Here is a 56,063-nt window from a genome sequence, read left to right on the forward strand (position 1 = left end):
CACCTCGCCGATCTTGCCGGGGTGGACTTTCGTCCAGTGGAAGCCGACGAGCCGCCCGTCGCGCTCGGCGAGGAAGAAGCCGGACGGGTCGAACCAGTCCTCGGCCTCGCGCTCACGGACGTCGTCCATCGTCCATGCGCCCTGCTCGGGGTGGTCGGCGAAGGCGCGGGCGTTGACGTCCAGCCACGCCCGCTCGTCCCGGCCGGGCTCGAAGGTGCGGAGGCTCACCCCGTCCGCGACGCGCGTCTCCGGCAGCGGATCGGACGCCGGACGCCGCATCTGGAACAGCGCGCGGACCCGCGCCATCCCCTCCGAGCCGGCCAGCGCGGCGGCGGCCGGAAGATCACCATGCGCCCACACCCGCAGCGGGCCGCCCGCCTCGTCCCGCAAGGCCCGGAGCAGGGCGCGCCCGTGCCCGCGGCGCCGGTGATCCGGGTGGACGACCAGCTCCCCCGCCGCGGGTTCGTCCTCGCTCGCGGGGTCGAAGTGCGCATAGGCCACGATCGTCCCGCCGTCGGAGACCGCCAGGCCGGGGCGTCCGCCGCGCAGCGCCAGCACGGCGTGCTCGGACAGCGGCCCCACCCCGTCGGCCCGCTCGGCGGCGTCCGCCAGGGCCAGCGCCTCGGCGACCTCGTCCTTCTCCAGCGTCCCGCGCGCCCGCAGCTCACTCACGTCCGCAACCCTATGCGCGGGGCGGGCACAATGATCGTGCAGGGCTCGTCGGCGGCTCGTCCGGGCTCGCCGGCTGCTCGCCGGCGGCTCGCCGGCGGCTCGTCGGCGGCTCGTCGGCGGCTCGTCCGAGGCTCCTCCGGCGTCCTGGTTGATTCGTCACAAAAACGTCATCGTGTCGCCGGAATCCGTATGCCGGGCGAACCTACCGTCCACAGAATGACTCGACGACGCACCATCCTGGCCTGCGCCGCGGCGGGGCTGACGGTCGTGGGACTGGCCGCGCAACCCGCCGCCGCACGCCCCGCACCGACCGCGTCCGTGCGCCTGCTCGCCCTCAACGACTTCCACGGCAACCTGGAACCGCCGTCCGGAAGCTCGGGCCGGGCGATCGACGAGAACGGCGACACCGTCCTCGCCGGCGGCGCCGCCTACATCGCGGCCCACCTGAAGCAGCTGCGGAACCGCGACACCCTCACCGTCGCCCAGGGCGACCTGATCGGCGCCTCGCCGCTGATCTCCGCCGCCTACCACGACGAGCCGTCCGTCCAGTTCATGGGGGACATCGGCGTGACGGCGTCGGCGGTCGGCAACCACGAGTTCGACGAGGGCTACCAGGAGCTGCTGCGCATCCAGAACGGCGGCTGCCACCCCGTCGACGGCTGCTCCCCCGAGGGCGAGTGGCGCGGCGCGAAGTTCGACTACCTCGCCGCCAACGTGCTGAAGGAGCGCGGCCACCGGGAACGCCCGATCCTGAAGCCGTGGACGATCCGGCGCATCAACGGCGTCCGCGTCGGGTTCATCGGGGTCGTCACCAAGACCACCCCGAGCATCGTGACCGCCGAGGGCATCAAGGGCCTGAAGTTCGACGACGAGGTCGCCGCCGCGAACCGGGCCGCGCGCGAGCTGAAGCGCCAGCACGTCCGCGCGATGGTGCTGCTCGTCCACGAGGGCGATCAGGTCCAGGCCGGCACCCGTCCCGACCAGTGCGGCATCATCCCCGGCGCCGGCTCGCGCATCGCGCAGGAGGCCGACCCGGAGATCGACATGGTCCTGTCGGGGCACACGCACCAGCAGTACATCTGCTCGGTGAAGGACCCGGACGGGCAGCCGCGCCTCTTCTCCTCCGGCTCGTCCTTCGGACGCGTGATCACCCAGGTCGACCTCAAGGTGAACCGGCGGACGGGCGACATCATCCGCTCGTCCGTGAAGGCCGACAACCACGTCGTCACCCGCGACATCGCGCCCGACCCGGCGACGGAGAAGTTCGTCCAGACCTGGAAGGACCGCGTCGCGACCATCGCCGACAAGCCCATCGGCAAGGTCACCGCGGACCTGACCCGCACGCCGTCGCCCGCGGGCGAGACCGCGCTGGGCGACGTGATCGCCGACGCGCAGCTCGCCGGGACGCAGGACCTCGGCGCCCAGGTCGCGCTGATGAACCCCGGCGGCGTCCGCACCGACCTCACGTACGCGGCGAGCGGCTCGGAGGGCGACGGTGTCGTGACGTACGGCGAGGCGTTCGCCGTCCAGCCGTTCAGCAACGTGATGGGCGTGACGTCGCTGACCGGCGCACAGCTCGACGCGCTCCTGGAGCAGCAGTGGACGTCCGCGGGCGAGAAGATCCTCCAGCCGTCGGCGAACCTGCACTTCACGATCGACCGCTCGAAGCCCGTCGGGGACCGCGTCTCCGCCATCACGATCGACGGCGCGCCGGTCGACCCGGCCGCCGCCTACAAGGTCGCGGCGAACAACTTCCTGCTCGGCGGCGGTGACGGCTTCACCGTCTTCACCGAGGGCACCGGCCAGGTCCTCGGCGCCATCGACCTGGACACCTTCGTCGCCTACTTCAACGCCCAGGGCACCGTCAGCCCGCCTCCGCTGACCCGCATCTCCGGTCAGTGACCCCGGCGGCCTGATGCCCCAGTGACCTGGCGACCCGGCGACATGAACCCGGCGATCCGGTGACCCGGGTGAACGCGGAACGGCCCGCCGCCCCGAGAGGGACGGCGGGCCGTTTCGTCAGAACAAGGCGCCGTCAGAGCGGGCGCGCGTCAGATCACGCGCCGAAGAAGTGGACGACGTAGTAGACCACCGCGGCGACCGCGGCGGCGGCGGGCATGGTGAGGACCCAGGCCACCAGGATGTTGCCGGCGACGCCCCAGCGGACCGCGGACAGGCGCTTGGTCGCGCCCGAGCCCATGATCGCCGAGGTGATCGTGTGGGTGGTGGAGATTGGAGCGTGCCAGATGAACGCGGTGGTGTAGAGGACGATGGAGGCCGTCGCTTCGGCGGCGAAGCCCTTCGGCGGATCGACCTCGATGACCTTGCGGCCGAGCGTGCGCATGATGCGCCAGCCGCCCGCGTACGTCCCGGCGGACAGCGCGCCCGCACAGACGATGACCACCCACCACGGCACCGTGCTGCCGTCCGCGTGCCCGGTCGTGACGAGCGCGAGGACGATGATGCCCATCGTCTTCTGCGCGTCCTGCAGGCCGTGGCCGAGCGCGAGGGACGCGGCCGACATGGTCTGCGCGATGCGGAACCGGCGGCCGACCCGGGACGGATTGGCGCGCCGGAAGATCCACAGGATCGCGACCATCACCAGGTAGGCGAGGCAGAACCCCACGACCGGCGACGCGACCATGGGGATCGCGACCTTGTCGACGACCGTGGACCAGTTCACCGACGACAGCGACGCCAGCCCGGCGCCGACGACGCCGCCGATGAGGGCGTGCGAGGACGACGACGGCAGCCCGAAGTACCAGGTGATCAGGTTCCAGGTGATCGCGCCGAGCACGCCGGCGGCGACCACGGTGAGCCCGTGCAGGCCGTCCGGCGGGGTGATGACCTCGCTGACGGTCTTGGCGACGCCCACGCCGAGCAGGGCGCCGATCATGTTCATGGCGGCGGCCATGCCGAGTGCGACGCGCGGGGTCAGCGCGCGGGTGGAGACCGCCGTGGCGATCGCGTTGGCCGCGTCGTGGAAGCCGTTGGTGTAGTCGAAGACCAGCGCCACGACGATGACCAGGATGAGGACGGCCATCTGCGCGTCGGTCCGGAGACCGAGCGCGCCGCCCACCATGACCAGCAGGATGCCGGCCAGCAGCAGCAGCCAGGCCCGGCCGGAGACCCGGCGCGTGGCCTGCTCCCCGAGGGAGGTGGCATCGTCCTCCGGGGACGGTTCCCGGGTGACGGTCACGCCGGGATCCTTGGCTGCGCTCATGATTCCTTGACCGCGATGGTCTCGACGGTGTTGGCGACGTGCTCGAAGGCGTCCGCCGCGTCCTCCAGCCGATCGATGACCTGCTTCATCTTCAGCACCGTCAGCGTGTCGTACTCGCCGCTGAACAACTGCGCGAGCAGCTTGCGGTACACCTGGTCGCCCTGGTTCTCGAGCCGGTTGATCTCGATCCAGTACTCGTTGAGCTCTTTCATCGAGCGCAGCCTCGGCATGGCCTCGGCGGTCAGCTCGGCGGCACGCTCCAGGACCTCGACCATCGCGACGATGCCCTTGGGGAACTCCTCGATCTTGTAGAGGACGACGAGGTCGGCCGCCTCCTCCATCTCGTCCATGACGTCGTCTATGGACGACGCCAGCTGGTAGATGTCCTCACGGTCGAAGGGCGTGATGAACGTTTCGTTCAGCCGCCGCATGATCGCGTGGGTGCATTCGTCGCCCGCATGCTCGCAGGCGCGCATCTTCTCCGCGATCGCCGCCCGGTCGGCGCCGTCGCTGATGAGTTCCACGAGGAGCCTGGCGCCGGTGACCAGGTTGTTCGCCGAGTCGGTGAACATGTCGTAGAAGCTGTCCTCACGCGGCGTGAGACGCAAGCGCACGTCGTTCTCCTGATGTGCTGGAACAGTCCGCAGAGGATCGTAGGCGCTACCCGCCGTAAAAAGAACCTTTGCCCCAGCTTCGGCTGGTGTCACCCATCCTCTCACCTACAAGATTGCCCTAGATCACCAGGTACATACCCCTTGCAGGCTCCCCTATCTGGCGCAATGCCCGCCGGTTCGGCGGCCGGCGGCGTCCCATGGCGGTCACCTGCGGCGGCGCGCCCGGCGGCACGTGAGATTCGTTACACCACTCCGCGTGGCCGCCCCCTCCGGCAGGGCCGCGGCACCCTCCGACGGGTGGTACGACGAACCGGGGACGCCCCGAATCGGCGTCCCCGGAACCTGCGAGCCCCGGAACCAGTACCGGACTAGTCCTGCGGTGTCAGCTCGCGACGACCGGCAGCGTCGGACCGTACCCCGAGCACCATGTCGATTTCCGCGACGGTCAGCGGCCGCTCCGCCGCGGCCACCGCACTGAGCATCTCGGCATAGAGTTCGATCTCGTCCAGCGCGACACGGTCGTGGACGCGCAGATCGAGATACTGGCGCACCGCGTCCACCTCCGTTCTTCCCCCACACCCGAAGTCGAGGCTACGCTTCCGGCCCCGACGGGCACATGACCCAAGAGGGCCATTCGCGGACCACCTTGCCCCCTGGTCTTCCCGGGTGATGCCCATCTGATGCCACCGTCCCGGCCGGAGAGGGACGCGGCCCGGGATCAGCCGCCGGCCCGGAAGTCTCCGAGGAGCTGCTCCAGCGGCGTTTCGGGCAGGTCGCGGGCGGTGAGCCGGGCCACGGTCGCGGCGTTGACGTCGGCGCCCGCCAGCCGGGCCGCCTGCCGCGCCACCGTCTGCTCGAACAGGGCGCGGACGGTCCGGGCGTAGGCGAACCGTGGGTCCTCGCGCATCGAGGCCAGCCGGGACAGCAGCTCGACGCGCAACTCCTCGTCCAGCATGTAGAGATCGCGTTCGGCATAGCTCTGGAAGAGCCGCACCATGTCGCGGTCGCCCATCCCGGTGAACTCCAGGACCCGGCCGAACTCGGCGCGGAACGCGGGGTTGCCCGCGAGGAACCCCTCCATCTCCGCGGCGGGGCTGGAGCAGACGACGATGAACCGTCCCTCGCTCATGCGGCGCAGCAGTTCGCCGACGACGGCGGGCGTCCGGTCGAGCCGGTACGCCTCCTGGATGAGCAGCACCCCGCCGAGCGCCTGGTCGACCATGGCGGCGACCCGGTTGCGCGTGTCGACCTGGTCGCGTCCGGCCAGGTGGACGGGACGGCACGCCACCACATGCCCGGACCGCAGCAGCCCCAGCGCCGCGTAGATGCCGCCCACGAGCCCCGCCACCGTCGTCTTGCCGGTGCCGGGCGGACCGGTGAAGACCAGATGCCGGGCGTCCTCCGCCGACACCCCGTACCGCGCCCGGTCGGCGGCGAGCGCCGCCTCGTCGGCCAGCTCCCGGACCGCCGCCTTGACGTCGTCGAGCCCGGTGAGGTGGTCGAGCTGCCGCAGGTAGCCGCCGATGTCGCCGGGCGGGCGCAGCGCCGGCTCGATGCCCTCCGCGACGCCGGCGAGGTCGTCGGGGGTGAGGACGAGCCGGTCGTGGGACGCCCCGGCGCGCTCCATGTTCCGCTGCGCCGCCTGGTCCAGGTACGCCTCGACGAGCCGGGCGTTGACCAGGTCGCCGGGCCCGCGGAGCCGCTCCAGGTCGGCCCGGACGGTCTCCAGCGCGGCCGCGCCGATCGTGACGCGCCGCTCGTCGGCCAGCAGGTGCAGCAGCGTCATCCGGTTGTCGAGGTCGCTGAAGTCGGGCAGCCGGTGGACGCGGAACGCCTGCACGAGCTTCGGATGCTCCTGCAGCAGCCGCCGGTACGCGCGCGGCTCGCACGTCGCGATCACCGGCGCCGTGTTCACCGGGTCGCGGCGGGCGCGGCGCACCGCCCCGACGACGGCGCCCGGATCGGCCGCGTCGTTGATCGCGACGTCCAGCCGCTCGAAAAGGATCACCGGGCCGGGCTGGGCGAGGATCTGCCCGATCCGCTCCGGCGGCGCGTTCCGGACGTCCTCGGCGTCGTGCGCGCGGATCGACCCGTCGCCGAGGCCCGCGTTGGCCAGCGTCAGCGCGATCATCCGGGACAGCCGGCGCTGCCCCGAGTGCGGGTCGCCGACCAGCAGCACGCCCGGCAGGCCCGACTTGATCGCGCTGGGCGCGCCGTCCACCCGGGTCGCCTCGATCTGGTCGCCGCTCGGCGTGTTCCACTCCTCGGCCTGCGCGCGGACGTCGGCGAGCAGGACGGACGCGTCGTGCTCCCCGTAGAGGAACCCGAACCCGAACCGCTCCAGGACGCGGCGGGTGCTGCGGTCGCTGGGCGGCGGGATCTCGTCGACGGGACGCTCCGGGGACGGCGTGTCGTCCAGGAAGTCGAAGTCGCCGACCATCGTCTTGGACATGACCCTCGTCCCGGGCGGGTTCCCTCCCGCGCCGCCTGCGCCACCTGCGGGTACGGGGGGCGGGCCGGTGGGGTCGTCCTCCAGGTCTCCCGGGCCGAGGATGCGCGTCCCGGGTGGTTGGTTGGGCTGTGGCTGGTTGGGCTGTGGGCCCTGGCTGGACGGGCCGGGCTGCGCAGGGTGCCCGCCGCCTTCGACGCGGGTCGAGTACGCGTCGAACGCCGTCGGCAGCGGGTCGGCCGGGCTCTGCTGAGGCACCGGCTCCGCGGGCGCGGGCTGGCTCGACGCCACGGGCTGGTTCGGCGGTGGCTGGACGGGCGGCTGAGCGGGTGACGGGACGGGCGGCTGCGGCGGGGCGGCGCCGGCCGGCTGGTAGCCGAGTTGCGTGTAGGGCGGCACGAAGTCCTCGTCCGCCTCCTCCTCGGGCGGCGAGAACCCGCCGAGCTGCTGCTCCGGCTGCGGAGCCGGCGCCTGGTTCGCCTGCACGGGTTCCGGCGGAGGCGGCGCCGGACTCTGCATCGGGGCCGGGCTCTGCATGGGAGCGGGGCTCTGCATCGGGGCCGGGCTCTGCATGGGAGCGGGGCTCTGCATCGGCGCCGGGTTCTGCATGGGAGCGGGCTGCGGCGAGGCGGCGGGGCGCTGGAAACCGAGTTCGGTGTAGGGCGGCGCCGCGCTCGCTTCGTCGTCCTCGCCGGAAGAACCGCTGATGATGGGATCCGGCGGGGCGAACGCGGCCTGCTGACCGGGGCCCGGCATCTGGTGCTGCGCCGGCGCGGCCGCCGGGCCGGGCGCGTTCTCCCATCCCGGCTGCGCGGGCGGCTGCACGAACGGCCGGTCGGGCTCGGACGGCGTCCCCTGCGGCTGCGGCGGCGTCCCCGGCGCGAGGCCGGGCTGGCTCTGCATGCCGAACGGGGCGGGCTGCGCGGGCGCCGGGTTCGGCGGCGGCGTCGGCACCGGGGACGCGGCGGTGGCGCGGGCGCGGTTGCGGCCGACGATCCCGGCGATGATCGCGGTCGGGACGGGGAAGCCGCGCGGCCGCGCGGGCATCCCGCCGAGCCGGCACCAGGCCAGGTCGACCTCGTACATCGCGGCCAGCAGCGACTCGGCGCCCGCCCCGGACCCGGCCGCCGACCGCAGCGGCTCGGGAAGGCGCATGTCCTCGGGCCAGAGCCGCCGCAGCGGATGCCCCTTCTGCTCCGCCACCGCCTGCACCGTGTAGCGGATCTCCGGGTCGAGCCAGGGCACGATCGTGCCCACCATGTCCTTGCGGACGACGTTCAGGTCGGCGGCGAGCAGTGCGGCGGCCACCAGGCGGGGCTCAAGGTAGGCCGGGTCGACCGGATCCCCCGACAACTCCGCTATCAGCTCGCTGAGCGTGTAGAAGGCGTGCCTGAAGTTGTCCCCCGGCGAGCTCTCGTTCCGCAGCGAGGGAACCAGGTTCGGTGGGCACCGGGTCAGCCACTGCTGGACGATCGCCTGGTCCCCGTAGGGCAGCGCCCCGTAGTCGACGGTCGGGTTGGCGAGCGTGGTGCCGAGGATCGCGAGCAGGGCGTCCGCCCGCACCTGGAACCGGACGTCCTCGCGGAGCGCGCTGGCGACGGCCCACATCGTCCGCAGGATGACGACCGCCGCGTCCACCCGGCTGGCCCGCAGCCGCTCGGCGTAGAGCGCGACGAGCGACTCCAGCGGGGGCGGGGTGAGCCAGCGGGGGCCGTCCACGTCCGGGAGGGGCCTGGCGCGGTACGGCTTCCACAGGTCGAGCATCTGCGCGTCGAGCCGCGCGTCGAACGCGGGCGCCGCCGAGCACCACAGCATCACGCCCCACGCGGCGGCGACGGTGGACGGCGTCTCGGACGTGAAGTCGGGCCACCGGTGCGGGTAGTCGGGCGCGGGCAGCACGGCCGCGGACTCCAGCGTCGACCGGACGCGCGACGTCAGCTCCGTCGCGAACCCGTGCCCGACGAACGGCAGCCCCGATGGCGGGTCGTAGGCGAAGTCGGGCCCGGCCGGGACGACGTGCGGCGGCAGGTTCGGCACCTGCCCGGCGCCCTGCTGCGCGGGCCGCGCCGCCATCCGGACGGCGGGCGTGCGGGGCGGCGGGCACAGGTACCACTGGCCGTCGGACGGGTGCAGCCGGTACCAGCGGGCCCACGCGCCGAACAGCCACCACGTCCCGTCCGGGAGGACGAGCATGCGGCCGCCGATGGCGTGGTGCCGCTGCTGCGGGGGCGCCGTCGGCCACCACGCGGCGGCCACCATCGCCCGCGTGTCGCGCTCCGCCCCCGTGAACGGATCCCCCGCGTACGGATCCCGCCCCCGCTGCGGGCTGGGCGGCGGAGCACTGCCATAGCCCGGTCCCCACACCACGAAGGTCATCGTAGTCAGCAGAAAACGCCCGGGGCCTGCCTGACCGGCGCAGAAGCCGCATCGCCGCAGGTCAGCAGGCCCCTAAACCGGGCTTGACGCCGCGCCAGGTGCTGCTCCGGACACTACTGCCAGGTGGCGGCGCGGTGCTTGGCGGCCTTCTCCCTGTAGATCGCCGGGGTGTGCTCCAGGACGAGCCGGTCGTTGTCGTTCAACTCCCGGACGACCTTGCCCGGCGTCCCCGCGACCAGCACGCCGGACGGGATCTTCTTGCCGGGCGGCACCAGCGCGCCGGCGGCGATCAGCGTCCCCGCGCCGATCCGGGCGCCGTTCAGCACGATCGCGCCGATGCCGATGAGCGCGCCGGTCTCGACGTGGGCGCCGTGCACCATCGCCTTGTGGCCGAGGCTGACCCGGTCCTCCAGGATCGCGGGCATCCCCGGGTCGCAGTGCAGGCAGGACAGGTCCTGGATGTTGCACTCGTCGCCGACGACGATCTCCTCGTCCTCGGCGCGCAGCACCGAGCCGTACCAGACGCTGGACGCGCGGCCCAGCGTCACCCGCCCGACGACGACGGCGCCCGGCGCGACCCACGCCTCCGGGTCGATCTTCGGCCGGTCGTCACCCAACGCTCCGAGGTAGCTCATGCGGCCGATGCTAGGACGCGTCCCGGCCCGTCCGGGACGCCGGGTCCGCCCGTGGATCCGCCGCGGGCGGACCGTCCGGCGGGGCGGTTCCCGTCCGGAAGGTCCGGTTCCGGCCCGCGACACGACCCCGTCCGAGAAGCGGACTTTGCCGGGATTAGATAGCTTGTCGAGCCCATCCAGATGAAGAAACGGCAGCAAGAACCGCGATCCGGTTGCGCGAATGGGGTGAGCCGGACAAGAGTCGTCCTGACGTTTCCATGTGGGCCCGCTCAGGCGGGTGAGGCTGTTATCGCAACCGACCCTGACGGGGTGATGACCCCCGCCAACGACCCCCAAGGCACCATGAGCAACGAAGCCGAGATCCTCCCGAACCTCCTCCAAGACGAGTCCTTCGAGATCGTGATGCGCGGCTACAACCGCCGTCAGGTCGACGACTACATCGCCCGCGCGCTGCAGAAGCACCGCGAGCTGGAGGCGCGGCTCGCCCGCGCCCAGGACGACGGCGAGCGCCTCCGCCGCGAGATGGCCGAGCTCCGGGAGGCGCGCAAGCCCACCGGCGACGACCTGAGCGACCGGCTCCGCCAGATCATCAACCTCGCCGAGGACGAGGCCCAGGACAAGATCGCCCAGGCCGAGGCCAAGGGCTCGGAGATCCGCGAGGACGCCGAGCACGAGTCCAAGCGCATCATCGACGAGGCCCGCGCGCACGCCGACAAGAACCTCGCCCAGGCGCAGGACAAGGCCGACCACATGCTCGCGTCCGCCAAGAAGGAGTCGGAGAGCGTCCTGTCGTCGGCCAAGCAGGAGGCCGAGCAGACGGTGACGAGCGCGCGGCTGGAGGCCGAGCGCACCCTCACCGCGTCCGAGCGGCGCGCCGGCGTCATCAACGAGGGCGCCACGCAGCGGCTCACCGCGCTCACCAAGAACCACACCCAGGCCCTGCAGCGGCTCACCGAGATCAGCGACACGCTGCACCGGCTGCTCACCGCCGAGAACGAGGCCGGGCCGCTGGAGAAGATGGTCGAGGACGCCGTCCGGCAGAGCGCCCCGCGCAAGCAGGCCCCGCCCGCCGCGCCCGCGCCCGCCGCCGCCAAGCAGGTGCCGCCCGCGGCCGCCAAGCCCGCGCAGGCACCGGCCCCGGCCGCCCCGAAGCCCGCCCAGGCCCCGGCGCCCAAGCCGGCCTCGGCCGCCCCGCCGGCGGCCCCGGTGATGAAGAAGCCCGAGGCCCCGGCCGCCGACGCCCCGGCCGCGCCGCCGCAGCCGAAGCCCGTCCGGCCGGTCGAGGACACCGCTCCGCCGCAGCCCCCCGTCCCGCCGCAGCAGCCCCGCGGCCCCATCGAGCTGTAGCTGTATCCGTCCAGGGGGGCGACCCCCTGGAACCCCCGTTGCGAGCCGGTCGATCCTCACGCCACCGTCGCGGTGTGGTGTGACCGTGCGGGTCTGCCGGTGTCGCTGCGGTCGCCCGGCTCGGCGGGCCGGGCGGCCTGCGGGCGCTAGAGCGCCCTCCGGCCGCCCGACCCGTGATCGGCGGCTGGGGTCCCCGCTCAAGTGGGTCGCTTAGGATCTTTCGGATGAGAAAGCGGAAACACGCGCGGGGTGGGACGGTCCGGCCGGTCAGGTTCCTCGGCGATCCGGTACTGCGCACCGAGTGCGACCCGGTCAGGACGTTCGACGCCTCCCTGGAACGCCTCATCGACGACATGTTCGTCACCATGTACGAGGAGGACGGCGCAGGGCTGGCCGCGAACCAGATCGGCGTCGGCCTGCGGCTGTTCGTGTACGACTGCGAGGACGACAAGGGGCGCCGCCACATCGGCCACGTCGCCAACCCGAGGCTCGTGGCCGCCGACGGCGAGCAGCTGATCGAGTCGGAGGGCTGCCTGTCCCTGCCCGGCCTGCGGTTCGAGACGCCGCGCCACGCGCACGCCGTCGTCGAGGGCGTCGACATGAAGGGCAAGCCCGTCCGCATCGAGGGCACCGGCTACTTCGCGCGCTGCCTCCAGCACGAGTGCGGCCACCTGGAGGGCGGCGTGTACATCGACGTCCTGTCCGGGGACGCGCGCCGCGAGGCGATGCGGGCCATCCGCGCACTCCAGCGGTGACCTGTAGCACTCCCCCGATGTAGCAGTCCACCGATGTAGCACTCAACCGATCCTCTGCGGGCATTCAGGGGACGTTCAGGTTCGGCTGGAATCCTCTGCGATGATGTGGAGGGGGACTGGGCACGTGACTGAGCGGCAGGCGAACGGCAGCGGCAAGGCGGCGACGGCGGAGGCGACCCTGCTCGTCGTCGAGGACGAGCCCAACATCCTGGAGCTCCTCGCCGGCAGCCTGCGTTTCACCGGGTTCGACGTGGTCACGGCGACCAACGGGGCGGACGCGGTGCAGTCGGCGCGGCGGCACCGCCCCGACCTGATCGTCCTGGACGTGATGCTGCCCGACATCGACGGCTTCGACGTCGCGCGGCGGCTGCGCTCCGGCGGCGACCACACCCCGGTGCTGTTCCTCACCGCGCGGGACGCCGTCCAGGACCGCATCAAGGGCCTGACGATCGGCGGCGACGACTACGTCACCAAGCCGTTCAGCCTGGAGGAGGTCATCGCCCGCATCCGGGCGGTGCTGCGCCGGTTCCGCGGCGGCGCGGCCGAGCCCCCGCCCCGGCTGGTGTTCGCGGACGTGGAGCTCGACGAGGACAGCCACGAGGTGTGGCGCGGCGGGCGCGCGATCCAGCTGTCGCCGACCGAGTTCAAGCTGCTGCGCTACTTCATGGCCAACGCGGGACGCGTCGTGTCCAAGGCGCAGATCCTCGACCACGTGTGGAACTACGACTTCCGCGGCGACGCGGGCATCGTCGAGTCGTACGTGTCGGCCCTGCGCCGCAAGGTGGACAACACCGAGCCGCGCCTCATCCACACCCTGCGCGGTGTGGGGTACGTCCTGCGCGAGCCGTCGAGATCGGGCTGATGGCCACCCGCGTCCCGGCGTCCGCCCCGGCCGTCCCCGGGGCGCCGGAGTGGGGCGGCGGCCCCGCCGGTCCGCGGTCCCGGTCGCCGCGCCGCACGCTCGCCCGGCTGTGGGGGCGGACGTCGCTGCGCGTCAAGCTGATCGCCGGGATGCTCGTGCTGGTCACGCTCGGGATGACGGTGATGAGCGCGGCGGGCGCGTCGGTGCTGCGGCAGTACCTGGTCGGGCGGGCCGACGACCAGCTGCGCAGCTCGGTGGGGCGGGCGGTCGAGCAGGCCGTCCCGCAGCTGCGGCGCGGCGAGACGAACATCGACGTCCGGATCCCGAGCGAGATGTACGGGCAGGTCCGCACCGACAACGGCCATGTGCTGGGGCAGAACCCGGCGTGGAGCGAGACGGGCCACCCGCGGCTCCCCGCCGATCTCGGCCCGCACATCGACCGCCCGTTCACCGTGCGCGGGACGGGCGGTTCGCAGTGGCGGATCCTGGCCGAGCCGCTCCCCGGCGGGGTGATCGTCCTCGCGTTCAGCCTGGACGAGGTGGACCGCACCGTCCAGCGGCTCGTGGTGATCGACGCGATCGTGGGCCTGCTGGTGCTCGCCGTGCTGGTCGTGCTCGGGGTGTGGGTGGTGCGGGCGAGCCTGCGCCCGCTCGCCGCCGTGGAGGAGACCGCGGGCGCGATCGCGGCCGGCGACCTGTCCCGGCGCGTCCCGCAGGCCGACCCGCGCACCGAGATGGGACGGCTCGGCGGGTCGCTGAACACGATGCTGGGGCAGATCGAGGCGGCGTTCGGGGCGCGCGCGCAGTCGGAGGCGGCGGCGCGGCGCTCGGAGGAGACGGCGCTGCGGTCGGAGGAGCGGATGCGGCGGTTCATCGCCGACGCCAGCCACGAGCTGCGCACCCCGCTGACCGCGATCCGCGGGTTCGCCGAGTTCTACCGGCAGGGCGCCGCCCGCAGCCCCGCGGAGCTGGACCGGCTGATCAGCCGGATCGAGGAGACCGCGTCCCGGATGGGGCTGCTCGTCGAGGACCTGCTGCTGCTCGCCCGGCTCGACCGGCAGCGCCCGATCGAGCGGCGCCCGGTGGACCTGCTCGCGGTCGCCGCCGACTCCGTCCAGGAGGCGCGAGTCCTCGCACCCGAGCGCCGGATAGATCTGTCGGTCGAGGGCGGCCTGGCGTACCAGGCGCACGGGGACGAGCCGCGGCTGCGGCAGGTGATAGGGAACCTGCTGACCAACGCGATCGCGCACACCCCCGAGGGCACACCGGTCGAGGTGCGGCTGACGTCCGGCACGCTGCGCGGCGCCCCCGCGGCCGTCATCGCGGTCGTCGACCAGGGCCCCGGCCTCTCCCCCGAGCAGGCCGAACGCGTCTTCGAACGGTTCTACCGCGCGGACGAGGCCCGCTCCCGCGACTACGGCGGCGCCGGCCTCGGCCTCGCCATCGTCGCCGCCCTCGTCGCGGCCCACGAAGGCACCGTGGAAGCCGACTCCGCACCGGGCGAAGGCGCCACATTCCGCGTCGTCCTCCCCCTGAACGACGACTAGTCCGCTTGGCGCAGGCTCAGCGCGGTCGCGTCGCTTCAAGCCGGCTCCGGGTGCTTAGGGGAGACGTGGGTCACGTTCAGGGAATGTTCAGGTCTGTGCGCTTAAGTGGTGTTACAGGGCGCGCCCCGGTCTCGACGGGGAACGGGAGTCCGCGCCCTGGCCAGCGTCATTCCGGGCCGGCTGCGCGCCGGGTGGGCCCGGGCGCCGCGGCCGAGGGGACGAATCGCCACACGTCCCCACGGCCGCGGTTTTTCATGTCTTGTCGGTTTTCAGCACACTTTCAGGTTGGGTCCAGGCGGCCTGCAGGCGGGGAGCGCACTCTCGTTGTCGAGTGAACGACAGGGGGATCCGATGAACACCGACCGGCAGCAGCCGCCGCCTTGGGAGCCGCAGAGACCCGACTTCACCCCGCACGGGGGCGCGCACGGCGAATGGTCATGGCAGAACGTCCCGGCACCGGAGCAGCCGGCCGCCCGGCCGAGCCTCTTCGGCACGGCGCGGCGGAAGGCCGCGGCGGTGGGGGCCGCCGCGGCACTGGCCCTCGGGGCGGGCGGTGCGGGCGCGGCGCTGACCCTGGCGCTGACGCACGAGCAGACCGTCTACGCGAGCCCGACGGCGGTCTCGGGGGCCTCGTCCACCAGCACGACCGCGCAGGTGGCGGCCGCCGTCCAGCCGAGCGTGGTGTCGATCCAGGCGCAGACGGCCTCGGGCACGGCGACCGGCTCCGGGGTGATCCTGCGCTCGGACGGGGTCATCCTCACCAACGCGCACGTCGTGTCGGGGGCGCGGCAGGTCGCGGTGAAGTTCAGCGACGGCAGGACCGCGGCGGCGCAGGTGCTCGGGGCCGAGACCGGTGACGACATCGCGGTGATCAAGGCGCAGGACGTGTCGGGCCTCAAGCCCGCGACGCTCGGCGACAGCAGCCGGCTCGCGGTCGGCGACCAGGTCCTCGCCGTGGGCAGCCCGCTCGGGCTGGACGGCTCGGTGACCTCCGGCATCGTCAGCGCGCTGGGACGGCAGATCCAGGAGGGCGACTCCGAGCAGCAGCTCCCGCCGGGTCTGCGCGGGCAGCTGTCCCAGCAGCAGCAGACCGTGATCAAGAACGCGATCCAGACGGACGCCGCGATCAACCCCGGGAACTCCGGCGGCGCCCTGGTGAACGCGTCCGGGCAGGTGATCGGGATCAACACCGCGATCGCCACGTCCGGCAGCAGCGACGGGAACATCGGGGTCGGCTTCGCCATCCCGATCGACTCCGCGAAGAAGACCGCCGACACGATCATCGCCGGCGCCACGGTCTGACCCGGTCGCCGTCCGGCCAGGCTCTGGGGGGAGCGGGCGGACGGGCGGCGGACCGGTCAGAAGGTCCTCCCGGCCGGGCCGGGCATGGGAGGGCCGGCAAGGGAGAACGGCCGCGTGACCTGCCTGTGGATCACGCGGCCGTTCAGCCCTTTCATGAGCCCGGGCCGCTTCCTGAGCCGTCTGGTCAGGAGCCGTCCGATCACGAGCCGTCTGGTCAGGAGCTTCGGACCCTGATCGCGGGCTTGCGCTTGACCTTCGACAGCATCTTGCGCGTGGAGTGCAGGTACACCTCCCGCGGCAGGGTGCGCACCCGCACCGGCAGCCGCGGATACACCGCGGCCAGCGCCGCCACGAGCAGCCGGAACCGCATCTCCCGCGCCTTGCTCCATTTCCACCCGTACTGCACGCGGATCGGCTCGGGCATCATCCCCGCAGTGAGCAGCCGGATCATCATCAGGCCCGGCGCGTTCAGCGGCCCGCCCGGCAGTTTCGGGTGCAGCACCTGCTCGGCGACCGCCCGGGACGCGTCGCTGATCTTCAAGCTGTTGAGCATGCCCGCGTAGTACACGCGGAAGTCGCGGTAGGTCGCCGGCATGCGCTCTTCCGGGCAGCCCAGGATCGTCGCGTAGATCTTGGTCTGCCGGTAGAACTCGTCAAGCTCGCGCTCGCTGAACGTCCGGCGGAACAGCAGCTGGTAGAACTGCGTCGCCACCGCGAACAGCGTGGACGCGACCCACACCTGCAACTCGGGGTCGTTCGCCTCGTAGCCGGGCCCCGTGATGGACTCGTGCCCCTTCGTGACGAGGGCGCTGAGGGTCTCGGCCTCCTCCCGCGTCCCGAACTGGACGACGTAGAGCCACCCCATCGTGTTGCGCAGCCGCCGCGCGGGATCGTCCGCCGTATAACTGTGGTCGTAGACGCCCTGCGCCACCTTGGGATGCGCGGTCTGGAGCAGCGACGCCGCCCCGCCCGCCGCGATGAGCGCGCCCTCCTGGGAGATCACGCGGATCAGGTCGCCGTCCTTGAAGATTCCGTCCTGGACGATTCCGTCCCTGAAGATTCCGTCAGCCATGCCGGACAGTGTAAGTAAGTACTTGCAGTTGTCGCTACCGGAGGGTAATCCAGGCGACAAGATCACGGCCCGGCTGCGACAATGGGGACATGCCCGAGCAGATCCACGTCCGCGGCTCGGTCTCCATCCCGGAGTCCGAGCTCGGCTGGCGCTTCTCCCGCTCCTCGGGGCCGGGCGGGCAGCACGTCAACACCAGCGCCACCGCCGCCGAACTCTCCTTCGACGTCGCGAACTCCCCGTCCCTCCCCGAGCACCTGCGCGCCCGCGCCCTCGAACGCCTGGCCGGACGGCTCGTCCGCGGCGTCCTGACGATCCGCGCGGAGGAGTACCGCTCCCAGCAGCGCAACCGCGACGCCGCCCGCACCCGCCTCGCGACCCTCCTGGCCGACGCGACGGCACCGCCCCCGAAGAAGCGCATCCCGAAGAAGATCCCGCGCGGCATCAACGAGCGGCGCCTGGAGAACAAGAAGCGGCGCTCGGCGGTCAAGCGCCAGCGCTCCGCCCGCTGGGACTGACCCCGCTGATCGCGTCGAGCCCACCGCCACCCGAAGGCGGCAGCGGGCCCGGCTCTACCGTCACCGGTCGCGGCGACCGCGTTCGCCGGTGTCCTCTTCCAGCTCGATGTGCTCCTTGCGGACCTGGCCGCCGACGGTCCTCTGCTCCGTGCGGGTCTCCTTGGTGGCCCGCACCCGTTCCACCGGGATGGTCTCCTTGGAGACCACCGGCTCCTCCTCGTGCAGGGTCATGTCGTACTCGGCCTCGCTGATCTCGGGCCCGCGCATCGCCGCGTCCCGGTTCTCATCGGTGATCGGCTCGCGCTCGACCCGGACCTCCTCGTGGCTCACCGGAACGGTCATCTCCTGTTCCTCGGTGACCACGTACTTGCGCAACCTGGCGTGGCCGCTCTCGCGGGTCTCCTTGCCGACGTGCAACTGCTCCTCGGAGCGGGTCATCGCATTGTCGCCAGTCGTCTGCGCCTCAGTCGTGGGCGTCCCAGTCGTGGGCGCCCCACTCGCGGGCGCCTGCCTGCGGCCCCGCTCGATGCTGTAGTAGTCGTACAGCCGCCGCTCCTCGCTCGCCGAGATGTGCCCGTCGGCGTCGACCTCGACGTCGGGCGCGTGCTTGATGAAGTCCTTCTCGTAGAGCGACTCGATATGGTCGGCCACCACCTCGACGCCGCTGACGGGTACGAAGGTCTCCTTGGTGCCCATCAGCCCGGTCTGGACGCCCAGCCACTCGGGCCGTCCCGTGGCATCGTCCTGGAAGACGTCCTTCACATCGCCGACCTTGCGGCCGTCCACGTCCTGTAGCGGGTGGTTCAGCACCTGGGGAATCTGCCGTTCGCTGATCATTGCTTCCTCCCTCCGCTACGTGATCCCTAACCCCGAACCTCGAAGGCACCCACCCCCCAGGGCAAATCTCCCTAAAAGTCCCCTTTGTCCGCCTCTATGTTCCGAGCCGGCCGGCGCGGTGCCGGAGGCGATCGGCCAGATCGTCCGCGCGGCGCCAAGCCCGCCGGGGCCATGCTTTACGTATACGCGTGGGTGTTATGCGGCGTCTGGTACCTGCCGAGGGAGGCATGCCGGGCGGACGGCCGGACGCCGGTGCGTTGCCTGCGGTGTCGCATTGCGACTTCCCCATCAGCCTTAGCCCATGGATTTCGTTAGGGCCTGTTCGGCGGCCTTCATCTGTTCGGGCAACTGGTCGATGCCGGGGTGGGTGATGGCGGGGAAACTGCCCGGGACGAAGGCGTCCATGAGGGTGTCGATGATGCCCCGTGGGTTCTCGTCGTCCGGGATGCAGTGCAGTACCGCTATGAGGAGGAGGCCGACCGGGCGCTTGAACCCGCATCCGCGGCGCCGCCCGTGCTCCGCGGCCGTCCCACGTCCTGTTGGCGGGCGCCAGATGAAGACTTCCGACTCGACCGTCATGGCACCGCGGCCGGCCGCCGTTGCCGGTGTGGTGGACGGCTCGCTGATCACCGCCGCGAGGCTGGGGGCGGGGCTTTGCCTCTACGTGACACTCGGTGGCGGAACACCACGCGATGACCACCCCATCGAGTTCGTGCCGACCGCCGAGGCGGCCACGGCACTGCGGCGCACCCTGCTGGACGAGGGCGGTGCCGCCTTCGAGGCGCCCTGCCGTGTCGGCCTGAGGCTGCGGGATGCGTGACGGGGCCCGCGGCGTCCCTCCTGCGGGGGACGCCGCGAGCGTGCGGTCAGACCTGCTGCCAGAGGGCGGGGACGTTCGGCGGGGTCCAGCCGGGCTGGGCGGTGTGGGCCTGCAGGCAGCGGTAGGACGCGCCGTCGTAGGTCACCACGTCGCCGACGTCGTACGCCGTGCCGACCGCCCAGGTGCCGCCCGGGTCACCGGGGCCCGGGTCGCCGGGGCCGGGGTCGCCCGGGTCGTCCACGCGTCCGCCGACGTTGACGCCGGCCCACGCGTTCGCGGTCGCGGCGTACTCGGCGCTGCTCGCCCCGTACAGGCCGGACGCGGCGGCGAGGGTGGCGCGGCGGGCGTCGGCGTAGTCGGTGGTCGGGCGCATCTCCTCGGTGAGCGCCTTGTACCAGATCGCGGCGGCCTTCTCCCGGCCGATGCCGGTGACGGGCTGCCCGTCGGCGGTCGGCGAGTTGTACTGGACGCCGTTGACCACCTTCGAGCCGCTGCCCTCGGACAGCAGGTAGAAGAAGTGGTTCGCGATGCCCGACGAGTAGTGGACGTCGACGCCGCCGGCGTTCGGCGACCAGTTGTCCAGCGAGCCGCCGTCCTTGCTGGGGCGGTCCATGTACCGCAGCGGCGCGCCGTTGCCGCGGATGTTCAGCTTCTCGCCGATGAGATAGTCGCCGACGTCGCTGGAGTTGTTCGCCCAGAACTCCATGGCGGTGGCCATGATGTCGGACGTCGCCTCGTTCAGCCCGCCGGACTCGCCCTGGTAGATGAGCCCCGCCGTGTTCGACGTGACGCCGTGCGTCATCTCGTGCCCGGCGACGTCCAGTTCGGTCAGCGGCCGGCTGTTGCCCTGCCCGTCCCCGTACGTCATGCAGAAGCACGAGTCGTCCCAGAAGGCGTTGACGTAGCCGCTGCTGTAGTGGACGCGGGAGTACGCGCCGACGCCGTCGCCGCGGATGCCCGTCCGGCCGAAGACGGTCTTGTAGAAGTCCCAGGTCTCGCCGGCGCCGTAGGCGGCGTCGACGGCGGCGGTCTGGGCGCTGCTCGGCGAGCCGGTGCCCCACACGTCGTCGCTGTCGCTGAACAGCGTGCCCCGGCCGGACGTGGCGCCGTTCAGGTTGGTGGTGTCGTGGTTGCCGCGCGCAGTGTCGCGCAGGTAGTAGGTGCCGCCGGAGTTGGTGGTGCCCAGTTGGACGGTGCCGGAGTACTGGCTGTTGCCGGTGCCGGTCTGGACGCCCTGCCACTCGATGACCTTCTTGCCGGTGAGGGCGTCGGTGACGACGTGCAGCCGGTTCGGGGTGCCGTCCCGCTGCGTCCCGCCGACGACGGTCTCCCAGGCGAGGACGGGCTCGCCGTCCGCCATCCAGACGACCTTGCGGGGCGCGACGCTGCCCGCCGCCTTCGGCGTGGCCGGACGCGTGGACACCAGCGTCTTCGGTGCGGTGTTCACCTTCAGGGTCTTGGTGACCCCCTGGCTGACGCGGGTGATGGAGCCGGACGGCGCCCGGTGGACGATCAGGTCGCCGCCGAGGACGGGCAGCCCGTCGTAGGTGCGCGCGTAGTGGGTGTGGGTGGTGCCGTCCTTGTCCTTGACGACGGTCTTCGTCTTCAGCTCGACCTTGGCGCCGAGCTTGAGCTGCGACGCGGTCTCGTCCTGCTGAGCCTTGGCCCGGCCGACGAGCGCCTTGTACTCCTTCGCGCTCACCTTGGCGGGCAGCTGGCCGGGATCGCCCTGGTTCGGCGGGGACGCGGCGGTGGCCGGCCCCGCCTGCAGCGCGACCGCCGCCATCGCGGCGGCGGTGACGAGAGCGCTGCTCAGGGCGACGCGCCGGTGGGCGCGCCGGTGGACGTGCCGGTGGGCGTGTCCGGGGGTCGTGGATCTCACGGGGGTACTCCTTTGGGGGCTCGCCCCGGCGGGCATAGTGGTGCCGGCCGGGGCTCGGGAGTGGTCGGAGGCGGGTGTGCCTGCGGAACGATCGCATGCATCTGCGGGCAAGTCACCGCAAAGTCGACCATCGGCCGGAACCGTAGGGAGATCCGTCCGGACGCAAGGGGAACCCCTACCGGGCGCAGGGGTGGACTATCGCGGCAGCGTCGCTCCCGACTCGTCCGGCAGGGCCGCCGGCCCGTCCAGCAGAGCCCCGAGTTGCGTGCGCGAGCGGATGCCGAGCTTGCGGTAGATGCGGGTGAGGGACGCCTCGACGGTCTTCACGCTCAGGAACAGCCGGTTCGCGACCTGCTGGTTCGTGATGCCCTGCCCGACGAGCAGCGCGATCCGCCGCTCCCCTTCGCTCAGGGACGTCCGGTCGAGCGCGGCTCCCTCCCGCGGCCCCATATCCAGGCTCGCGAGCCGGTGCCGCGCGTGCTCCGCCCAGGGCCGCGCCTCGCACCGCAGGAAGATCTCCAGTGCTTCCGAGGCGGCCGCGCGGGCGGGCCCGGCGCGGCGTCGGCGGCGCTCGATCCGGGCCTGTTCGAGGAGGCAGTGCCCGGCTTCGAGGGGCTGCCCGAGGCGTTCGAACAGCGTCGCCGTCCGGCTCAGCAGCGCGACGGCCGCGTCCGGTTCGCCGCGGGCGGCGAGCAGGCAGGCCTCGGCGCGGTCGAGCCGTCCGGTGACGCCGATGCCGCGCGCCCGGTCGCCGACCACGATGCGGGTCGTCCGGATCACCTCCGCCGCCCGCGCGGTGTCGCCGAGCGCGACGAGCCCCTGCGCGAGGTCGCCGTGCCGGCGCAGCACCAACGGCGACAGCAGCCCGCGCCCCTCGCCGAGCGTGTCGATCCGCCACAGCGCCTCGACGCCCGCGCGGACGTCGCCGAGCCGCATGCGGGCGACGCCGAGCACGTGCAGCAGGCGGCTCTGGAAGATGACGTCGTCCTCCTGCTCGGACGCGCGCAGCCCCCGCTCGGCGAGCGCGACCGCGCGCCGGAGGCTGCCGCCGGCCAGTTCCGCCAGCGCGCCGTGGTACCAGGCCGGTCCCGGGCTGAGCGCGGCCTCCTCGGTGACGCGCATGGCCCGGTCGGCGAAGTCGAGCGCCTCCCGGCAGCGTCCCGTGTGGACGGCGATCTCCGACAGGTTCCGCAGGACGTGCACGACCTCCTCGCCCGACCCGCGTTCGACCAGTGCCAGCATCCGGAGCAGGTCTTCGCGGGCCTCGGCGAGGCGGTCCTCGAACACCGCGCAGTAGGCGGCCAGGTAGCGCGGCGTCATGTGCAGCTGCCCGTCCAGCGGCGGTTCGGGCAGGCGCCGCGCCCGGCGCAGGTCGGTGGCGTAGTCGCCGCGCCCTTCGATCAGCGAGATGTTCGCCCGGACGGTCAGCGCCTTCGCTTCGAGCGCCGTGTCGCCCGTCGCCCGCGCGTGCGCGAGCGCGCCGTTGGCCTCCTGCTCGGCGCGTCCGGGCGCGCCGTTGACCAGCGCGCCGAGCGCCATCCGCAGCCGGAGCGGGCCGAGCAGCGCGGGGTCGCCGTCGGCGTCCACCAGCGCGGCGGCGAACACCTCCCCCATCTCGGCGAGGCCCTGCCCGGACAGGTCCAGCAGTGCGAGCCGGACCCGGACCCGCTGCGCCGGCGTCGCGTCCGCGGCGAGGACGGCCTCGGCGGCCCGGTGCACCAGGTCGGGCAGGCCGCCGTTCGCGCCCGTCTCGGCGGCCGCGACCAGCCATTCCAGCCGTTCGGCCGGGGACCGGTCGGCGGCCAGCCGGTACAGCTCGGCGGCCATCCGGTGCGAGCCCTGCCGGACGGCCTGCTCCGCCGCCGTGACCAGCGAATGCGCCGGCTCGGCGCTCGGGCCGGGGTCGGCGAGGGCGCGGTGCCGGGCCCGTCCGGCAGCGTCCGGGACAACGGCGGCGAGCGCGCGGTGAACCCGCGCCAGGTGCCGCGCGTCGGCGGACTCGGCGAGGACGGTCCCGACGGCGGGCGGCGTGAACCGGATGCCGCCGCCCTCGCTGATCAGCAGCCCGAGACCGGCGGCGGCCCGGACGTCCCGCACGGCGCCGGTGCGTCCCGCACGGCACAGCAGGTCGGTCGTCGGTCGGATCGCGAGCGCCGCCATGAGCAGCGTCTCGCGCGCCTCGGCCGGCAGCCGGGCCAGCCGCTCCGCGATCACCGACTGGACGCGCTGCGGCAGCGGAGCCGGCCGCCAGTGCCGCGGGATGCGGTCGGTGAACGCGCCGCCCAGCGCCAGCGCGAGGTAGGGGTTGCCGCCCGAGTCGGAGTGCAGCGTGTTCACCACCCGCACCGGGAGGCCGTAGCTGTCGAACATCTCGGCCAGCTCGTCCGGGGTCAGCGGGGGCACGGGCAGGTGCAGCGCGTCGGGCGCGGGCGCCCAGGGGGCGCCGCCTCCGGCCGCGAACCCGTCCGCCCACCGCCCCGCGACGATGGCCCGGACGCCCTTCCCCGCGAGCCGCCCGACCGCGTACCGGACGGCGTCGGCGGACTCCCCGTCCAGCCATTGCGCGTCGTCGACGAGGACCAGCACCGGACGCTCCTCGGCGCACCGGGCGAGCAGGCCCCGCAAGGACAACCGGCATCCGACATGGTCCGCGTGCGGTTCGGGCAGCCCGCTCAGCCGCTCGCGCGGCAGCTCACCGACCAGCGGCGCGGGCAGTTGGTCGAGCAGCTCGGCGAGGCCCGAGCACGGCACCCACCGCTCGGTCTCCGTACCCGCGGCCCGCAGCACCAGCTCGCCGCGCGCGTCCGCCGCGGCCCCGGCGGCTTCGAGGAGCGCCGTCTTCCCGATGCCGCTCGGCCCGGTCAGCACGACGCTTCCGTTCGCCGCGAGACTGGCCTCGATGGTCGCGAGCAGTGCGGACCGCCCTGCCGGCGCGGGCGGTCTTCCCTTCCGGACCACCGTCGGCGCGGCACGGACGTCCATGGATCGCTCCTTCCAGGAGAAACCGGACGCCACCTCCGACCATAACCACGCCGACCCCCCACCCACAACGACCCCGCTCCACCGCCGACTCGGACGCCGGTAATCCTGCTGAAGAAGGGCCGGTCCTCCGCCGGCAAGGCCGTCGGTCCTCCCTGGTCAGGGACGTCAGTCCTCCTTGGGAGGATCGTCGAACAGCCCCTTGTCGCGCTTGTTGTAGTCGGGAACCATTTTCTGGATGGTCTCCGTGAAGTTGGCTCCGCCGGCCCCCTGGAGCAGACCCGCGAGACCGAAGCCGCCGGAGACGGGACTTTTCCCGTGCCGCGACTGCCGCCATACCCATGAATTCGGCACCCGCCCGGTCGGGTCGGTCGCGGGCGCATTGGTCTTCATCCCGGCGCTCATCACCATCTGCTCCAGCTTGGCGAGGGTGCCCCAGACCATGTTGTCGGCCGCGTCGCGAAAGGATCCGCCCAGATCGGCGAAGACGGCATCGTTGTGGAACGCCTTCTGCCAGCCCACGTCCAGTGCCATGACCGCCGCGACGACTCCCGCGCAGGCGGCGGCCACCTTGACCACCACGGTCGAGACCTGCTCCAGGAAGGTCTCGCATTCCACCGCGACCTCCGATGCCTGGGCGTACGCCGCCGGCGCGGTGAAGACACCGGCCAGCGCCGCCAGAACGTAGGCCAAGCACGCCAGCAGGATCACCGCTATCACGACCATCAATGCGACCACGATGAGCAGCAGGCCGCCGATCATGGTCATCGTGGTGCCGACCGCGAACGCGAGCTGCTTCGATCCGGTCAGCTGGCCGCGGTACTCGTCGATCCGCTCGTCGTAGGCGTCCCTGTCGCGGCCCTGCCATTCCTCCTTGGGCAGCTCGGTGCCGTCGGCGGCCTCCTGGGCGCCGCCGAGCTCCCCGTACATGTCCAGCCATTTCAGCCCGGCCTTGAACACGGCCTCGGGATCCCCTTGGTTCGCGTACATGAGCGCCGCGCAGGGCCATGCCGCCGGGATCACCATCGCCACGATGTTGGCACTGGTCAACGCGCCCACCGCAGCCTGGGAGCTGGCGCTGGTCATCGATCGGCTCCGATCGTCGGGTTCACGGGCGCCGAAGGGCGCTCTTGGTCTCCGCTGATTCCCAATTGGTGGCCGAGACGGCGAGGAGGTCCCGGAAGGCGTTGAGCGCCTTCTTCTTCGTCTCCAGGTCCTCCTCGGCGAACTCCACGGCCTCGGCGCACGCCATCGCGTACACGTAGGAGCTGGCGGTGAAGCCGCTCTGAACGGCGTCGCGCGACAACTGGAGATCGTTCCACGCGGCCTGCAAATGCTTGTTCACATTCGCATGCAGCCGCTGACCATGTTCGGCCATCCGGGCCGGCGTAGCACGCCGGTCATCATCACCGGGGCTCATCGCGCCTCCCGCTCTGACTACTGCGGTTGTGCATCGTAGAGGCGCCGGAAAATATATGCAAGCACGGTGATCAGCGACATCTCACCCGGCCTCCATGGCAGACTGGGACACCATGTCCGATCCGTTCTCCGCGCCCGTGGTCGTCGTGACAAATGAAGGTTTCGACGATGAGACCGGTCTGCTCTCCTATGTCCTCACCGACGGTGAGCGGAAGGAGATCGGCCGAGCGGTCGAGATAAAACGCAAGAATCCGCTGCTCATGCGCATCGCGCCGCCGATCGAGCCCAAGCCGTTTCATTTCGAGTTGCTACTCAGCACCGGGGCCGGCATGCCATTGCTCAGGATCGAGAAGCGGCAGCGCTTTCCCCAGCGCGTATGGGCCTCGGTCAGCGAACCCGCCGGACCGGTGATCGGCGTCCTGACCGCACCCGCGTTTCCGTGGCGGTCCTGGGACTACAAGATCAAAGACGCCGGGGGGACGGAGACGGCGCGTATCGAGCGTGTCCACCGGCGCCATTTCCCCTATACCTGCGTCCAGGACGGCACGGAGATCGCCCAGGTGGACGCGACCAGGGGCTGGCAGACGAAGGTCCGCGGCACCAGAGACTTCTTCAACAGGTTCGGAAACGAGTACACCGTCCAGATCTCCGGCGAGGCGCGGGGGCCGCTGCGCACCCTGCTGGCCGTGTTCCCGATCATCGGCGACCTGAGCCGCAACGAGATGGCCAACCAGGTCATACGTCCCTGACCAGAAAGGACCGACCATGGCCGGCATGTTCGACGTGGAGGCGATGCTCGGCATCGACATCGCCGGTGCCGCCCAGTCCGCGCAGCGCATGGCCGAGAAATCGGTGGAGCTGCAGGAGCGCCTCGCGGGGCTGACCGGGGAGGCGGAGACCCCGGACGGCCGGGTGCGCGTGGTGTTCTCCCCCGAGGAGGGCCTTCCCGAGGTGCACATCGACCCGCGCGCGATGCGGATGGGTTCGGAGGAGCTGGCGGCGACGATCAGCAGGCTCAGTCGTGAGGCCGTCCAGGATCTGCAGCGGCGCAAGCAGGAGATCGCGGGCGAGGTGTACGGGGATGATGCGGCCGCCGATGTCCCCAAGCCCGAGGCGCTCAAGGAGACGCTGCGAGGCATGGACGACATCGTCCAGGCGCTGTCGCGGGACGCGAACGCCATGCTCGACCAGATCCGCCGGCAAATGCCACGCGAGAGCTGAGAGCCGTTCGCGAGCACGTACGCCCGCCGCGCCGGGGTGGCGGGGCGGGCGTCCGTGAAGGGTGGGTGGGTCCGTGAAGGGTGGGTCAGTCGAACTGCTCGATGAAGGGGACCTTCTTGCCTGACTGGGTGTTGGTGCCTGCGCTCACTAGGGCGGACGTGCCTGGGCGGGCGTCGGCGTCGGTCGCCTGGGCGGTGCCGGTGCGGGAGGGGCCGTTCAGGGTCGTCCAGGACGTGCCGTCGTAGTGCAGGTACTGGGTGTTCGCGCCGGTTGTTGCGGGGAGCACGACTACGCCGCCGTTGCCGTCCGACGACATGGCGATGCCGGTCGCGGTCAGCGGGAGGTTGGTCGTCGTCCAGGACGTGCCGTCGTAGTGCAGGAGCGCGTTGGTCGTCTGGGCGTTCTGACGGGCGCGTAGGACGTAGACGTTCGTCGGGGAGTCGGCGACGATGCGGTGCAGGGTGCCCTGGTAGCCGGGGGTGCCGAGGCCACCGGGGACGTTGATCCGCGTCCAGGACGTGCCGTCGAAGTGCATCACCAGGCCGGTGACGGACGTGCCGGTCTCGGCCGTGGTGCCGGCGAGCCACACGTCGTCCACCGCGCGGACGTCCAAGGCGGTGATGGACGAGGACGGCGGCAGCGGCACCACCGGGTCGACCCAGGCGCTGCCCGTCCAGCGCAGGATGGCGCTCGGGCCACCGCCGGAGGGGTTGATCCCGGCGATGGAGTAGGCGGTGCCGTCGGGGGCGGCGGACACGGCGGTCGGGAAGCCCACCAGCGGGTAGGCGACCTGGCTCCACGCGGTGCCGTTCCAGTACAGGCCGAGGGTGCCGCCGAGGTTGTAGCCGATGATCCACGCCTTGGACGGGCCTGCGACGGCGACGTCGATCGGGGTGAAGCCGACCGGGCTCGTGTCCGCGACCCACGCGGAGCCCGTCCAGCGGACGATCTTCGCCTGCGGGCCGAAGAAGGAGCCGGCGGCGCCGACGGCCCAGCCCGCGTCCCCGGCACCGAAGTCGACCCGCTCCAGGCTGCCGTCGTAGGCCAGGGCCGTGCTGGGGGCGTTCGTCCAGCCGGCGGCGTGCGCGGGGGCGGCCAGCGCGACCGTACCGGCGCCGCAGGCCAGGGCGGTGGCGACCACCAGTGCCGCATTGCGTCTCATGGGCTCCCACTTCCAAGATCACAGCAAGGGTGCGCCACAGAGTACGGGATCACTTACTGGCGCGGTGCGGGGAGCCCTGCCCGATCGGCATGGCGCCGGGCGGAGACGCCAAGACGCCCGGAACCTCGCGGTTCCGGGCGTCCGGTGAACGGGGAGGGCTACTCGCCCTTCCAGTTCGGCTTGCGCTTCTCGGCGAACGCCGCCGGGCCCTCCTGGGCGTCCTTGGAGGTGAAGACCGGCAGGGTGATCTCCTGCTGCTTCTTCCACGCCTCCTCGGTCGTCCAGTCCGCGGACTCGACGATGACCTTCTTGGTCGCCGCGAGCGCCAGCGGCGCGTTCTCGGCGACCTTGAGGGCCAGCTCCTTGGCCGCGGCGAGCGCGCCGCCGGACTCGGCGAGCCGGTTGACGAACCCGAGCTCGGCCATCCGCTCCGCCGGGTACTTGTCGCCGGTGAGGGCGATCTCCATGGCGATGTGGTACGGGATGCGCTGCGGCAGCCGCAGCAGCCCGCCGCCCGCCGCGACCAGGCCGCGCTTCGGCTCGGGCAGCCCGAACTGGGCGTCCCGCGCCGCGACGATCATGTCGCAGGACAGCGCGACCTCGCAGCCGCCGGCCAGGGCGTAGCCCTCGATGGCGGCGATCATCGGCTTGGCCGGCGGGCGCTCGGTGAGGCCAGCGAACCCGCGCCCCTCGACGACCGGGTTGTCGCCGGTGAGGAAGCCCTTGAGGTCCATGCCCGCGCAGAACGTGCCGCCGGCGCCGGTGAGGATGCCGATGGACAGGTCCTTGCGGGTCTCCAGCTCCTCGACGGCCGCCGCGATGCCCCGCGCCACCTCGCCGTTGACCGCGTTGCGGGCCTCCGGGCGGTTGATGGTGATGACGAGGACGGCGCCGTCTTCCTCGGTCAGTACGGCGGGGTTGCCGGGGGGCGTGGGGGGTCGTCCCCCCTCGGGCGATACAGCGTCGGTCATTCAGTGCCTCACTTCGGCTGGAAGCGGATACCGCCGTCGAAGCGGATGGTCTCGCCGTTCATGTAGTCGTTCTCGATCAGGGCCTTCACGAGGTGCGCGAACTCCGCCGCCGTGCCCATCCGCTTCGGGAACGGGACGGGGGCGGCGAGCTTGGCCTTGAACGCCTCGGCCTGCTCGCCCGAGCCGTAGATCGGGGTGTCGATGATGCCCGGGCAGATGGTGTTGACCCGGACGCCGATCGCGGCGAGGTCGCGCGCCGCCGGCAGCGTCATGCCGACGATGCCGCCCTTGGACGCCGAGTAGGCGATCTGGCCGGTCTGGCCCTCCAGCGCGGCGACGGACGCGGTGTTGACCACCACGCCGCGCAGGCCGTCGGCGTCGGCGGGCTCGGTCTTGGAGATCGCGGCCGCGCCGATCCGCATCAGGTTGAAGGTGCCGATCAGGTTGACCCGGATGACGGTCTCGAAGGAGGCCAGGTCGTGCGGGGTGCCGTCGCGGTTCACGGTCCGCGACGCCCAGCCGATCCCGGCGCTGTTGACGATGACGCGCAGCGGGGCGCCGGTGTCGACGGCGGCCTGCACCGCGGCCTGCACCTGCTCCTCGTTGGACACGTCGGTCTTGACGAAGACGCCGCCGACCTCGTCGGCGAGGGCCTTGCCCTTGTCCTCGTTCAGGTCGGCGACGACCACCTTGGCGCCTTCGGCGGCCAGCGCGCGGACGGTGGCCTCACCGAGGCCGCTCGCGCCACCGGATACGACGGCGGAAACTCCGTTCAGGTCCATAAGCGACACCTTACGTGAGGGACCGAATGTGGTTCGGGGTGATGCTATCCAGACGGCACCGCGCGCTCCGCTCACACCCCGGCGGATCGCCGAGCGCGTTATTACTCACGGGTTACAATAGGCCCCGCGTTTGCTCCGCGCAGCTCCGGGCACCCGCGTCATGTGGACGATGGGGCCGTCCCCGGTCACGTGGACGGCGGGGCCGTCCCCGGGAGGAGCCGAGCATGAGCGAACGTCCGGCACAGAGCCAGTCCTACCCCGGGCGGACCGGGGACATGACACCCGAGCCACGCGACGAGATGCGCGACTACCTCGGCAGCGACCTATTGCACGGCCGCCGGGCGCTGATCACCGGCGGCGACTCCGGCATCGGCCGCGCCACCGCCGTCGCGTTCGCCAAGGAGGGCGCCGACGTCGCGATCACCTACCTCGAGGAGGACGACGACGCCCGGCACACCGCGGGACTGGTCGAGGCCGCCGGGCGGCGCTGCCTCACCTACGGCGGCGACATGGCCGAGGAGCGGCACTGCCGGGAGGTCGTCGAGCACGCCGTCCGCGAACTGGGCTCGCTGGACGTGCTCGTCCTGCACCACGGCACGCAGAAGCCGGTGAAGGACGTCCGGGAGATCGACGGCGAGCAGCTCCGCCGGACGTTCGCGGTGAACGTGTTCGCGGTGTTCTGGACCATCCAGGAAGCCCTTGACCACATGGGGCCAGGGTCGTCCATCATCATCACGGGGTCCATCAACGGGCTGCGCGGCAACAAGTCGCTCATCGACTACTCCGCCAGCAAGGGCGCGGTGATGTCGCTGACCGCGAGCCTCGCCCAGAGCCTCATGGACCGCGAGATCCGCGTCAACTGCGTCGCGCCGGGGCCGGTCTGGACGCCGCTGATTCCGGCGACGTTCGACGAGGACCGTGTCGAGTCCTTTGGGAAGAACGCGCCGATGGGACGTCCCGCTGATCCGGATGAGATCGCGCCGTCCTATGTGTTCTTCGCCTCCAACCGGCAGTCGTCGTACTACACCGGGCAGACACTGGTTCCCGCCGGCGGGGAGATACATCCAGGCTGATGGACTTGCAGCGGAGCGACACTGGAGAGTCCGGCTACGGACGCCGGAAGGCAGGCAAGGGGTTCGTCTATCTGGGGCTGGACGGCCGTCCCCTGCAAGACCCCACCGAGAAGCAGCGCATCAAGTCACTCGTCATCCCGCCTGCGTGGAAGGACGTCTGGATCTGCCCGGACCCGGACGGCCACATCCAGGCGATGGGCACCGACGCGGCAGGGCGGCGCCAGTACCTCTACCACGAGGCATGGCGGGAACAGCGCGACCAAGAGAAACATGAGCACGTCCTAGAGCTGGCCGAACGGCTGCCCAAGGTGCGCCACACGATCGCCGAGCATCTGATGGAACACGGGTATACGCGGGAACGGGTCTTGGCGGCTGCGGTGCGCCTCATCGACCTCGGCTTCTTCCGTATCGGCGGCGAGTCGTACGCGGCGGAGAACGGCACGTTCGGGCTCGCGACCGTCCTGCGCGAGCACGTCACGTGCCGGCGCGACGAGGTGACGTTCGAGTACCCGGCCAAGGGCTCGAAGGACCTGTACCGGGCCGTCGCCGAGGAGAACGTGTGCAAGGTCGTCAGCGGCCTCAAGCGGCGCCGCGACGGCGGCCCCGAACTGCTCGCCTACCGGACGCGGGACGGATGGCACGACGTCACGACGTCCGACATCAACGACTTCGTCCGGGAGGTCACCGGCGGCGACTTCACCGCCAAGGACTTCCGCACCTGGCACGCCACCGTGCTCGCCGCGGTCGGGCTCGCGGTGTCGGTCCGGGCGGGCGGCAGCGACACGGCCCGCAAGCGCGCCATCGTCCGCGTCGTCAAGGAGGTCGCCGCCTACCTCGGCAACACGCCGGCGGTGGCGCGGGCGTCCTACATCGATCCGCGCATCATCCGGCTCTACGAGGACGGCGAGACGATCGCGCCGGCGCTCGGCCGGCTCGGCGTGGAGGCGTCCGAGGGCGAACTGGCCACGCAGGGGCCGGTCGAGCAGGCCGTCTTGGATCTGCTGCGCTCGGCGCCCGGCTGAGGCGGGCGGTACTGAGCGGGCGGTACCGAGTGGGCGGTGGGACGATCGGGAGATCACTCCCCTCCGCGCGATCTCGCGACCGTCCACCGGCCTTCTTCGTAGAGGCGAACGTTCACCAGGCCGACACCCGTTCCCTGACGGGACCGCGATCTTCGGCGGGCTCGGGCACTTCCAGGCAGTACATGGCGTACGCGTGCTGGATCACCGGCAACGCCACGTTCCGCACCCGGATACCGCCCGACGTGAGGCCCTTCTCCGTCCCCTTGTGCGCGTGGCCGTGCACGGCGAGGTCGACGCGGCCCGCCGAGTCGATCGCCTCACCCAGCAGGTAGCTGCCAAGGAACGGATAGATTTCCGGCGGCTCGCCTTCGAGGGTGTCGGCGCAGGGCGCGTAGTGGGTGAGGGCGACCGTGACGTCGGTGTCCAGGTCGGTGAGGGACGTGTTCAGCCGGTCGGCGAAATCCTTGGTGTGCCGGATGAACGCCTTCATCTCCGGCTCGCCGAAGTCGCTGGCGCAGCGGCCCTCGAACCCGCCGCCGAACCCCTTGCCGCCCGCGATGCCGAGGCTCGTCCCGGCGCAGTCGATCACGGTCGCGTCGCCTTCGAGGACGGTCACGCCGGCGTCCCGCAGCACGCCGCCGATCTCGCTCTCGGCGTCGGAGTGGTAGTCGTGGTTGCCGAGCACGGCGACCACCGGGACGCCGAGTCCGCGCAGCTCACCGGCCGCGACCTCGCCCTCCTCGACCGTCCCGTGCCGGGTCAGGTCGCCGGCGACCAGGAACACGTCCGCATGGTCGGCGAGCGCGGCCAGCCGCGCCCGGTACGCGCCGGCCACCTCCGGCCCGACGTGCAGGTCGCCCGCCGCCGCGACGCGGATCATGAGATCTGCTCCTCTCCGTCCGGTTCGGGCACCGCGATGACGTGCAGCTCGTTGCAGATCCGGCGGCCCTCGGCGGCGTCGCGGGCGGCCTCCTCGACGGCCCGGCTCCGCTCCTCGCTCACCACCTCGCCGCGCAGATGGACGACGTCGCCGCGGACGTCCACCCGGATGCCGAGCTCGTACGCCTCCATCGCGAGCCGCTCCTGGATGTGCGCGGCCACGTAGCCCGATATGTCGGTCATGGCCTGCCCCCCTTCGGTCATGGGATCCCGTCCAGCGCGCCGGCCTCGATCACGTCCAGCCGGGCCAGCAGCGTGAGGAACGCGTACGCGTACGGGGACCGCGCGGTCTCGGCGGCCACCCGGCGCCAGTCGACCTGCTCCCGCAGCGCCCGCCCGACATGCAGGAACCCGCTGAAGTCGCAGGCGGTCTCGGTGAACGCCAGCAGCCGCATGACCACCAGGTCGGTGGCGGGCAGCACCGGCATGAGCACCGCCCCGACCGCCATCTCCTCGGCCCGGCCGAGCAGTTCCCCGTCCACCGGACGGCCCGACGGCGTGTGGATCAGGTCGATCACGTGCTCGCCGTCGTATGCCTTCTCCAGCCAGTTCTCCGGGCTCTCCAGATGCGTCATGCCCGCGCTGAGGAGCGCGTCCAGGGCCGCCTGGACGTCCCGCTCCCGCACCACGAAGTCGACGTCGTGCGTCGACACGGCGGCGCCGTGCGCGTACGCCGCGAAGCCGCCCGCGAGCGCGTACCCGATCCCGGCGTCGCGGAGCGCGGCCGCCGCCCGCTTCAGGGCGTTCAGCAGGCCCTCGGCGACGCCGCCCGAGTCCGGCCCCGGGCCGGCGGTGCCGGACCCGCGCGTAGCGGCCATCGGCGGCTCCGTCTGCACGTCCCCCCACGCGTTCCTCGGTCGGCCGGGTTCCTCGGTCGGCCGGGTTCCTGGTCGGCCGGGTTCCCTCGATCGATTTGGCTCCCTCGGACGACCGCGTTCTCTCTCAGTCGTTTGCGGTCGCCGTGGCGGTACCCGTGGAACCGCAGGTCATGCCGTCGTCAGGGGACGCGGTAGGCGGCGGGCGGGGTCGGGGTCGTGCCGAGACAGGTCGCGACGGGATCCTCGATCGAGCACCAGCCGGGCCTGCGCACCGGCACATACCCGGAAGGGACGCCCCGGTTCGCGATGATCGACCGGTAGGTGGGGACGGCGTCGGTCGGACGGCGCGTGAGGGTCGGGTCGGTCAGCGCGTCCACCGTGTAGAGGCCGAACCGGGGACGGTAACTGCCCCACTCGTAGTTGTCGGTAAGGCTCCAGTAGTTGTAGCCCATCATCTTCACGCCGTCGGCCATCGCACGCTGGATCCAGTAGATGTGGTCGCGGAGGTGGTCCGAGCGCGTGTAGCCGTCCGGGCGTGGTTTTCCGTTGTCGGTGGACATGCCGTTCTCGACGATGTACACGGGCAGGTGGGGCAGCCGCTTCTGGTAGCTCTTCAGGACGTAGTACAGACCCTCCGGCTCGGGGTCGATCTTCCAGAACTCGCCGGTGAGCGCGTACACCGAGGTGAGGTTCTGCAGGTTCGCGCCGTAGTAGTAGTCGATCCCGATGAAGTCGAGCTTGTCGGTGACGTCGTTGAACAGGGCGGCGTCGAAGATGCCGTTGAGGGCCGTCCCGTAGGCGACGTTGCTCGACACGAGGGCGCCCGGGTCGAGCCTGTGAATCATGTCGTAGGCGGCGCGATGCGTCTTGATGAGGGCGTCGCGCATCTTCAGCATCTGCCCGAGGTCCATCGGACGGTGGGTGAGTTCCTTGTAGATGTAGGCGCTGGCCTCGTTGAAGGTGATCCAGATGACGCCCTGGTTCTTGTAGCGGTCGACGACGAAGCGTGCGTTGCGGAGCCAGTCGTCCTGTGTACGGGGGTTGTCCCAGGCGCCCTGGTCGGCGACCCAGCCGGGGTACACCCAGTGGTCGAGGGTGAGCATCGGCCGCATCCCGTTGGCCTTGATGCGGCGGATGAGGTCGTCGTAGTAGGCGAGCGCCTCCGGGTCCCGGTGGCCGCGCCGCGGTTCGATGCGGGCCCACTCGACGGACGTCCGGAAGACGTCCACGCCTAGGTTCTCGGCGAGCTTCAGATCGGCCGGGTAGCGGTGCCGGAAGTCGACGGAGTCGCGGTAAGGGTCGGACACATCGCCCGCACCGCTCGCGGCGTACCGCGTCCAGTTGCTGTCGGGGAAGGACCCTTCGCTCTGGAACCCGGACGTGGCGCGACGCCCCAGAGGAACCCTTCTGGGAACTTCGCGGTGGACGAGGCGACCGCGGCCCGACTGGGCGCCGCGGCGACCGCCGGCGGCGCACCCAACGTCAGCGCGACCACCACGGCGAGACAGGCGGAGCCGATGAAGCGGACAGGGCCGACGGCACGGGAGGCCCTGCGAACAGACCAAGCCCGGCGAGCCGAACGCACGGGATCGGCAGATCGGGCAAGGCCAACAGAACCGGCGCGGTTGGCAGATCGGGCGGGGCTGCCGAACACAGGGCTCCTTCCCTGAACGGGACCTGCATCTCCTTCGGACTACAGGCGGCCGGAACCGACCCGTCAACCCCCTCATCTGGCCGAATCGGGCAATCTCGTCCGTCCGCAACCGGGCCGCGCCGACGCGGCCGCCGCAGCGGCAATCCGGGCGGCCGACGCATTTACCGATACGTGATATACGCCACAAATGACCGGGTCGACAGGGGCGAGGTTTTCCACAGAACGCGATTCCAGTTCCCACTCGCCGCCGCGCGCGCCACCATGAAATCGATCTTCCCGCGGGAATTCGTGACCTAGTTCACAGTTCTCGCGACACGCCCGGAATCAGCGCAGGCCACGGCGGGAGCGGAGGCGCGCCCGCCACCGTCCGCCTACCTCGAAATGCCCGGAGGGATTTGCCATGTTCGCCCGATCCTGCATACGTTCCTGCCCGGTTCATGCGGCACAACCGCCGCCCAGATAACAGAACACGCACCCGACGCGCGGCAGCGGCGCGCACGGCCCACCCTCGATCGGAGCCGGCGCGGACCCCCAGGTCGTCCATCGCGGACCCCGCGCGAAAGCCGACGTCGGACGCCGAATCCGTGCAGTCGAGAGGCACGGAACCGGAAGCGGCCACCACTTTTCCCGCGTCCCCTGAATGACGCACACGGAATGGCCGCGCCCTCCCGTTCCCCTGTGGAAGACCACCGGGGTGACGGCTGCCCGGTAGGCATCAACCGCGAGGTCTGGAGTCATTCTGAATACCCCTCGAAACCCCCTGAAGGCCGGATTCACCACCGGCGGTCTCGTCCTCACCACGACCGCGGCGCTCGGCGCGTCCGTCCTCGCGGCCGGACCGGCCGCGGCGGCGGCGCAACCGCAGCGGGCCGTCGTGGTGATGCCCGCCGCGAAGGTCTCCGCCAAGCAGTCCCGTGCCGCGAAGCAGAAGAAGCGCGCGGCCTACGCGGTGAAGTACGCGTCGAAGCAGATCGGCGACCCGTACCGCTACGGCGGCACCGGCCCCGGCTCGTGGGACTGCTCCGGCCTCGCCGGAGGCGCCTGGCGCAAGGCCGGGGTCAAGCTCCCCCGGACCAGCCAGCAGATCTACCGCGCCGTCAAGAAGAAGGTCTCGTGGAAGGGCGCCGTCAAGGGCGACCTCCTGTTCTTCTACAGCGGCCGCACCCACATGGGCATCTACGCCGGCCACGGCTACATGATCCACGCACCGAGCTCCGGCAAGCTCGTCAAGAAGGTCAAGCTCACGAAGTACTACAAGCGCAACTTCAACGGCGCCGTCCGCCCCGGCCTCTGATCCGGCCGAACACGAACTCGTGGCCCGGCATCCCCCATGCCGGGCCACGCCCCGCCCCACCCCCGCACGGCCACCGACCCCACAACCACCCACGACCGGCCGAGCTGCGGTTGAATCAGAAGCTCGATATCTCACCCCGATAGGAAGTGCCCTGCCTCAGTCTGGAGCTCGCTCGAACGCCCACGCCTCCCTGCAAGCCCTCGCTCTGGGGGACGCCCTGGGCTCCCAGTTCTTCGTCCCGGCCAACCGCACCGCCTTCGAAACACAGACCCTCCCGCCTGGCCCATGGCAGTGGACGGACGACACCGAGATGGCCGCATCCATCTACCTCGTCCTCACCCGCCATGGAGCCGTCGACCAGGACGCCCTAGCACACAGCTTCGCCGAACGGCATGACTTCGACCGCGGCTATGGCCCGTCCACGGGGCGCCTGCTGCGACTCGTCCGCGAGGGTGGCGACTGGCGCGTTCTCGCGCGCGAACCGTTCGACGGCGCCGGCTCCTGGGGAAACGGCGCCGCCATGCGCGTCGCACCCCTCGGCGCGTGGTTCGCCGGCGCCCCCGCCGAAGCCGCGCGCCAAGCCGCACTGTCGGCCGAGGTCACGCACCCGCACCCCGAGGCGGTGGCGGGCGCGATCGCCGTGGCCGTCGCAGCGTCCATCGCGCCCACCGAGCCGACTCCGGGCAGGTTCATCGATGAGATCCTGCGGCACGTCCCGGACGGAACGGTTCGCCAGGGAATCGTCGAAGCCCGGCACCTGCTGACCATCGGCGACCCGTCGACCGCGGCCGCCGTCCTCGGCAACGGCCGGCAGGTCGCCGCGCACGACACCGTCCCGTTCACCATCTGGGCCGCCGCCCGCCACCTCGGCGATTTCGAGCGAGCATTCTGGACGACGGCCGCCGCCGGGGGCGATATCGACACGACGTGCGCGATCGTCGGCGGCATCATCGGAAAGGCACCCGCGGACTGGCTCACCCCCTGCGAGCCACTACCATCCTGGGCGCCCTGAGGCCCTGGCGCCATGAGGCCCTGGCGCCATGAGGCCCTGGCGCCATGAGGCCCTGGATGGCATGAGGCCTTGGGCGCTATGAGAGGGTGCGGCCGAGGAAGTCTTCCGTGAGGCGCCACGCCCTGTCGGCGGGCTCCGGCTGGTAGAACATCGGCGCCTTCCGGTTGTGGAACGCGTGGCCGCCATCCTCCTGGACGTGGATTTCCATGTTCTCCCGTCCGTCCACGGCCTGCTCCACTCGGGCGACGTCCTCCCTGGGGATGTAGGGGTCGGCGCCACCGAAATGGAACTGGACCGGGGCGTGAATGGCGTCGAGCTGGCCCAACGCCCCCGGCACACCGGAGCCGTAGAACGACACCAGCGAGTCGACCTCCGCGTTGGCGGCGAGCAGATACGCCAGCGTCCCACCGAAGCAGAACCCGAGGACGCCGACCTTGCCGACCTCTGGGAAGCCCTTGAGGACGTCCAGCGCGGCCTTGGCGTCCTCTACGCCCTTCTCCCAGTCGAACTGGGAGACCATGGACATGCCCTTGGGAAGAGCCTCTTCGTTGTGCTTCGTTGTCCAGTTCGGTTGGATGCGCCAGAACATGTCAGGCGCCGCCACCACATACCCGAGCGCCACCAGGTCCTCGGCGACGGCCTCCATGTAGTCGCCCACGCCGAAGATCTCCTGGACGAGCAGGATCCCCGGCCCCCGCGTCCCCCACACGTGCAGGTCGAACTCACCGTCCGGAACAGCGACCCTCTCGATACGCGTCATATCACCCGATGATGGCGTAAACGGCACTGGCGTGGGCCACGGTCGCGGAATCCACCGTCATGTCGATCTCCGCGAATGCCAGTGACCGCCCCAGCTTGGACAACTCCACGTGGACGAGCACGTCCTTCCCCACCACAGGCCGCTGGAACGACGTGTTCAGCTGCACCGTCGTCATCGGCACGAACCCGCCCTTCGCCCCGGCGACCGCCAGGACGACCGCCGTGTCCGCCGCCGCCATCAGCGCCTGCCCCGACAGCGCGCCGCCCTCCCGTGCCAGCCGGTCGTTCCACGGCAGCCGCAGCACCGCCGTCCCGTCCCCCACCTCCTCCGGGACGAGGCCGAGGTCCAGCACCCACGGCGCGAAATTGTCACGCAGGATCTCATCGGGCTTCACCGTCATCCCGACATGATGCACGCTGATGGCATGCATGAGGAGATCTTCCTGCCCTCGACCTACGCCACCGGGGTCCCCTACGACGCGTTCGCCGGGCTCCGCGCCGAGTCCCCGGTCGCCCGCGTCCCCGAACCGGCCGTCGGCCCCTGGCCCGCCGGTCCCGGATACTGGGCGGTCTTCCGGCACGCCGACGTCAAGCACGTCCTGCGCTCACCGGACCTCTTCTCCTCCAACCTCGGCGCCACCCAGATCCGCGACCCCGACACGCCCGAGGACCTCGCGTTCGTCCGCGCGATGATGCTCAACCAGGACCCGCCCGACCACTCTCGCCTCCGCCGCATCGTCGCCGCCGCGTTCACCCCCCGCGCCGTCCGCGCCCTGGAGGAGACGATCGAGCACCGGGCCCGCACCCTCGTCACCTCGGCCCTGGGCACCGAAACCGACTTCGTCGAGCTCGCCGCCGACCTCCCCGTCTGGACGCTCGCCCACATCATGGGCGTCCCCGACTCCGACCGCCGCCTCCTCTACGACTGGGCGTCCCGCGTCATCGGCTACCAGGACGACGAGTACGCCGGCATCTCCACCGCCGACGCCGCCTCCATGACCCCCATGGCGCGCAAGGCGATGAACTACCGTCCGACCACCACCACCCACCCGGACGGCCGCCCCATCAACCCGCGCTCCTACACCGCGCTCGCCGACATGTTCGCCTACGCCCACGCCCTGGCCGACGAGAAGCGCTCCAGCCCCTCGGACGACATCATGTCCCGCATGCTCGAGGGCGGCCTCACCACCCACGAGTTCGAGAACATGTTCTTCCTCTTCGCCGTCGCGGGGAACGAGACCCTCCGCAACGGCATCCCCGGCGGCCTCCTCACCCTCCTGGAACACCCCGCGGACCTCGCCCGCCTCGCCGCCGACCCGTCCCTGCTCCCGTCCGCCGTCGAGGAGATGCTCCGCTACTGGCCCCCGGTCATGGACTTCCGCCGCACCGCCACCCGCCCCGTCACCCTCTCCGGCCAGAAGATCGACGCCGGCGACAAGGTCGTCGTCTACCACGCCTCCGCGAACCGGGACGAAACCGTCTTCCCGTCCCCGAACCGCTTCGACATCACCCGCACCCCCAACGACCACGTCAGCTTCGGCTTCGGCCCCCACTTCTGCCTAGGCGCCCACCTGGCCCGCACCCAGATGCGCGCCATCTTCCGCGAACTCCTCCCCCACCGCATCACCCTGACCGGCACCCCCGTCCGCCTGGCCTCCAACTTCCAGAACGGCCTGAAGCACCTCCCCGTCCACCTGGCCCCCACCCCATAACCCCGTCGCAAACCCCCCGCCGATCTCGGTACCCTTGCGGGACGGGTCGCTAGCTCAATTGGCAGAGCTCCGGACTTTTAATCCGTAGGTTGTGGGTTCGAGTCCCACGCGACCCACCACCCCTGACCAGGGCAAACACTAGATCGTCCCGATTTGCCCGCCGCCCGGTTCGCCCCGTTCCGTCCCTCTGCCTGCTCGATGTTTGCTCGCGGGCACGGATCGGGCCTGGTCACCCTCGATTCACATCGATGTTGCCCGGCAGCAGACACAGTGGTAGGTGCGAGCCCACCGCCTGCGGGTTGTTGACCGGACTAGCCGACAGTCGCGCAGTCCTTCCGGCAGTACTTCAGCAGTCCGTGTCGAAGGGACTGCAGAGGGTTGTCGGTGGGATCTGTACGCGCCGTCGAAACGATCAGTCTGCCTGGGTGGGGAAGGGTCCGCGAGGCTGGCGGGGTGGTCCGGTGGCAGGTTGAGGGCGATGCCGGTGAGGTCATCGAGCCGATCCGGCACTACCTGCGAGGTCTGGCCGCTCAGGGCAAGTCAGACAAGACGCTGCGCAGCTACGCTCACGACCTGTTGCGCTGGTGGCGGTTCCTGAGCGTCGTCGACATCGCCGGTCATCAGCCCGGATCTGTTCACCCGGATCGAGCAGGTCACCACTGACCGCGGCATGCAGACCCGGCACCGGGCCGAGGTCACGAACGCACTCACGAAGATCGCCGTCCACACCGGCAAGGACCCGGAGGAGTTCGTCCCCGAGGACCTGGTGGCGTTTCGCGCCTGGTATGTCAGCCGCCAAGGCCGGACCAAGTGCGGCAGCCACGGCGCATGGGAAGCGCTGGTGGCCGTCGGGATCCTGCCCGCCGGCAGCTCCCTGCGCCAGGCCCTGCGACGCGGTCAACGACCCACCGCCGAACTGGTCGACCGCTATCAGATCAAGTGCAGGCCCGTTCGGGACCTGCTGGTCCGCTATCTGGATGAACGACGGCCTGGGCCGGACTACCGCACCTTCCGGACGATGGTCGGCATGCTGGCGAGGAAATTCTGGGCGGACCTGGAAGCCCACCATCCCGGGATCGACTCCATCGATCTGCCTCCCGACGTCGCCCTGGCTTGGAAGGAACGCCTGCGCACCGTCGTCAGGCACCGTCCGCGACCGGAAGAACTACGTGGAAGAGCTCATGCGCGTCCGGTCGTTCTATCTGGACCTGGAGGAATGGGCCTTGGAAGATCCGTCCGGGGCGCCCTGGGCCGTTCCCAGCCCGGTCCGCGGCGGTGACACCGAGGGCTCGCTCAAGGCGCGCAAGGCCACCACCGCCGAGATGCATCAACGCACCCGCGAGCGACTGCCGCACCTGCCGGTGCTCGTTCACGCCGCCGAACGGCATTGCATCGACATGGAGCACATGCTCCAGGCCGCCACCGACACCTCGGTGAACGAGACCTTCGAGCACGCCGGCCTGTCCTTCCGCCGCATCGTGCGCAAGTCCTATGCCCGAGGCGGCACCCAGAAGGGCAGTTCCCACATCACCGTTGAAGGACTGGCCACCGGCGTGATCATCGATGTCACCCGGGTAGAAGACGAAGCGTTCTGGGCCTGGGCGATCATCGAGACTCTGCGCCACACCGGGGTCCGGATCGAAGAACTGCTGGAGATCACCCACCTGGCCTTGGTCTCCTACCGGCTGCCCGACACCAAGGAAGTCGTTCCGCTCCTGCAGATCGTTCCGTCCAAGAGCAACGAGGAACGGCTGCTGCTGGTCACACCCGAACTCGCCAGCGTGCTGGCCAGCATCATCACCCGGCTCCGTGGTTCGCAGGGACACGTGCCTGTCACCGCTCGCTACGACCCCCACGAAGCCACCAACCGGAACCCCCGCTGCCCCACCTGTTCCAACGCCATCAGGGATGGCGCAACGAGGTGATCAGCCCACGCGTCGTTCAGAAGTTCCTCAACGACACCTTGGAACGACCGGGCTGACCGATCACGCAGGTCGGCCATTGTGCTCTCCCCCCACGACTTCCGCCGCATGTTCGTCACCGAAGCCGTCACCGGTGGCCTGCCCGTTCACATCGCCGCTCGTCTGCTCGGCCATCACAACCTCGCCACCACCCAGGCCTACCTGGCGGTCTTCCAAGACGATCTGATCCGCGCCTACCGCGCCTTCGTCGACCAGCGGCGGGCGATGCGGCCGACCGCCGAATACCGCCAGCCCACCGACGAGGAGTAGGCCCAGTTCCAGCAGCACTTCCAGCTCCGCAAGCTGGAGTTGGGGACCTGCGGACATCCCTACGGCAGCCCTTGCAACCATGAGCACGCCTGCATCGGCTGCCCCATGCTGCGCGTCGATCCCAGCCAACGGCGGCGCCTCGCCGAGATCCTTGCCAACCTCGACGCCCGGATCGACGAAGCCACCGCCCACGGCTGGCTCGGCGGGGTCGAAGGCCTGCAGATCAGTCTCCAAGCCGCCAAGGACAAGATGGCCGGACTCGACCGCATCGCCCGTCACAAGGTTCAATTCGGCATGCCCACGATTCCCGGCGATCGCTCCTGACGCAGCGGGCCGCCCACCCGCCGGACTGGCGTGACAGGGGCGGGCGGTGCTCACTGCGGACCGCCGCCCGCCCCTCTGGTCTGCCGTTTTCACGCCAGGCCGACCGCGAGGCATCTACGTGATGTCTGAAGTCACCAGATTCCTCGCGGAAGGAACATACCCTTGGACGCTACGGGAGCTCACGTCCCCGAGCAGTATGAAACGGGCGCAACCGCCGACAACGAACCGGAGACCCCGGACTCGGCTGGAAGAGAACCCGACAGGGCCGCCTTGACCGAGCCGGACACCCCGCTCGCCCTTCGCAAGGCGAACCCCGCCCCGGCCCCCGCCGGCGCCCCGCGGCCGCAGCACGGGGACCCCGGAGGCGATGATCGCGGCGGCAAGGATCTGCAGCAGTCCTTCGTCGCCACGCTGCTGGCCATCGTCACCGCCTACACCACGACCGGCTCTGTCCTCTTCACCGCGGCCGCCGCCGTGATGGCGCTGCTGGTCACCGTGTTCATCGGTCGCAAGTGAGACCGGCCCCCGGGCAGGCACGCCCGGGGCCCTCTAAAAAATCTTGGATCGACCTTTCACGTCCCGGCCCGCTGGCGCCCTCTAGTGACCAGAGGGCTGGGCGAGAGGCGTTGGTGCTGCTTGAACCATTTTCCGGAACGAGGAGATGACCGTGACCGACACCAGCGGACCAGGCGTCAAAGGCGACGTCGTGTCACTGAAGGCGACGGAGGTCGCCGCCTTCAAGAAGTTGTATCAAGATCGCTATCACCCGATTGTCAACCGACTTATGTTCGCGCTGAGAGCTTCCGTCCATGACAGCGAGGATGCAGTCCAGTTCGCCTTCGTCCAGGCCTACAGACGTTGGTCGCAGATTGAGAACCCCGAACCTTGGGTGGTCACGGTTGCGACGAGGGCCTACCTCGCCAAGTGCAAGCGAGACCGCCGCCGCATGGAGATTGAGAAGCGTGCGCTGGTCGCCGGCATGCTGAATCCTCACGGCAAAACCGGCCGCGAGCTCGACGACGTCGATGGCTATGCATGGGTGCAGGCGGTGATCAGCGACCTGCCACCTCGGCAACGGCAGGTGATGGCGGGCATTGCCGACGGCTTGAGCAACGAGGAGATCGCCGGACTGCTTGGGATCACCCAGGACAACTTCCGCTCGAACCTCCGGTTCGCCCGGCGTCGGCTGGAGAAGAGGTTGGACTTGAAGAAGATGATCCCCGCCCCGGCGTCGGAAACCGGGAAAGGAGGCACCTCATGAACGACCCGGACGACTACACCAACCCTGACCAGCAGCTAGACATCGAGGCCATCGCCCGTGACGCGGCTGAGAACCTGGACCGGATCCAGGACACCACCAGCCACATCACCCCCGACTACGTCCTGGATCGACTCCAGCAGATCCTCGACAACGAGGAGATCAACTCTGCGCTCACAGACGAGGGGGATGACGGTGCCGATGACGGGCTGCTGATGATGATGTCCGCCGCGAAGATGCTCTGCGAGGAGAACTCGCTCCCGGCAACCAAGGCCGACAAGGACGAGCCCTGCCTCCTGGCCTCTGCTTCGACAGCCGACTCCTCGCAGGCCGAGGCCCTCGTGGTCGCGGCCCGAAGCAAGGCGCAAGCGATCATCTCCGAAGCCGAGAGCAAGGCCGCGCAGATCGTGGCCGACGCGGAAGAGCGAGCCGCCGAGACCGCGGACCGCTTCACCGAAGTGTCCAGTGCTCTCACAGAGCGAACCCTCCAGTTCGCCGCCGAGATGGACCGACTCCAGCATCTCCTCGAGAGCACAAGAGCCAGGCTAGAGGACCTCGATGCCAAGCGAGCGGACCTCGAAGCCCAGCACATCGCGCTCGAGAGCTGGCAAGAAGCGCCCGAAGCCCGGGAAGCCAAGCTACATGCCCTCAGCCTCTTCGCGTTCCAGGAGGCCACCTGGGACGCGAACGAACGCCCACACGACGAGGGCTCTCCAGATCAACCCGACCAAGAAGATGCGGAATCGTGCGTCATCTTGCGCCGGAAACTACTCAAGAAGTTGATGCCCGAGGAAGTCCTGGAAGAGTTGGATCGCATGAAGCTGGCCCCGCCTTCAGGCTCCTTCGCCACATACACCAGGCTCCCCTCGCTCAGCCCGGTCGTCTTCGACATTCAACCGATCCCGGCGCCGGAGCTGCTGTCTTCCATTCGACAGCATCTCGATGTTGCTCGCCGCGCGCTACGCGACTCCCACAACTGCTCCATGGAGCAGGATCAACAGCCATCAACCACCAACACCACGAACAGACCTTGATCGATTAAGGCACGGCTGGGCCCCCGTCACTACCCGTGACGGGGGCCCAGCTGCTCGGTCGACATCATGTGACTCGCCTTAGTCCGGAGAAGGGATTGCTGACACCTATGTGAGGTGGCGCCCTGTGAGTCTCCGCTTGTGGCCGACGCACCAGGAATGGGAGGGCCGCTGCGCCCACTGATCATCTCGCCCGTGGACGACGCCGCCCTCACACGGGTCCTTGGCAAATCGGAGCCGCGGCGAGGTTGGCCATCTTGATCCTCCGCTGGTGATGCGGGCATCATCCGGGCGAACATGGTGTCCTCTCGCCGCGAGCCCGCACCAACGAGCCACCCCTAGACGAGGGACCAGCGTGCGCAGAGGGGGGCCATGACCCGTCGAGATGACGAAGATCATTCCCCTCATCGGTTCTTGCGCTGGTTGAGCCAGGGTGATTTCCGGGGCGGCCACGGGCCGCCCCGGGACCAGCGTCCTTCTAGGAGGGAAGCAGGGCGTTCAATCTGGCGAACAGCTGTGCAGCGCGGTTGATGGTGGCGTCGTCGATCGGCTGCTCGGCGAGGACCTCGTGCTGCTTCCGGAGAAGAACGGCGGCAGGCTTGAAATGATCCAGCTTGCCGCCTGCGATGTTGTGCTTGCGGAAGTGATCTTCGACCTGCCGGACGATCCGGGGGTCGTTGGCGTTGAGGTCACCGGTGGTGATCGGGCTCGTCAGGTGCTGTTCGTAGGCGCGGTTCACCAGTTCGACGTAGAAATCGCGCTCGAAGAGGTCTTCGATGTCGGCGTCCGCGGTGCCGGTGAACTCGCTGATCTGGACGAGCCCGTTGGCGGCGAGCCGGTCGTTGTCGCGCAGGTGCTTGACAGCCCCGACGTCCTTGGTGCTGGAGTCGACCAAGACCGCGACGTGGAGCTTGTTAGCACCCAGGAGGGCGACGAAGGTGGACAGCTTGCCCGACCCGCCGATCGGCGTCTTGACCCAGCGGGGGTCGAGTCCCTCAAGCCCCTTGGCCTGGGCCAGGTCGGACAGGACGTCGAGGTAGATGAGGTCGCTGGGGCCCTCGAGGAGCAGTGTGTGCTCGCCGACGAACAGCGTCTGGCTCATCTCGATGCCCATGGACGTCAGCAGCGGGAAGACGGTATCGCTGTCAGCCTTGAAGATCTCCGAGGAGATCTTCGTGCCGACCTTCTCGCGGTCGATGACAGTGCGGACGCGGTGCAGACGGTCCGGCGAAACCATGAAGGGCGAGTGCGTGGTGTAGAGGACCTGGTGCTTGGGCGCCAGCCGCTTGTCGATCAGACGCAGCAGGTCGTGCTGGGCGCGGCCGTGCAGGGACAGGCCCGGCTCGTCCAGCAGCAGGATGAGGTTGCTGGTGGCCGCCTCCTCCAGGTCGGTGAAGTAGGCCAGGAAGGAGAAGAACCAGACGAAGCCGCGGGAGCGTTCGTCGAACGGGACCGAGGCGCGGTGGCGCCGGTTGAAGACCCGGATCTGCAGGATCGGCCCCTCGTTGTAGGGCGGGGCGGCCCCGGTCTCGGCCGGCAGGACCTGGAGTTCGACCTCGAGCTCGTCGTTCTGCGACCAGTACTCGAAGACTTCGTCGGAGATCACGTTCCCGGAGTTCTCCAGCTCCCTGATCAGTCGTTCGTGCTGGTCAGTCTCGTGGAAGTCCTCCAGCGTGACGTCGGCCATGGCCAGAAGGCTGAGCAAAGCGCGCTCGCCCCGGTCGATGTCCTCGGCGTCGCGCCGGCGGATCAGATCCGGGATGGAGATCTTGCCGGGCATCGAGTCGTAGTCGTCGAAGTACACGAACTTCGGCATGTTGGGGACCGCGTACTGATCGATCAGGTAGAGGTTGACGTCCTCGCCCCGCCAGTCGCGGATCCGTTCCACCAGCTCCTGTGCGGTGGACGGCGGCTCCGCCAGGTTGTCGAGCGCTTGCAGGAGTTCCGCGATCGTGGTCGCGGCGTTGACGTCCTGGGCCGCCGTGCGCGGAAGGTCCACTCCGGCGCGCAGGTGCTTGACGATCACCTCCTCGTCATAGTCGTGGACGATGCTCCGGCGGCTGTTGCGGTACCCGATCGTCACCGTGAACTCCGGGCTGCGCAGGGCACCGGCACCGAGATCCTCCTCGATCTCGAGGATCTCCTCGGGCTCGTAGCGGAAGGTGGCCACCACCACGGGGATCCGGCGTCCGTCGGGGTACTCCTTGCGCTTGCGGGTGAGCCGGGCCGGAAAGTCGATCACTTCGTCGAACGTCGCGGCGGCTTCGACGGGGTTGAGCCGGTAGAGCCCCTGAAGGGCGGTCGTCTTCCCGGACTCGTTCTTGCCGACCAAGCAGGTGACGTCGGGTTCGACGTCCAGCCGGCCCGAGTCCTCGATTGACCGGTAGTGGGTGATGTGCGCTGCGACGAGCTGCATCCGAACCTCCATGAAGGGTGGTCCGGCGCACGAGGGTGAGGACACATAGGTGTAACAGGTCGGTAGCCGGGTGTGGCTCACCTGCTGACCTCGGGATATGGTCTAGGTGCGAATCAAGACGGAACCCCGGTGCTCGCGGAACCCGCGTGCGCCGGGGTTTTCGCGTTCGAACTAGCGTACTCCGCGGCGGCACTTTCGATTCACATAGCTGGACCCGGAAATTCGCCACAATCCCGCTATGGATAGCTCACAAACCCGACGTCAACCGAACGCCATTCTCGAATCATATTCGGGAATCCATCATGGCGAAGATGATCAAAGGGGTCCTACTGAGAGCCTGCGGAGCAGGGAGTGAGTCAGGTTGGCGGCACGACCGGCAACCACCAAACGTTCCTTAGGTCGACCCCATGCTGCAGCCTCATCCAGTTCGGATGCGCCCGGCCGGATTGGCCTCACAACGGCATCCGGCAGCCATTGTGCGCCCGTACCAAATGGCTCGGCAGCCAGGATCCGAGGCCAGGACGTCATGGCTGGGGCGGCAGCCATCGTTGAGGAGCGGCCAGACGGCGGCACCGAGCCCGCGCGGCAGACAACGCCGAGTGAGGACTCGGGCCTGTGGGACGTCGGCGCGTCTCGCTTATGGGCATGCGGCGCTAAGTCCGCAGGCCTCGGTTGCTGCAGGAGCGGTTGCGCTCGAGACGGAGAGGAATTGGCGGAGGTACGGGGAAGGTCCGCCGTGGGCCAGGTAGTCACTGAGTTGCCGACTGCAGGCGGTCAGGGCTTGGAGGACGAAGTCGAGGGCGGCCTGAGGCTGGAGCGAGTTGGTGGTTTCGCCGCGCCAAATCCACAGGCGGGTTTCGGTGCCGTCCGGGTGGGAGGGGCACAGTTCGCTTCCCTCGGCCCGGATGGTCGGCGAGGCGGTGATCTGGTGTTCCAGTGCCTGGTCCCAGGTAGAGATGGTTCGCGGCGTGATCTTCAGGGCGATGCCGAGCTGGTCGGCGAATGGGCGGACGGTGTCGATGGCCCGGTCGAGCACGGTGAGCGTCTCATCGCAGGAGCCGCATGAGGCCTCTTCTCCCATTGCCACAGTCCAATAGTCGATGACCAGGGGTGTTCTGGGGGCGGAGCCGGCGGCGTCGGATGCCGTGGCTGCGTGCGCGGTGGCGGTCACGAGGTTCCTTCCTTCTGGTCGTTGGCCGACGGGGCGCAGGAGGCGCTTGTGGTGAAGTCGTCGCGGGCGCGTTCGAGCGCGTCGGCGATGCCGCGCAGTGTCTCGGCGAGTGGGTCGAATTGGATCTCGTAGAGGACGCTCCGCCCGGTCTTGGTCGCCCGTAGGACGCCTGCAGCCCGTAGAAGGGCGAGGTGTCGGGAGACGACGGACAGGTCGACGTCGAGGCATTCGGCGAGTTCCGAGACTGAGCAGGCGCGGCAACGCTCGGCGAGCAGATCCACCAGGCGGACACGCGTGGGGTCGCCCAGAGCGCGGAAGAGCTGGTGGCCCAGCACCGCACCAAGATCGCCCGTTGACTCAGGTTTGTTCACTTGCACAAGTATGCAAATATTAGCCTTGTGTGGCAAGCAGGAGCGTTTGTGGCTTCGTCAGGCGATACCCGGTAGCGACGGGGTAAGGAGAGCGCGTCCCAGGGCGGCGAGATCGTCGTCGAGGTGGGGGCGTCGGCGCAGGTGTTGGATGCGGGCCAGGTCGTTGACGATGGCGAGGACGGCCTGGGTGATCACGCGGGCTTCGGGTTCGATGAGGTCGGGTGTCTCGGTGGTGAGCAGTTGGACCCATTCGCCGACGTAGTCGTGTTGCAGGCGGCGGATTGTGCGTCGTTGGTCGTGGGGTAGGTGGACGACCTCGGTGATCAGTGCGCCGGTGAGGTGGCTGGAGGTCAGGGTCAGGTCGATGTAGGACCGGAGAAGTCGGGTGAGTGCCTGGCCGGGGGTGGACGCGGTGGCGAAGATGCGGCCGGCGTCCATGTGCAGGGCGTCGGCGGCGCGGGTGAGGGCCGCGACGAGGAGTTCGGACTTGGCGGTCACGTGGTTGTAGATGCCGGCGCCGCTGATGCCGGCGGCGGCGCCGATGTCCTCCATGCTGACGGCCTGGTAGCCGTGTTCGCCGAATAGGCGGGCGGCGGCGTCGAGGACGGATTCTCTGCGGGACGCGCGGGAGAGCCCGGTGCTGGTCGCGGCGTTGGGGCGGTCGGGCTTCTCCGGGGAGTCGGGGAGCGCGGTGCGGATCACGGCACCTCCGAGTTGCTGCAGGAGGGCGTGGAAGCGTGCGCGGGGAAGGTGGGCGCTGTGGTGGGAGGGGCTGGCGAAGACGGCGAACAGTGCCCAGGTCAGCAGGTCGGCGTCGGCTGTGGTGAGGCCGGGTCTGGCTGCTTGGATGACCGGGGCGGTGTTCTCGGCGACGCCGCGGAAGCGGTGGCGTAGCCGGTCGCGGTCGGCGTCGGGAAGGTTCCGGGATTCGCGTTGCCAGAGGACTCCGAGGTCGCGGCGGTCCAGCGTGAGGGAGGCCATGACGTCCAGGAGGGTGTCGATGTCTCCTGGTGCGGTGTCGCGGACGGCGGTCTCGAACGCCGAAAGGCCGTCGTCGACGGTGCGGGCGAGCAGTTCCTGCTTGTTGCGGAAGTGGCGGTAGAGGGCCCCGGCCGTGATGCCGACCGCGCCGGCGATCTGGTCCATCGTGACGGTGTGGTAGCCGTGCTGGTGGAACAGGTCGGCGGCGGCGGTCACGATCTGCGCCTTGCGGTCGCGTGGGCGCCTGCCGCGTGCCGGATGCGTGCTCGTCCGGGTCATCGCGGTCTTGTCCTCGGTCGGCATCACGTGGGGAATGTTAGGTCCGTTCAGGAGTAGCCGCCGCCGCAGACGATGACCTGGCCGCTGATGTAGTCCGACTCTGGCAGGCACAGCAGGTAGACCGCTCCGGCGGCTTCCTCGGGGGTGCCGGCCCGGCCGAGCGGAATCATCTGCTCCATGGCGGTGAGCAGGCCGGGGTTGACGCCGACCTTGATCTGGCGTCCTTGCACGTCGATAGTGGAGTCGCTGTCGGCGGCGGCTTCGGTGAGGCGGGTGCGGATGAGGCCGTAGGCGACGGCGTTGACGTTGACCGCGTAGCGGCCCCATTCCTTGGCGAGGGTCTTGGTGAGGCCGACGATGCCGGCCTTGGCGGCGCCGTAGTTGGCCTGCCCGGCGTTGCCGCCGAGCCCGGCGATCGAGGAGATGTTGACGATCTTGCGGTGGACGCGCAGGCCGTCGGCTTGTTCGGCCTTGGCGCGGGCGCTGATGACCGGCTGGGCGGCGCGCAGGATGCGGAACGGTGCCTTGAGGTGGACGTCCAGGATCGCGTCCCACTGTTCGTCGGTCATCTTCTGGATGACGCTGTCCCAGGTGTAGCCGGCGTTGTTGATCACGATGTCGACACCGCCGTAGTTGTCGACGGCTGTCGCGACGAACCGGTCGGCGAAGTCTTCGTCGGTGACGCTGCCGACGCAGGCGACGGCCTCGCCGCCGGCGGCTTTAATCGCCGTCAGGGTCTCCTCGGCCGGTTCGGGGTCGAGGTCGTTGATGACGACGCGGGCGCCGTGGCTTGCGAGTTTGAGGGCGATGGCGCGGCCGATGCCGCGGCCGGAGCCGGAGACCAGGGCGATCTTGCCGTCGAGTGTTCCCACGGGAGTCCTTTCCGGTGCTGTCATGCCAGTGCGATGAGGGCTTGGCCGCGCAGCGTGATGGTGCCGTCGTTCAGTGCCACTTGGAGGTCGAGGCGGGCGCGGCGTTCTCCGTCGCCGTCCTCGATCGCGGTGACCTGGCCTGTGCAGATCGGCTCGGCGTGCAGCGGGGTGATGGAGGTGAAGCGGACGCTGTAGGAGCGGATGCGGTCCTGAGTGACCCAGCCGGTCAGGAGCCGGCCGAGGTAGGCCATGGAGAGCATGCCCTGCGCGAAGACGTCGTCGAGCCCGGCGTTGCGGGCGGCGTCGATGTCGATGTGGATGGGGTTGTGGTCGCCTGATGCGCCCGCGTACAGGGCCAGCGTCGTTCGGCTGATCTTCGGTAGCCGCAGGGGCGGCAGTTCGTCGCCCTCGTGCAGGTCGGTGAGGAGGGTCATGCTTCCGCCTTCTCCTGCTGAACAACGATGACGTTGCTCAGGTCGGCGATCGGCCGGCCGGCTCTGGTGACATGGGTCTGGCGGACGAGGAACCGCAGCGCGCCGCCCTTGCGCTCGTAGTCGTCGGTGATGCGGGATTCGAAGGTCAGGCTGTCGCCGGCGTGGCAGAGCGCGTGGTAGGTGAAGCTCTGCTCGCCGTGCAGGACCCGGTCGAGGTTGATTCCGGCCTCGGTCAGGAAGGCGAAGGGGTCCGGCCGGTCCATCTCCAGGCAGAACAGGAAGGTCGGGGGAACGGGCAGGTCGCGGTGGCCGGCACCGCGGGCGGCGTCGAGGTCGGTGTAGACGGGGTCGGTTTCCCCGATGGCCTTGGCGAACAACCGCAGCCGCCCGCGCTCTACATCGACGGTCGACGGCGGCGTGGACAAGCCGATCGCTGGTGATCCGGCCATCTCAGCTGGTCCTCTCGTAGAGGGTGACCACGGCGGCGCCGCCGAGCCCGATGTTGTGCTGGAGAGCCAGCCGGGCGTCCTCGACCTGCCGGGCGTCGGCCTGGCAGCGCAGCTGCCAGACCAGCTCGGCGCACTGCGCGAGGCCCGTGGCGCCGAGCGGGTGTCCCTTGGACAGCAGCCCGCCGGACGGGTTGGTGACGACCTTCCCGCCGTAGGTGTTGTCGCCGTCCAGGACGAACTTCTCCGCAGTCCCCTCGGGGGTGAGCCCGAGCGCCTCGTAGCTGATCAGCTCGTTGGTGGTGAAGCAGTCGTGCAGCTCCACCACGTCGATGTCGTCGGGCCCTACGCCGGCGTCGGCGTAGACGCGCTCGGCCGCGGCCCGGCTCATGTCGTAGCCGACGACCTTCATCATGTCTCCAGCGTCGAAGGTGGACGCGGTGTCGGTGGTGAGCGCCTGGGCGCGGATGGCGACGGAGGCATCCAGGCCGTGCCGCCGCGCGAAGTCGGTGCTGCAGACCACCGCGGCCGCCGCGCCGCAGGTGGGCGGGCAGCACTGCAGGCGGGTCAGCGGACCGTAGATGCGCGGGGAGGCCAGCACCTCCTCCTCGGTCAGCGCCGTCCGGAACACCGCGTAGGGGTTCGCGGCGGCGTGGCGCCGCGCCTTGACCGAGATCTTGGCGAACGTCTCGGGGGCGGTGCCGTGCGCGTCGGCGTAGGCCTGGCCGGCGCCGCCGAACAACTGCGCGGCGACCGGTGCGTGCGCGTCCGCTCCCTGGATCTGCGCCATCGCCGTCTCGGAGCGTTCGAGGGGGTCGGGGCGGTCGTCCCAGACGCTGGCGAGGGCGCCCGGGCGCATCTGCTCGAAGCCGACGGCCAGCACGCAGTCCACCTCGCCGCTCTGGACGGCCTGGCGGGCCAGCCACAGCGCAGAGGAGCCGGTGGAGCAGTTGTTGTTGACGTTGACGATGGGGATGCCGGTCTGCCCGAGGCTGTACAGGGCCGCCTGGCCGCAGGTGGAGTCGCCGTAGACGTATCCGGCGTAGGCCTGCTGCACCTGGCGGTAGTCGAGGCCCGCGTCCACCAGCGCGACGCGGGCGGCTTGCTCGGCGAGCACCGTGTAGGGGGTGCCCGCACTGGGCTTGGAGAACGGGGTCATCCCGACCCCGGCGATCTGAACGAAACGGTCCACGCAGAACCTCCGCACTGGTGTCGTGCTGCTTGCTCTTGCCAACGGAGGTTAATCCATATTTACTTACGCCACCAAGTGCCCACTACAGACGCATGCTGTGATCTCAGGATCCACCATCGAATCTTCACTCTGGAGGGGTGATGGCGCTGCCTTCCCGGCTCGACCGCCTAGCGCTCCCGCTCGTGGCCGCTCCGATGACCGACGTGTCGGGGCCCGACCTGGTGACCGCGGCGTGCCGCAACGGGGTGGTGGGCTCGTTCCCCACCCACAACGCGCGGACGCCGTCCGAGCTCGACGGCTGGCTGGAGCAGATCACCGCCGGCCTGGCCGACCTGGAGGACGAGGCCGCACCGTTCGCCGCGAACCTGGTCGTGCACCGCTCGAACCAGCGGCTCGCGGGGGACGTCGCCTCCCTGATCCGCCATGAGGTGCCCCTGGTCATCACCAGCGTCGGGTCGCCCGCTCCCGTCCTGGCCCCGCTGCAGGACGCGGGCTGCCTGGTCTTCGCCGACGTCGCGAGCATGCGGCACGTCCAACGCGCGATCGACGCCGGCGTGGACGGCCTGGTGCTGCTGACAGCGGGCGCCGGCGGCCAGACGGGCTGGGCCAACCCGCTGTCGTTCGTCCGGGCCGTCCGCGGCCAGTTCGACGGGCCCATCGTCCTTGCCGGAGGCGTGTCGGACGGCGTCGCCCTGTGGGCCGCCCAGGCCCTGGGCGCCGATCTGGCCTATATGGGCACCAAGTTCATCGCGACCACCGAGAGCCTCGCCGACGACGCCTTCCGCCAGGCACTGGTCGAATCGTCCCTGGACGACGTCACCCTCACCACCGCCCTGAGCGGTCTACCAGCCAACTTCCTGGACGGATGGTTGAAGAAGGCAACGGCGGACGCCCCGCCGCAAGGCACCGACGGGTTCGCGCAACAACGGCTCCTCAACCAGCGCAACGTATGGAGCGCCGGCCACAGCGTCTCGGGAATCACCGGGATCCTCAGCGTCGCCGAACTGGTCGATCAGACCCGCCGCGAGTACGACCAGGCCCGGCAGGCCACGGCCGAAGCGCTCCAGCGCACCAGCGAGCACCGGAACTCCGCATCACCACGGCAATCCACGGCCACCCCAGGATCAGGAAGGTAGACGCCATGTGGGGAACTCTGCCCAAGGTCTTCGACCGGACGTGCACCTACTACGCCGACCGCACCGCCCTCGTGGACGCCGACCGGCGCCTCAGCTACGCCCAGATGCGCCAGTGGGCCAACCGGGTCGGTAACGGGCTCACCGGCCTCGGAGTCGGCAACGGGCATCGGGTGGGGCTCCTGATGCCGAACTGCCTGGAATTCATCCCGACGATGTGCGGGATCTGGAAGGCGGGCGCGGCGGTCACCCAGATGCCCACGCGGGCCTCCGCCGAGGACTTCCACTACTTCCTCGACGAGGTCGGGGCCTCGACGCTGATCTACCACGAATCCTTCGACGGCCAGATCACGCAGATCCGCGACCGGCTCCCCGAACTCCAGCACGTCATCCGTCTCGGCGGCGCCACCCCCGCGGCGGACGTCCTGGAATACGAGACCGCCTTCGCGACGCAGCCCTCGACCGCCCCGGACGTGGACATCAGCGTCGACGACCTGGCCTTCGTCGGGTTCACCTCGGGAACCACGGGCGTTCCCAAGGGCGTCCTGCAGACCCACGCCACCTGGTCGCACTACGCCATCACCGCCGGCCTGGAGATCGGCGACATCCGCCCCGGCGAGGTCTTCGCGCACGCCGCGCCGCTCACGCACTTCACCCAGACCTTCGTGATGCCCGTCTTCATGCGCGGCGGCACCAACGTCCTGCTGCCCGGCTTCGACCTCGACCTGCTGCTGGACACCATCGAACGGGAGGGCGTGACGGCCACCGCCGTCGTCCCCACGATCGTGTACATGCTGCTGGACCACCCCCGCCGCGAGAAGGCCGACCTGTCCACGCTCCGCACGATCATCTACGCGGGCTCCCCCATGGCCCCCGACGGGCTCCGCCGCGCCCTGGAGACCTTCGGGCCGGTCTTCGCCCAGACCTACGCCGGAACCGAGCCCGGCTACATGACCTGCCTGCGCAAGGAAGACCACCGCCTGGACTCCCCCGAGTGGATCGCCCGGCTGGCCTCGGCCGGACGCGCGATGTACCACGTCGATCTGACCGTCCGCGACGCCGACGGCAACCTCCTGCCGCCGGGCGAGACAGGTGAGATCTGCGCGTCCCAGCCCGGGCAGATGGTCGGCTACGTCGACGCCGACCGGGACGCCGAGGCGATGCAGGACGGCTGGGTACTGTCCGGCGACATCGGCTACATCGACGACGCCGGCTACGTCTTCATCGTCGACCGCAAGAAGGACATGATCGTCACCGGCGGCTTCAACGTCTTCCCCCGCCAGATCGAGGACATTCTGATCACCCACCCCGCCGTCGCCCAGTGCGCCGTCATCGGCGTCCCGGACCCGCGTTGGGGCGAGGCGGTCAAGGCGCTCGTGGTCGTCCGGCCGGGCAGCCCGGTCGAACCCGACGAGCTCATCGCCCTGGTCAAGGAGCACAAGGGAAGCGTCTGGGCGCCCAAGAGCGTCGACTTCATCGACTCCCTGCCCACCAACCCCGCAGGCAAGATCGACAAGAAGTCGCTGCGGGCACCGTACTGGTCCGGCCGCAGCCGCCAGGTCAACTGACCACACACCCTCCCCGCGACGCCCTCACCCGTTTCCGACCGCAGCAGAGCGGTCCTCTGCTGCACCCCCGGCGGAAGGACACCCACCCCACATGAGACGCGTAAGCCTGCCCAAAACCAGACCGACACTCCTGATCATCGGCACCCTCATGGCCGTACTGATGACGGTCACCGCCGCCCAGGCCCTCACCGGCAGAACACCGGCCAGAGCCGGCACCACCACACCGACGGCGGCGGCCGTCCCCTGCCAGCAGCTCACCGGCCTGGACCTCACCGCCCTGCCCGACGCCCCCACAAGGATCATCTCCGCGACGCACGTCGCCGCCACCGCCGACAAGCCCGCCTACTGCCAGGTCAAGGGCTACGTCTCACCCCAGATCCAGTTCGAGCTCCGACTCCCCGAGCAGGGCTGGACCGGACGCTACGTGCAGCTCGGCTGCGGCGGCTTCTGCGGATTCGCCGCCCCCGACAACCCCAACCACTTTCTCCCCGGCGGATGCGCGCCCCCCGACGACGGACGCGTCGTCCTCGGCGCCAGCAACGGCGGCCACATCGGCGTCGACTCGCGAGACGCCCTCTGGGCCCACTCTGACCCGCAGCTGCGAATCGACATGGCCTACCGGTCCGAGCAC

Annotated in this window: 56 protein-coding genes and 1 tRNA gene (2 of these 57 cut by a window edge); 27 read left to right on the top strand and 30 right to left on the bottom strand. The window is 70.3% G+C overall.

Features of this window, described 5'->3' with window-relative positions:
* Nucleotides 1-663, bottom strand: partial view of a mycothiol synthase gene (gene mshD, locus ABFX46_RS22835; protein WP_428831296.1) — the 5' portion only. The gene continues 195 nt to the left of window position 1, outside the view; 663 of the gene's 858 nt are visible here — the first part of the coding sequence; it begins with the start codon at nt 661-663; its stop codon lies off the left edge, out of view.
* 225 nt (nt 664-888) lie between these two features.
* Between mshD and ABFX46_RS22840 the strand changes: the two genes are divergently transcribed.
* The gene (locus tag ABFX46_RS22840; RefSeq protein WP_346044979.1) at nt 889-2,574 is read left to right on the top strand and encodes a bifunctional metallophosphatase/5'-nucleotidase; all 1,686 of its coding nucleotides are present in this window, start codon (nt 889-891) and stop codon (nt 2,572-2,574) included.
* Nucleotides 2,575-2,728: 154 nt separating this feature from the next.
* On the opposite strand, the gene ABFX46_RS22845 is transcribed toward ABFX46_RS22840, so the two are convergent.
* The 5 genes from ABFX46_RS22845 to ABFX46_RS22865 all read right to left on the bottom strand — a co-directional run bounded on the left by ABFX46_RS22845 (nt 2,729) and on the right by ABFX46_RS22865 (nt 9,969).
* A complete protein-coding gene (locus tag ABFX46_RS22845; protein ID WP_428831292.1) occupies nt 2,729-3,895 on the bottom strand; it encodes an inorganic phosphate transporter in 1,167 nt (388 codons plus the stop codon).
* Nucleotides 3,892-4,509, bottom strand: coding sequence for a DUF47 domain-containing protein (locus ABFX46_RS22850; RefSeq protein WP_163052577.1), 618 nt, complete (start codon nt 4,507-4,509; stop codon nt 3,892-3,894). Before ABFX46_RS22850 ends, ABFX46_RS22845 begins: the two co-directional genes overlap by 4 nt.
* Before the next feature lie 368 nt (nt 4,510-4,877).
* On the bottom strand, nt 4,878-5,069 hold the full coding sequence (locus ABFX46_RS22855; RefSeq protein ID WP_163052579.1) for a hypothetical protein: 192 nt from the start codon (nt 5,067-5,069) through the stop codon (nt 4,878-4,880).
* A 158-nt stretch (nt 5,070-5,227) separates the two neighbouring features.
* Nucleotides 5,228-9,334 carry an EccA family type VII secretion system protein gene (locus tag ABFX46_RS22860; RefSeq protein ID WP_346044981.1) on the bottom strand — a complete coding sequence of 1,369 codons (4,107 nt, stop codon included), beginning with the start codon at nt 9,332-9,334 and terminating at the stop codon, nt 5,228-5,230.
* Nucleotides 9,335-9,447: 113 nt separating this feature from the next.
* Entirely contained in the window at nt 9,448-9,969 is a 522-nt protein-coding gene (locus ABFX46_RS22865) for a gamma carbonic anhydrase family protein (protein WP_346044983.1), read from the bottom strand.
* A gap of 342 nt (nt 9,970-10,311) precedes the next feature.
* On the opposite strand from ABFX46_RS22865, the gene ABFX46_RS22870 reads away from it, so the two are divergent.
* From ABFX46_RS22870 to ABFX46_RS22890, 5 genes are all read left to right on the top strand, one after another.
* Nucleotides 10,312-11,316, top strand: a complete 1,005-nt coding sequence (locus tag ABFX46_RS22870) for a DivIVA domain-containing protein (protein ID WP_346044985.1) — start codon at nt 10,312-10,314, stop codon at nt 11,314-11,316.
* Nucleotides 11,317-11,540: 224 nt separating this feature from the next.
* The gene (gene def / locus ABFX46_RS22875; RefSeq protein ID WP_346044987.1) at nt 11,541-12,071 is read left to right on the top strand and encodes a peptide deformylase; all 531 of its coding nucleotides are present in this window, start codon (nt 11,541-11,543) and stop codon (nt 12,069-12,071) included.
* A 124-nt stretch (nt 12,072-12,195) separates the two neighbouring features.
* Nucleotides 12,196-12,933 (top strand): response regulator transcription factor, encoded by a 738-nt coding sequence (locus ABFX46_RS22880; RefSeq protein WP_346044989.1) that lies wholly within the window; start codon nt 12,196-12,198, stop codon nt 12,931-12,933.
* Nucleotides 12,933-14,480 carry a sensor histidine kinase gene (locus tag ABFX46_RS22885; RefSeq protein WP_346044990.1) on the top strand — a complete coding sequence of 516 codons (1,548 nt, stop codon included), beginning with the start codon at nt 12,933-12,935 and terminating at the stop codon, nt 14,478-14,480. Before ABFX46_RS22880 ends, ABFX46_RS22885 begins: the two co-directional genes overlap by 1 nt.
* A gap of 351 nt (nt 14,481-14,831) precedes the next feature.
* The gene (locus tag ABFX46_RS22890; protein WP_346044992.1) at nt 14,832-15,782 is read left to right on the top strand and encodes a S1C family serine protease; all 951 of its coding nucleotides are present in this window, start codon (nt 14,832-14,834) and stop codon (nt 15,780-15,782) included.
* 214 nt (nt 15,783-15,996) lie between these two features.
* On the opposite strand, the gene ABFX46_RS22895 is transcribed toward ABFX46_RS22890, so the two are convergent.
* Nucleotides 15,997-16,854 (bottom strand): oxygenase MpaB family protein, encoded by an 858-nt coding sequence (locus ABFX46_RS22895; RefSeq protein ID WP_346044993.1) that lies wholly within the window; start codon nt 16,852-16,854, stop codon nt 15,997-15,999.
* 89 nt (nt 16,855-16,943) lie between these two features.
* Here ABFX46_RS22895 and arfB point away from each other — a divergent pair, with 89 nt between their 5' ends.
* On the top strand, nt 16,944-17,369 hold the full coding sequence (gene arfB, locus ABFX46_RS22900) for an alternative ribosome rescue aminoacyl-tRNA hydrolase ArfB (RefSeq protein WP_163058049.1): 426 nt from the start codon (nt 16,944-16,946) through the stop codon (nt 17,367-17,369).
* Nucleotides 17,370-17,429: 60 nt separating this feature from the next.
* Here arfB and ABFX46_RS22905 read toward each other — a convergent pair whose 3' ends face one another.
* Nucleotides 17,430-18,206: a DUF2382 domain-containing protein gene (locus ABFX46_RS22905; RefSeq protein ID WP_346044995.1), complete on the bottom strand. Its 777-nt coding sequence runs from the start codon at nt 18,204-18,206 to the stop codon at nt 17,430-17,432.
* 294 nt (nt 18,207-18,500) lie between these two features.
* Nucleotides 18,501-18,836 (bottom strand): SAM-dependent methyltransferase, encoded by a 336-nt coding sequence (locus tag ABFX46_RS22910; RefSeq protein ID WP_346044997.1) that lies wholly within the window; start codon nt 18,834-18,836, stop codon nt 18,501-18,503.
* On the opposite strand from ABFX46_RS22910, the gene ABFX46_RS22915 reads away from it, so the two are divergent.
* Nucleotides 18,817-19,026 (top strand): hypothetical protein, encoded by a 210-nt coding sequence (locus tag ABFX46_RS22915; RefSeq protein WP_346044999.1) that lies wholly within the window; start codon nt 18,817-18,819, stop codon nt 19,024-19,026. The two genes, ABFX46_RS22910 and ABFX46_RS22915, sit on opposite strands and share 20 nt — an antisense overlap.
* Nucleotides 19,027-19,072: 46 nt before the next feature.
* Here the strand turns inward: ABFX46_RS22915 and ABFX46_RS22920 are convergent, their stop codons facing one another.
* The 4 genes from ABFX46_RS22920 to ABFX46_RS22935 form a co-directional block, all read right to left on the bottom strand.
* Complete coding sequence (locus ABFX46_RS22920) at nt 19,073-20,908, bottom strand: M4 family metallopeptidase (RefSeq protein WP_346045001.1); 1,836 nt, start codon at nt 20,906-20,908, stop codon at nt 19,073-19,075.
* Nucleotides 20,909-21,103: 195 nt separating this feature from the next.
* Nucleotides 21,104-23,890 (bottom strand): AAA family ATPase, encoded by a 2,787-nt coding sequence (locus ABFX46_RS22925; protein ID WP_346045003.1) that lies wholly within the window; start codon nt 23,888-23,890, stop codon nt 21,104-21,106.
* Nucleotides 23,891-24,055: 165 nt separating this feature from the next.
* Nucleotides 24,056-24,973: a hypothetical protein gene (locus ABFX46_RS22930; RefSeq protein ID WP_346045005.1), complete on the bottom strand. Its 918-nt coding sequence runs from the start codon at nt 24,971-24,973 to the stop codon at nt 24,056-24,058.
* A gap of 22 nt (nt 24,974-24,995) precedes the next feature.
* Nucleotides 24,996-25,307, bottom strand: coding sequence for a hypothetical protein (locus ABFX46_RS22935; RefSeq protein WP_346045007.1), 312 nt, complete (start codon nt 25,305-25,307; stop codon nt 24,996-24,998).
* A gap of 112 nt (nt 25,308-25,419) precedes the next feature.
* Here ABFX46_RS22935 and ABFX46_RS22940 point away from each other — a divergent pair, with 112 nt between their 5' ends.
* On the top strand, nt 25,420-26,055 hold the full coding sequence (locus ABFX46_RS22940) for a hypothetical protein (RefSeq protein WP_346045009.1): 636 nt from the start codon (nt 25,420-25,422) through the stop codon (nt 26,053-26,055).
* A 16-nt stretch (nt 26,056-26,071) separates the two neighbouring features.
* Entirely contained in the window at nt 26,072-26,527 is a 456-nt protein-coding gene (locus tag ABFX46_RS22945; protein WP_346045011.1) for a YbaB/EbfC family nucleoid-associated protein, read from the top strand.
* Between the two features lie 85 nt (nt 26,528-26,612).
* Here ABFX46_RS22945 and ABFX46_RS22950 read toward each other — a convergent pair whose 3' ends face one another.
* From ABFX46_RS22950 to ABFX46_RS22960, 3 genes are all read right to left on the bottom strand, one after another.
* On the bottom strand, nt 26,613-27,689 hold the full coding sequence (locus ABFX46_RS22950; protein WP_346045012.1) for a hypothetical protein: 1,077 nt from the start codon (nt 27,687-27,689) through the stop codon (nt 26,613-26,615).
* A 158-nt stretch (nt 27,690-27,847) separates the two neighbouring features.
* Nucleotides 27,848-28,660: a crotonase/enoyl-CoA hydratase family protein gene (locus tag ABFX46_RS22955; protein ID WP_346045014.1), complete on the bottom strand. Its 813-nt coding sequence runs from the start codon at nt 28,658-28,660 to the stop codon at nt 27,848-27,850.
* An 8-nt stretch (nt 28,661-28,668) separates the two neighbouring features.
* Nucleotides 28,669-29,442: an SDR family oxidoreductase gene (locus tag ABFX46_RS22960; RefSeq protein ID WP_346045016.1), complete on the bottom strand. Its 774-nt coding sequence runs from the start codon at nt 29,440-29,442 to the stop codon at nt 28,669-28,671.
* 224 nt (nt 29,443-29,666) lie between these two features.
* Here ABFX46_RS22960 and ABFX46_RS22965 point away from each other — a divergent pair, with 224 nt between their 5' ends.
* Together ABFX46_RS22965 and ABFX46_RS22970 are read left to right on the top strand one after the other, a co-directional pair.
* Nucleotides 29,667-30,515, top strand: a complete 849-nt coding sequence (locus ABFX46_RS22965) for an SDR family oxidoreductase (RefSeq protein WP_346045018.1) — start codon at nt 29,667-29,669, stop codon at nt 30,513-30,515.
* A complete protein-coding gene (locus ABFX46_RS22970) occupies nt 30,515-31,537 on the top strand; it encodes a DNA topoisomerase IB (protein WP_346045019.1) in 1,023 nt (340 codons plus the stop codon). The genes ABFX46_RS22965 and ABFX46_RS22970 overlap by 1 nt, the downstream gene beginning before the upstream one ends.
* A gap of 112 nt (nt 31,538-31,649) precedes the next feature.
* On the opposite strand, the gene ABFX46_RS22975 is transcribed toward ABFX46_RS22970, so the two are convergent.
* The 4 genes from ABFX46_RS22975 to ABFX46_RS22990 form a co-directional block, all read right to left on the bottom strand.
* On the bottom strand, nt 31,650-32,417 hold the full coding sequence (locus tag ABFX46_RS22975; protein WP_346045021.1) for a metallophosphoesterase family protein: 768 nt from the start codon (nt 32,415-32,417) through the stop codon (nt 31,650-31,652).
* Entirely contained in the window at nt 32,414-32,659 is a 246-nt protein-coding gene (locus ABFX46_RS22980; protein WP_163053350.1) for a BON domain-containing protein, read from the bottom strand. The genes ABFX46_RS22975 and ABFX46_RS22980 overlap by 4 nt, the downstream gene beginning before the upstream one ends.
* 17 nt (nt 32,660-32,676) lie before the next feature.
* Nucleotides 32,677-33,294, bottom strand: a complete 618-nt coding sequence (locus ABFX46_RS22985) for a nucleotidyltransferase (RefSeq protein ID WP_346045023.1) — start codon at nt 33,292-33,294, stop codon at nt 32,677-32,679.
* A gap of 179 nt (nt 33,295-33,473) precedes the next feature.
* A complete protein-coding gene (locus tag ABFX46_RS22990) occupies nt 33,474-35,024 on the bottom strand; it encodes a family 1 glycosylhydrolase (RefSeq protein ID WP_346045024.1) in 1,551 nt (516 codons plus the stop codon).
* An 804-nt stretch (nt 35,025-35,828) separates the two neighbouring features.
* Here ABFX46_RS22990 and ABFX46_RS22995 point away from each other — a divergent pair.
* Nucleotides 35,829-36,242, top strand: a complete 414-nt coding sequence (locus ABFX46_RS22995) for a C40 family peptidase (protein ID WP_346045026.1) — start codon at nt 35,829-35,831, stop codon at nt 36,240-36,242.
* Nucleotides 36,243-36,393: 151 nt separating this feature from the next.
* Nucleotides 36,394-37,254, top strand: coding sequence for an ADP-ribosylglycohydrolase family protein (locus ABFX46_RS23000; protein WP_428831297.1), 861 nt, complete (start codon nt 36,394-36,396; stop codon nt 37,252-37,254).
* Nucleotides 37,255-37,330: 76 nt separating this feature from the next.
* On the opposite strand, the gene ABFX46_RS23005 is transcribed toward ABFX46_RS23000, so the two are convergent.
* Together ABFX46_RS23005 and ABFX46_RS23010 are read right to left on the bottom strand one after the other, a co-directional pair.
* Nucleotides 37,331-38,014: a dienelactone hydrolase family protein gene (locus ABFX46_RS23005; protein ID WP_346045028.1), complete on the bottom strand. Its 684-nt coding sequence runs from the start codon at nt 38,012-38,014 to the stop codon at nt 37,331-37,333.
* A 1-nt stretch (nt 38,015) separates the two neighbouring features.
* Nucleotides 38,016-38,414 (bottom strand): PaaI family thioesterase, encoded by a 399-nt coding sequence (locus ABFX46_RS23010; RefSeq protein WP_346045030.1) that lies wholly within the window; start codon nt 38,412-38,414, stop codon nt 38,016-38,018.
* Between the two features lie 24 nt (nt 38,415-38,438).
* Between ABFX46_RS23010 and ABFX46_RS23015 the strand changes: the two genes are divergently transcribed.
* The 10 genes from ABFX46_RS23015 to ABFX46_RS23060 all read left to right on the top strand — a co-directional run bounded on the left by ABFX46_RS23015 (nt 38,439) and on the right by ABFX46_RS23060 (nt 44,572).
* Nucleotides 38,439-39,725, top strand: coding sequence for a cytochrome P450 (locus ABFX46_RS23015; protein WP_346045032.1), 1,287 nt, complete (start codon nt 38,439-38,441; stop codon nt 39,723-39,725).
* Between the two features lie 43 nt (nt 39,726-39,768).
* A tRNA-Lys gene (locus ABFX46_RS23020) sits at nt 39,769-39,844 on the top strand.
* 334 nt (nt 39,845-40,178) lie between these two features.
* A complete protein-coding gene (locus ABFX46_RS23025) occupies nt 40,179-40,388 on the top strand; it encodes a hypothetical protein (RefSeq protein ID WP_346045034.1) in 210 nt (69 codons plus the stop codon).
* A 7-nt stretch (nt 40,389-40,395) separates the two neighbouring features.
* On the top strand, nt 40,396-41,004 hold the full coding sequence (locus tag ABFX46_RS23030; RefSeq protein ID WP_346045036.1) for a hypothetical protein: 609 nt from the start codon (nt 40,396-40,398) through the stop codon (nt 41,002-41,004).
* Nucleotides 40,895-41,650, top strand: a complete 756-nt coding sequence (locus ABFX46_RS23035; protein ID WP_346045037.1) for a hypothetical protein — start codon at nt 40,895-40,897, stop codon at nt 41,648-41,650. The genes ABFX46_RS23030 and ABFX46_RS23035 overlap by 110 nt, the downstream gene beginning before the upstream one ends.
* Nucleotides 41,651-41,728: 78 nt before the next feature.
* A complete protein-coding gene (locus tag ABFX46_RS23040) occupies nt 41,729-41,956 on the top strand; it encodes a tyrosine-type recombinase/integrase (protein WP_428831293.1) in 228 nt (75 codons plus the stop codon).
* A 105-nt stretch (nt 41,957-42,061) separates the two neighbouring features.
* Nucleotides 42,062-42,280: a hypothetical protein gene (locus tag ABFX46_RS23045; RefSeq protein WP_346045041.1), complete on the top strand. Its 219-nt coding sequence runs from the start codon at nt 42,062-42,064 to the stop codon at nt 42,278-42,280.
* Nucleotides 42,281-42,550: 270 nt separating this feature from the next.
* Nucleotides 42,551-42,796: a hypothetical protein gene (locus ABFX46_RS23050; RefSeq protein ID WP_346045043.1), complete on the top strand. Its 246-nt coding sequence runs from the start codon at nt 42,551-42,553 to the stop codon at nt 42,794-42,796.
* Between the two features lie 151 nt (nt 42,797-42,947).
* Nucleotides 42,948-43,541 (top strand): RNA polymerase sigma factor, encoded by a 594-nt coding sequence (locus ABFX46_RS23055; protein WP_346045044.1) that lies wholly within the window; start codon nt 42,948-42,950, stop codon nt 43,539-43,541.
* Entirely contained in the window at nt 43,538-44,572 is a 1,035-nt protein-coding gene (locus ABFX46_RS23060) for a hypothetical protein (RefSeq protein WP_346045046.1), read from the top strand. Before ABFX46_RS23055 ends, ABFX46_RS23060 begins: the two co-directional genes overlap by 4 nt.
* Nucleotides 44,573-45,047: 475 nt before the next feature.
* On the opposite strand, the gene ABFX46_RS23065 is transcribed toward ABFX46_RS23060, so the two are convergent.
* From ABFX46_RS23065 to ABFX46_RS23100, 8 genes are all read right to left on the bottom strand, one after another.
* Entirely contained in the window at nt 45,048-46,985 is a 1,938-nt protein-coding gene (locus ABFX46_RS23065) for an AAA family ATPase (RefSeq protein WP_346045048.1), read from the bottom strand.
* A gap of 637 nt (nt 46,986-47,622) precedes the next feature.
* On the bottom strand, nt 47,623-48,156 hold the full coding sequence (locus ABFX46_RS23070; protein WP_143228078.1) for a DUF2703 domain-containing protein: 534 nt from the start codon (nt 48,154-48,156) through the stop codon (nt 47,623-47,625).
* Entirely contained in the window at nt 48,153-48,527 is a 375-nt protein-coding gene (locus ABFX46_RS23075) for an ArsR/SmtB family transcription factor (protein WP_346045050.1), read from the bottom strand. Before ABFX46_RS23075 ends, ABFX46_RS23070 begins: the two co-directional genes overlap by 4 nt.
* A 57-nt stretch (nt 48,528-48,584) precedes the next feature.
* Entirely contained in the window at nt 48,585-49,811 is a 1,227-nt protein-coding gene (locus ABFX46_RS23080) for a TetR/AcrR family transcriptional regulator (protein ID WP_346045093.1), read from the bottom strand.
* Nucleotides 49,812-49,834: 23 nt separating this feature from the next.
* The gene (locus ABFX46_RS23085; protein ID WP_346045051.1) at nt 49,835-50,659 is read right to left on the bottom strand and encodes an SDR family NAD(P)-dependent oxidoreductase; all 825 of its coding nucleotides are present in this window, start codon (nt 50,657-50,659) and stop codon (nt 49,835-49,837) included.
* 20 nt (nt 50,660-50,679) lie between these two features.
* Nucleotides 50,680-51,093 (bottom strand): MaoC family dehydratase, encoded by a 414-nt coding sequence (locus ABFX46_RS23090; protein WP_089327877.1) that lies wholly within the window; start codon nt 51,091-51,093, stop codon nt 50,680-50,682.
* A complete protein-coding gene (locus ABFX46_RS23095) occupies nt 51,090-51,542 on the bottom strand; it encodes a MaoC family dehydratase N-terminal domain-containing protein (protein WP_089327876.1) in 453 nt (150 codons plus the stop codon). The genes ABFX46_RS23090 and ABFX46_RS23095 overlap by 4 nt, the downstream gene beginning before the upstream one ends.
* A gap of 1 nt (nt 51,543) precedes the next feature.
* The gene (locus tag ABFX46_RS23100) at nt 51,544-52,731 is read right to left on the bottom strand and encodes a lipid-transfer protein (RefSeq protein ID WP_346045053.1); all 1,188 of its coding nucleotides are present in this window, start codon (nt 52,729-52,731) and stop codon (nt 51,544-51,546) included.
* 140 nt (nt 52,732-52,871) lie between these two features.
* Here ABFX46_RS23100 and ABFX46_RS23105 point away from each other — a divergent pair, with 140 nt between their 5' ends.
* From ABFX46_RS23105 to ABFX46_RS23115, 3 genes are all read left to right on the top strand, one after another.
* Nucleotides 52,872-53,867, top strand: a complete 996-nt coding sequence (locus ABFX46_RS23105; protein ID WP_346045055.1) for an NAD(P)H-dependent flavin oxidoreductase — start codon at nt 52,872-52,874, stop codon at nt 53,865-53,867.
* Between the two features lie 5 nt (nt 53,868-53,872).
* Nucleotides 53,873-55,432: an acyl-CoA synthetase gene (locus ABFX46_RS23110; RefSeq protein WP_346045057.1), complete on the top strand. Its 1,560-nt coding sequence runs from the start codon at nt 53,873-53,875 to the stop codon at nt 55,430-55,432.
* Between the two features lie 148 nt (nt 55,433-55,580).
* Nucleotides 55,581-56,063, top strand: partial view of a tannase/feruloyl esterase family alpha/beta hydrolase gene (locus ABFX46_RS23115; RefSeq protein ID WP_346045058.1) — the start only. Its footprint extends 1,197 nt past the window's final position; the window shows 483 of its 1,680 coding nt (coding positions 1-483); it begins with the start codon at nt 55,581-55,583; the stop codon falls past the right edge of the window.

This window comes from Actinomadura chokoriensis (assembly GCF_039529475.1).
GTDB classification, from domain to species: domain Bacteria; phylum Actinomycetota; class Actinomycetes; order Streptosporangiales; family Streptosporangiaceae; genus Spirillospora; species Spirillospora bangladeshensis.

Bases quoted from the DNA above. Each gene is read 5' to 3' on its own strand.
- ABFX46_RS22840 (WP_346044979.1), top strand. From the start codon at position 889: ATGACTCGACGACGCACCATCCTGGCCTGCGCCGCGGCGGGGCTGACG.
- ABFX46_RS22845 (WP_428831292.1), bottom strand. From the start codon at position 3,895: ATGAGCGCAGCCAAGGATCCCGGCGTGACCGTCACCCGGGAACCGTCC.
- ABFX46_RS22860 (WP_346044981.1), bottom strand. From the start codon at position 9,334: ATGACCTTCGTGGTGTGGGGACCGGGCTATGGCAGTGCTCCGCCGCCC.
- ABFX46_RS22865 (WP_346044983.1), bottom strand. From the start codon at position 9,969: ATGAGCTACCTCGGAGCGTTGGGTGACGACCGGCCGAAGATCGACCCG.
- ABFX46_RS22870 (WP_346044985.1), top strand. From the start codon at position 10,312: ATGAGCAACGAAGCCGAGATCCTCCCGAACCTCCTCCAAGACGAGTCC.
- def (WP_346044987.1), top strand. From the start codon at position 11,541: ATGAGAAAGCGGAAACACGCGCGGGGTGGGACGGTCCGGCCGGTCAGG.
- ABFX46_RS22885 (WP_346044990.1), top strand. From the start codon at position 12,933: ATGGCCACCCGCGTCCCGGCGTCCGCCCCGGCCGTCCCCGGGGCGCCG.
- ABFX46_RS22890 (WP_346044992.1), top strand. From the start codon at position 14,832: ATGAACACCGACCGGCAGCAGCCGCCGCCTTGGGAGCCGCAGAGACCC.
- ABFX46_RS22895 (WP_346044993.1), bottom strand. From the start codon at position 16,854: ATGGCTGACGGAATCTTCAGGGACGGAATCGTCCAGGACGGAATCTTC.
- arfB (WP_163058049.1), top strand. From the start codon at position 16,944: ATGCCCGAGCAGATCCACGTCCGCGGCTCGGTCTCCATCCCGGAGTCC.
- ABFX46_RS22905 (WP_346044995.1), bottom strand. From the start codon at position 18,206: ATGATCAGCGAACGGCAGATTCCCCAGGTGCTGAACCACCCGCTACAG.
- ABFX46_RS22925 (WP_346045003.1), bottom strand. From the start codon at position 23,890: ATGGACGTCCGTGCCGCGCCGACGGTGGTCCGGAAGGGAAGACCGCCC.
- ABFX46_RS22930 (WP_346045005.1), bottom strand. From the start codon at position 24,973: ATGACCAGCGCCAGCTCCCAGGCTGCGGTGGGCGCGTTGACCAGTGCC.
- ABFX46_RS22935 (WP_346045007.1), bottom strand. From the start codon at position 25,307: ATGAGCCCCGGTGATGATGACCGGCGTGCTACGCCGGCCCGGATGGCC.
- ABFX46_RS22940 (WP_346045009.1), top strand. From the start codon at position 25,420: ATGTCCGATCCGTTCTCCGCGCCCGTGGTCGTCGTGACAAATGAAGGT.
- ABFX46_RS22945 (WP_346045011.1), top strand. From the start codon at position 26,072: ATGGCCGGCATGTTCGACGTGGAGGCGATGCTCGGCATCGACATCGCC.
- ABFX46_RS22950 (WP_346045012.1), bottom strand. From the start codon at position 27,689: ATGAGACGCAATGCGGCACTGGTGGTCGCCACCGCCCTGGCCTGCGGC.
- ABFX46_RS22955 (WP_346045014.1), bottom strand. From the start codon at position 28,660: ATGACCGACGCTGTATCGCCCGAGGGGGGACGACCCCCCACGCCCCCC.
- ABFX46_RS22960 (WP_346045016.1), bottom strand. From the start codon at position 29,442: ATGGACCTGAACGGAGTTTCCGCCGTCGTATCCGGTGGCGCGAGCGGC.
- ABFX46_RS22965 (WP_346045018.1), top strand. From the start codon at position 29,667: ATGAGCGAACGTCCGGCACAGAGCCAGTCCTACCCCGGGCGGACCGGG.
- ABFX46_RS22970 (WP_346045019.1), top strand. From the start codon at position 30,515: ATGGACTTGCAGCGGAGCGACACTGGAGAGTCCGGCTACGGACGCCGG.
- ABFX46_RS22975 (WP_346045021.1), bottom strand. From the start codon at position 32,417: ATGATCCGCGTCGCGGCGGCGGGCGACCTGCACGTCGGGCCGGAGGTG.
- ABFX46_RS22980 (WP_163053350.1), bottom strand. From the start codon at position 32,659: ATGACCGACATATCGGGCTACGTGGCCGCGCACATCCAGGAGCGGCTC.
- ABFX46_RS22985 (WP_346045023.1), bottom strand. From the start codon at position 33,294: ATGGCCGCTACGCGCGGGTCCGGCACCGCCGGCCCGGGGCCGGACTCG.
- ABFX46_RS22990 (WP_346045024.1), bottom strand. From the start codon at position 35,024: ATGAGGGGGTTGACGGGTCGGTTCCGGCCGCCTGTAGTCCGAAGGAGA.
- ABFX46_RS22995 (WP_346045026.1), top strand. From the start codon at position 35,829: ATGCCCGCCGCGAAGGTCTCCGCCAAGCAGTCCCGTGCCGCGAAGCAG.
- ABFX46_RS23005 (WP_346045028.1), bottom strand. From the start codon at position 38,014: ATGACGCGTATCGAGAGGGTCGCTGTTCCGGACGGTGAGTTCGACCTG.
- ABFX46_RS23010 (WP_346045030.1), bottom strand. From the start codon at position 38,414: ATGACGGTGAAGCCCGATGAGATCCTGCGTGACAATTTCGCGCCGTGG.
- ABFX46_RS23015 (WP_346045032.1), top strand. From the start codon at position 38,439: ATGCATGAGGAGATCTTCCTGCCCTCGACCTACGCCACCGGGGTCCCC.
- ABFX46_RS23030 (WP_346045036.1), top strand. From the start codon at position 40,396: ATGCAGACCCGGCACCGGGCCGAGGTCACGAACGCACTCACGAAGATC.
- ABFX46_RS23045 (WP_346045041.1), top strand. From the start codon at position 42,062: ATGCTGCGCGTCGATCCCAGCCAACGGCGGCGCCTCGCCGAGATCCTT.
- ABFX46_RS23060 (WP_346045046.1), top strand. From the start codon at position 43,538: ATGAACGACCCGGACGACTACACCAACCCTGACCAGCAGCTAGACATC.
- ABFX46_RS23065 (WP_346045048.1), bottom strand. From the start codon at position 46,985: ATGCAGCTCGTCGCAGCGCACATCACCCACTACCGGTCAATCGAGGAC.
- ABFX46_RS23080 (WP_346045093.1), bottom strand. From the start codon at position 49,811: ATGCCGACCGAGGACAAGACCGCGATGACCCGGACGAGCACGCATCCG.
- ABFX46_RS23090 (WP_089327877.1), bottom strand. From the start codon at position 51,093: ATGACCCTCCTCACCGACCTGCACGAGGGCGACGAACTGCCGCCCCTG.
- ABFX46_RS23095 (WP_089327876.1), bottom strand. From the start codon at position 51,542: ATGGCCGGATCACCAGCGATCGGCTTGTCCACGCCGCCGTCGACCGTC.
- ABFX46_RS23105 (WP_346045055.1), top strand. From the start codon at position 52,872: ATGGCGCTGCCTTCCCGGCTCGACCGCCTAGCGCTCCCGCTCGTGGCC.
- ABFX46_RS23110 (WP_346045057.1), top strand. From the start codon at position 53,873: ATGTGGGGAACTCTGCCCAAGGTCTTCGACCGGACGTGCACCTACTAC.